This window comes from Caproiciproducens sp. (genome assembly GCF_053840905.1).
Genome location: NZ_JBNLXQ010000004.1, coordinates 168211 through 225881 on the forward strand (window position 1 = coordinate 168211; position 57671 = coordinate 225881).

At 52.5% G+C, this 57671-nt stretch carries 53 protein-coding genes and 2 riboswitches (1 of these 55 running past the window's edge); of the genes, 7 read left to right on the forward strand and 46 right to left on the reverse strand.

What is annotated here, in order from left to right; translation table 11 throughout:
• The first annotated feature begins 226 nt into the window (after positions 1–226).
• Together ACQGQ5_RS05560 and ACQGQ5_RS05565 are read left to right on the forward strand one after the other, a co-directional pair.
• Positions 227–1201 carry a Gfo/Idh/MocA family protein gene (locus ACQGQ5_RS05560; protein WP_455735562.1) on the forward strand — a complete coding sequence of 325 codons (975 nt, stop codon included), beginning with the start codon at positions 227–229 and terminating at the stop codon, positions 1199–1201.
• A gap of 130 nt (positions 1202–1331) precedes the next feature.
• Positions 1332–1967: a TrkA C-terminal domain-containing protein gene (locus ACQGQ5_RS05565; RefSeq protein WP_455735563.1), complete on the forward strand. Its 636-nt coding sequence runs from the start codon at positions 1332–1334 to the stop codon at positions 1965–1967.
• Positions 1968–2055: 88 nt separating this feature from the next.
• Here the strand turns inward: ACQGQ5_RS05565 and ACQGQ5_RS05570 are convergent, their stop codons facing one another.
• From ACQGQ5_RS05570 to ACQGQ5_RS05625, 12 genes are all read right to left on the reverse strand, one after another.
• Positions 2056–2970 carry a glycine betaine ABC transporter substrate-binding protein gene (locus ACQGQ5_RS05570; protein ID WP_455735564.1) on the reverse strand — a complete coding sequence of 305 codons (915 nt, stop codon included), beginning with the start codon at positions 2968–2970 and terminating at the stop codon, positions 2056–2058.
• 58 nt (positions 2971–3028) lie between these two features.
• The gene (locus ACQGQ5_RS05575) at positions 3029–3640 is read right to left on the reverse strand and encodes an ABC transporter permease (protein WP_455735565.1); all 612 of its coding nucleotides are present in this window, start codon (positions 3638–3640) and stop codon (positions 3029–3031) included.
• Positions 3637–4275 (reverse strand): ABC transporter permease, encoded by a 639-nt coding sequence (locus ACQGQ5_RS05580; protein WP_455735566.1) that lies wholly within the window; start codon positions 4273–4275, stop codon positions 3637–3639. The genes ACQGQ5_RS05575 and ACQGQ5_RS05580 overlap by 4 nt, the downstream gene beginning before the upstream one ends.
• Positions 4272–5393 (reverse strand): betaine/proline/choline family ABC transporter ATP-binding protein, encoded by a 1122-nt coding sequence (locus ACQGQ5_RS05585; protein ID WP_455735567.1) that lies wholly within the window; start codon positions 5391–5393, stop codon positions 4272–4274. The genes ACQGQ5_RS05580 and ACQGQ5_RS05585 overlap by 4 nt, the downstream gene beginning before the upstream one ends.
• A gap of 251 nt (positions 5394–5644) precedes the next feature.
• On the reverse strand, positions 5645–6859 hold the full coding sequence (locus ACQGQ5_RS05590) for an MFS transporter (protein WP_455735568.1): 1215 nt from the start codon (positions 6857–6859) through the stop codon (positions 5645–5647).
• Positions 6860–6955: 96 nt separating this feature from the next.
• Positions 6956–8173, reverse strand: a complete 1218-nt coding sequence (locus ACQGQ5_RS05595) for an MFS transporter (protein WP_455735569.1) — start codon at positions 8171–8173, stop codon at positions 6956–6958.
• A gap of 382 nt (positions 8174–8555) precedes the next feature.
• Positions 8556–9662: an extracellular solute-binding protein gene (locus ACQGQ5_RS05600; protein WP_455735570.1), complete on the reverse strand. Its 1107-nt coding sequence runs from the start codon at positions 9660–9662 to the stop codon at positions 8556–8558.
• A gap of 72 nt (positions 9663–9734) precedes the next feature.
• Positions 9735–11387 carry an ABC transporter permease gene (locus tag ACQGQ5_RS05605; protein WP_455735571.1) on the reverse strand — a complete coding sequence of 551 codons (1653 nt, stop codon included), beginning with the start codon at positions 11385–11387 and terminating at the stop codon, positions 9735–9737.
• Between the two features lie 2 nt (positions 11388–11389).
• On the reverse strand, positions 11390–12544 hold the full coding sequence (locus tag ACQGQ5_RS05610; RefSeq protein WP_455735572.1) for an ABC transporter ATP-binding protein: 1155 nt from the start codon (positions 12542–12544) through the stop codon (positions 11390–11392).
• 57 nt (positions 12545–12601) lie between these two features.
• Positions 12602–13864: a zinc-binding dehydrogenase gene (locus tag ACQGQ5_RS05615; RefSeq protein ID WP_455735573.1), complete on the reverse strand. Its 1263-nt coding sequence runs from the start codon at positions 13862–13864 to the stop codon at positions 12602–12604.
• 25 nt (positions 13865–13889) lie between these two features.
• Positions 13890–14822, reverse strand: a complete 933-nt coding sequence (gene pfkB / locus ACQGQ5_RS05620) for a 1-phosphofructokinase (protein WP_455735574.1) — start codon at positions 14820–14822, stop codon at positions 13890–13892.
• Between the two features lie 225 nt (positions 14823–15047).
• On the reverse strand, positions 15048–15800 hold the full coding sequence (locus ACQGQ5_RS05625; RefSeq protein WP_455735575.1) for a DeoR/GlpR family DNA-binding transcription regulator: 753 nt from the start codon (positions 15798–15800) through the stop codon (positions 15048–15050).
• Positions 15801–15978: 178 nt separating this feature from the next.
• Here ACQGQ5_RS05625 and ACQGQ5_RS05630 point away from each other — a divergent pair, with 178 nt between their 5' ends.
• Positions 15979–19296, forward strand: coding sequence for a UvrD-helicase domain-containing protein (locus ACQGQ5_RS05630; RefSeq protein WP_455735576.1), 3318 nt, complete (start codon positions 15979–15981; stop codon positions 19294–19296).
• Between the two features lie 14 nt (positions 19297–19310).
• On the opposite strand, the gene ACQGQ5_RS05635 is transcribed toward ACQGQ5_RS05630, so the two are convergent.
• Genes ACQGQ5_RS05635 through ACQGQ5_RS05645 form a run of 3 tightly spaced genes read right to left on the reverse strand, consistent with a single transcriptional unit; the run spans position 19311 to position 22833 of the window.
• Entirely contained in the window at positions 19311–20795 is a 1485-nt protein-coding gene (locus ACQGQ5_RS05635; RefSeq protein WP_455735577.1) for a MutS-related protein, read from the reverse strand.
• Positions 20796–20799: 4 nt separating this feature from the next.
• Positions 20800–22377, reverse strand: coding sequence for a MutS-related protein (locus ACQGQ5_RS05640; RefSeq protein ID WP_455735578.1), 1578 nt, complete (start codon positions 22375–22377; stop codon positions 20800–20802).
• 21 nt (positions 22378–22398) lie between these two features.
• Complete coding sequence (locus ACQGQ5_RS05645) at positions 22399–22833, reverse strand: redox-sensing transcriptional repressor Rex (protein WP_444659014.1); 435 nt, start codon at positions 22831–22833, stop codon at positions 22399–22401.
• Between the two features lie 97 nt (positions 22834–22930).
• Positions 22931–23001, reverse strand: a riboswitch (Fluoride riboswitch).
• 131 nt (positions 23002–23132) lie between these two features.
• Positions 23133–23204: riboswitch (Fluoride riboswitch) on the forward strand.
• A 134-nt stretch (positions 23205–23338) separates the two neighbouring features.
• Here ACQGQ5_RS05645 and ACQGQ5_RS05650 point away from each other — a divergent pair.
• The 3 genes from ACQGQ5_RS05650 to ACQGQ5_RS05660 are packed head-to-tail and all read left to right on the forward strand — an operon-like array spanning position 23339 to position 24926.
• Positions 23339–23731: a fluoride efflux transporter FluC gene (locus ACQGQ5_RS05650; protein ID WP_455735579.1), complete on the forward strand. Its 393-nt coding sequence runs from the start codon at positions 23339–23341 to the stop codon at positions 23729–23731.
• A complete protein-coding gene (gene crcB, locus ACQGQ5_RS05655; RefSeq protein ID WP_455735580.1) occupies positions 23731–24087 on the forward strand; it encodes a fluoride efflux transporter CrcB in 357 nt (118 codons plus the stop codon). The genes ACQGQ5_RS05650 and crcB overlap by 1 nt, the downstream gene beginning before the upstream one ends.
• A 56-nt stretch (positions 24088–24143) precedes the next feature.
• Entirely contained in the window at positions 24144–24926 is a 783-nt protein-coding gene (locus ACQGQ5_RS05660; RefSeq protein WP_455735581.1) for a universal stress protein, read from the forward strand.
• Between the two features lie 67 nt (positions 24927–24993).
• On the opposite strand, the gene ACQGQ5_RS05665 is transcribed toward ACQGQ5_RS05660, so the two are convergent.
• The 13 genes from ACQGQ5_RS05665 to ACQGQ5_RS05725 form a co-directional block, all read right to left on the reverse strand.
• Positions 24994–26769 carry an oleate hydratase gene (locus tag ACQGQ5_RS05665; protein ID WP_455735582.1) on the reverse strand — a complete coding sequence of 592 codons (1776 nt, stop codon included), beginning with the start codon at positions 26767–26769 and terminating at the stop codon, positions 24994–24996.
• 125 nt (positions 26770–26894) lie between these two features.
• Positions 26895–27476: a TetR/AcrR family transcriptional regulator gene (locus ACQGQ5_RS05670; protein ID WP_455735583.1), complete on the reverse strand. Its 582-nt coding sequence runs from the start codon at positions 27474–27476 to the stop codon at positions 26895–26897.
• 129 nt (positions 27477–27605) lie between these two features.
• Positions 27606–28901, reverse strand: coding sequence for a nickel pincer cofactor-dependent isomerase, group 22 (locus tag ACQGQ5_RS05675; protein WP_455735584.1), 1296 nt, complete (start codon positions 28899–28901; stop codon positions 27606–27608).
• A 46-nt stretch (positions 28902–28947) separates the two neighbouring features.
• Entirely contained in the window at positions 28948–29667 is a 720-nt protein-coding gene (locus ACQGQ5_RS05680) for an ABC transporter ATP-binding protein (protein WP_455735585.1), read from the reverse strand.
• Positions 29664–30455 carry an ABC transporter ATP-binding protein gene (locus tag ACQGQ5_RS05685; protein ID WP_455735586.1) on the reverse strand — a complete coding sequence of 264 codons (792 nt, stop codon included), beginning with the start codon at positions 30453–30455 and terminating at the stop codon, positions 29664–29666. Before ACQGQ5_RS05685 ends, ACQGQ5_RS05680 begins: the two co-directional genes overlap by 4 nt.
• Positions 30456–30458: 3 nt before the next feature.
• Positions 30459–31352: a branched-chain amino acid ABC transporter permease gene (locus ACQGQ5_RS05690; protein ID WP_455735587.1), complete on the reverse strand. Its 894-nt coding sequence runs from the start codon at positions 31350–31352 to the stop codon at positions 30459–30461.
• Between the two features lie 111 nt (positions 31353–31463).
• On the reverse strand, positions 31464–32333 hold the full coding sequence (locus ACQGQ5_RS05695) for a branched-chain amino acid ABC transporter permease (RefSeq protein ID WP_455735588.1): 870 nt from the start codon (positions 32331–32333) through the stop codon (positions 31464–31466).
• 492 nt (positions 32334–32825) lie between these two features.
• Positions 32826–34037 (reverse strand): ABC transporter substrate-binding protein, encoded by a 1212-nt coding sequence (locus ACQGQ5_RS05700; protein ID WP_455735589.1) that lies wholly within the window; start codon positions 34035–34037, stop codon positions 32826–32828.
• A gap of 166 nt (positions 34038–34203) precedes the next feature.
• Positions 34204–35097: a dihydrodipicolinate synthase family protein gene (locus tag ACQGQ5_RS05705; protein ID WP_455735590.1), complete on the reverse strand. Its 894-nt coding sequence runs from the start codon at positions 35095–35097 to the stop codon at positions 34204–34206.
• A complete protein-coding gene (locus ACQGQ5_RS05710; RefSeq protein WP_455735591.1) occupies positions 35090–36130 on the reverse strand; it encodes a 2-dehydro-3-deoxygalactonokinase in 1041 nt (346 codons plus the stop codon). The genes ACQGQ5_RS05705 and ACQGQ5_RS05710 overlap by 8 nt, the downstream gene beginning before the upstream one ends.
• A gap of 20 nt (positions 36131–36150) precedes the next feature.
• Positions 36151–37119 carry a C-terminal binding protein gene (locus ACQGQ5_RS05715; protein WP_455735592.1) on the reverse strand — a complete coding sequence of 323 codons (969 nt, stop codon included), beginning with the start codon at positions 37117–37119 and terminating at the stop codon, positions 36151–36153.
• Positions 37120–37279: 160 nt separating this feature from the next.
• The gene (locus tag ACQGQ5_RS05720) at positions 37280–38080 is read right to left on the reverse strand and encodes an IclR family transcriptional regulator (protein WP_455735593.1); all 801 of its coding nucleotides are present in this window, start codon (positions 38078–38080) and stop codon (positions 37280–37282) included.
• A gap of 139 nt (positions 38081–38219) precedes the next feature.
• A complete protein-coding gene (locus ACQGQ5_RS05725) occupies positions 38220–38423 on the reverse strand; it encodes a helix-turn-helix domain-containing protein (protein WP_455735594.1) in 204 nt (67 codons plus the stop codon).
• A gap of 250 nt (positions 38424–38673) precedes the next feature.
• Between ACQGQ5_RS05725 and ACQGQ5_RS05730 the strand changes: the two genes are divergently transcribed.
• Complete coding sequence (locus ACQGQ5_RS05730; protein WP_455735595.1) at positions 38674–39417, forward strand: GntR family transcriptional regulator; 744 nt, start codon at positions 38674–38676, stop codon at positions 39415–39417.
• 70 nt (positions 39418–39487) lie between these two features.
• Here the strand turns inward: ACQGQ5_RS05730 and ACQGQ5_RS05735 are convergent, their stop codons facing one another.
• The 18 genes from ACQGQ5_RS05735 to ACQGQ5_RS05820 form a co-directional block, all read right to left on the reverse strand.
• Positions 39488–40615, reverse strand: coding sequence for a mannitol dehydrogenase family protein (locus ACQGQ5_RS05735; protein ID WP_455735596.1), 1128 nt, complete (start codon positions 40613–40615; stop codon positions 39488–39490).
• Between the two features lie 17 nt (positions 40616–40632).
• On the reverse strand, positions 40633–41403 hold the full coding sequence (locus tag ACQGQ5_RS05740; RefSeq protein ID WP_455735597.1) for a glucose-6-phosphate isomerase family protein: 771 nt from the start codon (positions 41401–41403) through the stop codon (positions 40633–40635).
• A 15-nt stretch (positions 41404–41418) separates the two neighbouring features.
• Complete coding sequence (locus ACQGQ5_RS05745) at positions 41419–43182, reverse strand: class I mannose-6-phosphate isomerase (protein WP_455735598.1); 1764 nt, start codon at positions 43180–43182, stop codon at positions 41419–41421.
• A gap of 375 nt (positions 43183–43557) precedes the next feature.
• On the reverse strand, positions 43558–44826 hold the full coding sequence (locus ACQGQ5_RS05750; protein WP_455735599.1) for a PTS transporter subunit IIC: 1269 nt from the start codon (positions 44824–44826) through the stop codon (positions 43558–43560).
• A 28-nt stretch (positions 44827–44854) separates the two neighbouring features.
• The gene (locus ACQGQ5_RS05755) at positions 44855–45151 is read right to left on the reverse strand and encodes a PTS sucrose transporter subunit IIABC (RefSeq protein WP_455735600.1); all 297 of its coding nucleotides are present in this window, start codon (positions 45149–45151) and stop codon (positions 44855–44857) included.
• The gene (locus ACQGQ5_RS05760; RefSeq protein WP_455735601.1) at positions 45144–45629 is read right to left on the reverse strand and encodes a PTS sugar transporter subunit IIA; all 486 of its coding nucleotides are present in this window, start codon (positions 45627–45629) and stop codon (positions 45144–45146) included. The genes ACQGQ5_RS05755 and ACQGQ5_RS05760 overlap by 8 nt, the downstream gene beginning before the upstream one ends.
• Positions 45630–45691: 62 nt before the next feature.
• Complete coding sequence (gene ptsP, locus ACQGQ5_RS05765; RefSeq protein ID WP_455735602.1) at positions 45692–47425, reverse strand: phosphoenolpyruvate--protein phosphotransferase; 1734 nt, start codon at positions 47423–47425, stop codon at positions 45692–45694.
• Positions 47425–47685, reverse strand: a complete 261-nt coding sequence (locus ACQGQ5_RS05770) for an HPr family phosphocarrier protein (protein WP_455735603.1) — start codon at positions 47683–47685, stop codon at positions 47425–47427. The genes ptsP (ACQGQ5_RS05765) and ACQGQ5_RS05770 overlap by 1 nt, the downstream gene beginning before the upstream one ends.
• Before the next feature lie 561 nt (positions 47686–48246).
• Complete coding sequence (gene ptsP / locus ACQGQ5_RS05775) at positions 48247–49875, reverse strand: phosphoenolpyruvate--protein phosphotransferase (protein ID WP_455735604.1); 1629 nt, start codon at positions 49873–49875, stop codon at positions 48247–48249.
• A gap of 51 nt (positions 49876–49926) precedes the next feature.
• Positions 49927–51381, reverse strand: a complete 1455-nt coding sequence (gene gnd / locus ACQGQ5_RS05780) for a decarboxylating NADP(+)-dependent phosphogluconate dehydrogenase (protein ID WP_455735605.1) — start codon at positions 51379–51381, stop codon at positions 49927–49929.
• A gap of 61 nt (positions 51382–51442) precedes the next feature.
• A complete protein-coding gene (locus tag ACQGQ5_RS05785; RefSeq protein WP_455735606.1) occupies positions 51443–51703 on the reverse strand; it encodes an HPr family phosphocarrier protein in 261 nt (86 codons plus the stop codon).
• A gap of 194 nt (positions 51704–51897) precedes the next feature.
• Positions 51898–52794 carry a DUF4310 family protein gene (locus tag ACQGQ5_RS05790; protein ID WP_455735607.1) on the reverse strand — a complete coding sequence of 299 codons (897 nt, stop codon included), beginning with the start codon at positions 52792–52794 and terminating at the stop codon, positions 51898–51900.
• A 102-nt stretch (positions 52795–52896) separates the two neighbouring features.
• Positions 52897–53631 (reverse strand): DUF4311 domain-containing protein, encoded by a 735-nt coding sequence (locus ACQGQ5_RS05795; RefSeq protein ID WP_455735608.1) that lies wholly within the window; start codon positions 53629–53631, stop codon positions 52897–52899.
• An 80-nt stretch (positions 53632–53711) separates the two neighbouring features.
• Complete coding sequence (locus ACQGQ5_RS05800; RefSeq protein ID WP_455735609.1) at positions 53712–54005, reverse strand: DUF4312 family protein; 294 nt, start codon at positions 54003–54005, stop codon at positions 53712–53714.
• A complete protein-coding gene (locus tag ACQGQ5_RS05805; RefSeq protein WP_455735610.1) occupies positions 54005–54376 on the reverse strand; it encodes an SFCGS family glycine-rich protein in 372 nt (123 codons plus the stop codon). Before ACQGQ5_RS05805 ends, ACQGQ5_RS05800 begins: the two co-directional genes overlap by 1 nt.
• A gap of 3 nt (positions 54377–54379) precedes the next feature.
• Positions 54380–54739: a PRD domain-containing protein gene (locus tag ACQGQ5_RS05810; RefSeq protein WP_455735662.1), complete on the reverse strand. Its 360-nt coding sequence runs from the start codon at positions 54737–54739 to the stop codon at positions 54380–54382.
• Complete coding sequence (locus ACQGQ5_RS05815; RefSeq protein ID WP_455735611.1) at positions 54708–55850, reverse strand: amidohydrolase family protein; 1143 nt, start codon at positions 55848–55850, stop codon at positions 54708–54710. The genes ACQGQ5_RS05810 and ACQGQ5_RS05815 overlap by 32 nt, the downstream gene beginning before the upstream one ends.
• Positions 55851–56007: 157 nt before the next feature.
• Positions 56008–57671: the 3' portion of a PRD domain-containing protein gene (locus ACQGQ5_RS05820; RefSeq protein ID WP_455735612.1), read on the reverse strand. 253 nt of this gene lie beyond the right edge of the window; the window shows 1664 of its 1917 coding nt (coding positions 254–1917); its start codon lies beyond the right edge, outside the window; it ends in the stop codon at positions 56008–56010.

A 57671-nucleotide genomic window follows, 5' to 3' on the forward strand; every position in this document is an offset into this window, starting at 1 on the left:
TCCCCGTTCCGTTCAAGAAAAAAACAAGGTTCCCGGCCCCGTTTTTGAAGGGGCCGCCGCTATGGTGGAGGAATTTAGCATAGCCCGGGCCGGAGGGGAGCCCTTCTCTCCCTCCGGGTACGCCGGGCGCGGCTTTGAAACGCCGCGATCCCGCTTGAAAAGCCGCCGGTTCCATGCTACACTAAGTTAAAACAACATTTCGGATATTCAGGAAAGGAACCGCTTTATGAAATTAGGAATCATCGGCACTTCGGAAATTTCGCGCCTGTCCGTACAGGCCGCTGTGGAGACGGGAAGCTACGAGCCTTACGCGGTCTATTCCCGCAAAGCGGAGACCGGCGCTCGGTACGCGGCCCTGTACCAAATTCCCCATGTATTTACCGAGCTGGACGCTCTGGCAGGCTGCCCCGGGCTGGACGCCGTCTATATCGCTTCCCCGAACAGCCTGCATTTCCCGCAGGCGAAGCTCTGCCTTTCCGCCGGAAAGCACGTGATCGTGGAAAAACCGGCGGTGGCGACCTCGGCGCAGCTGGAAGAGCTTCTGGATATCGCGAAAAGAAACAACGTGTACCTGCTGGAAGCGATCCGCCCGATCTACAACCCCGATCTGGCTGTGCTGAAGGAAGCGGTCAAAAGGATCGCCCCCATTCACTACGTTTCTTTCAGCTATATGAAATATTCCTCCAAGTACGACGCTTATAAAGAAGGAAAGAACCCGCCCGTTTTCAGCGCGGAATACGACGGCGGCGCGCTGGCCGACCTCGGCATCTACAACCTTTATCTCTGTACCGCCCTGTTCGGCGCGCCGAAAAGCAGCACCTGCACCGCCAGCCTGCTCGAAAGCGGGGTGGACGGGGTCTGCACCCAGATTCTGGAGTACGACGGCTTTCGCGCCGTGCTCAGCGCCTCCAAAATCTCCGCCAGCCGGTCGGCAAGCGAAATTCAGGGCGAAAACGGCACCGTGACGCTGGAGGAGCCCACCTCTCTGGACAGGATCCGGCTTTATCCCCGCGGCGGCGGGGAGGAGCTGCTTTCCACGGAGCGCAAATCCTCCCTGTTCTGTCAGCAGAAGGAGCTCGCCCGCATTCTTGCGGAGCGGGACGAGGCCGCGTACGCACGCGCCCGCGAACACATGCGCCTCTGCACCGGGCTGCTGGAGCAGGGCCGCCGTCAGGCCGGAATCCGCTTTCATTCCCTTTGATTTTTCCGGTTGTCGGCGCCGCGCGGTTGTGGTATGATAGAAATAAAGAAAAAGCACCTCCGTTGTCAATGCGGAAGTGCTTTTGAACGTAAAAACAGAGAAAGGTATTTTCACAGGATAGGTGAGGTTTATGGAGGACACCATTAAAGTAACGGCACCGGTTTACCAGAAAATTGCCGCCGACATCGCGGCAAAGATCGTGGACAACCGTTACCGCATAGGAGAAAAGATATACGCGAGATCGTACCTTGCAAGCCAGTACAACGTTTCTTCCGAAACCGCGCGGCGCGCTATCTGCGTACTGTCCGACCTGGAAATCGTAGACGTGACCAAGGGCAGCGGCGTGATTATCAAATCGTACGACAACGCCGTAAAATTCGTTCGCCAGTACAACGACATCCAGTCGCTGAACGACCTGAAAAAGGATATTTTAAGCAGCGTTGAGCGGCAGAGAAAAGAGACGAAATTCCTGCTGAAATCCATTTCCAGCATCATAGACCGGACGGAGCGCTTCCAGTCCATCAATCCGTTTATTCCGTTTGAAATCGAAATTACGGACAAAACGCCCCTGCTCGACAAGTCCCTGTCCGAGCTGAATTTCTGGCACCACACGGCGGCGACCATCATCGCCATCAAGCGCAACAGCACGCTGATGATGTCCCCCGGCCCCTACGCGATTCTGCAGAAGCACGACGTGCTGTATTACTGCGGCGAGGACAACTGCCAGGACCGGGTGAAAAGCTTTCTTTACCCGGACAAGGAATGACAAAACAAAACACAAAGGCCCGGAAAAGCGTTTCACAGCGCCGTTCCGGGCCTCTTTTTATCCTCTTGTGATGGGGATACCGTCTGAATTACTTGAGCAGCCCCTTTTCCTGCAGGAACTGTTTCGCGACCTCCGGTACGGTCTTTCCCTCCACGTCGACCGCGTAGGTCAGGTCGACCATGGTCTCGTTGTCAAAGATTCCGCCGAGCTTGTTCAGGGTCTCTTTGAGGTTGGGCGCCGTTTTCTCGAAGCGCTCGAACAGGTCCGAGCGGACGAGCAGCGCGCCGTTGTATTCCGGGAAGAAGCTTCTGTCGTCCTTCAGCACTTTCAGCTGGGCCTTTTTGTTCAGGCCGTCGGTAGCGTAAACCTCGGTCACGTCGATGTTCCCGTTTTCCACCGCGGAGTACTTCAGCCCCAGGTCGACCGGCTTGCTCTCCTTAAAATTCAGCCCGTAGAATTTGACGAACGGGCTGAATTTCATGCTGCCTTCTTCGCTGAAAAATTCATGCTCCGCGCCGAACACCAGCTTGCCGGCCACCGGCACAAGGTCGCTGATGGTTTCCAGCTTGTACTGGTCCGCGATCTTCTGCGGAACGGCGATCGCGTAGGTGTTGTTGATTCCGAGCTTATCCAGAAGATAGACCTTCTTCTCCTTCAGCGCGGTTTCGTTGACAAAATCGTACAGGGTCTGCCCCTCGGGGATATCCTTTGTGTCCAGCTTCAGATAGGTGGTCAGCAAGGTGCCGTCGTAGCTGTTCATCAGGTCGCAGCTGCCCTTGACCAGCTCGTTGAAGCCGTTGACGGGGGAGACCTCGTCCTTAATGACGACCTTGGCGTCGGTGTCCTGCTCCACCAGCATTTTCACCATCTGGTGAATCAGCTTCATTTCGGAAAACTGACCGTCCATAATGACGATTTCGTCCCCGCTGCTCTTACCCGAGCCGCAGCCCGCGGCGGAAAGCGCCAAAACCAGGCTCATCATAACGGCAATCACTTTTTTCATACTTTCTCCCTCTTTTCTTTATATTATTATTCATATTACTGTCGACGAAAATACACGGTTACTGTGTGTCGTTTTTTACGGTCCTGTGGCGGTACAGCCGTTTTTCAATATAGGCCATTACGCCGTCGAACAGCACGGCCATCCCCATCAGCGACAGCGTCCCGGACAGGATCAGCTTCATGTTCTGAATATGGATGCCGCGGTAGATGATGGAGCCGAGCCCGCCGCCGCCCACGAACGTAGCGAATACGGCTACGCCGATGGAGGTGACGGTGGCGATCCGGATCCCCGTGAAGATGACCGGGAAGGCGATGGGGATTTCCACGTGGAGCAGCCGGTAAGTCCGGCTCATGCCCATGCCGTCGGCGGCCTCTTTGATGGCGGGCTCAATATTGCTGAGGCCGAGGTAGGTGTTGTGTACGACCGGCAGCAGAGAATACAGCACCAGTCCGATGATGACCGTCGGCTTGCCCGCGCCCAGAAAAACCATAATGATCCCGAGCAGCGCCAGCGCCGGGATGGTCTGCAGAATATCCACGGCCCACAGCACCACGGAGCGCACCGATTTTTTCATATAGGCCAGCACGCCGAGCGGCAGGCCGAGAAGAACGGTGAAAAGCACCGAAAGCAGAACAATGTAAAGATGCTCAAAAATCATCGCCGCGCTCACTTGACATCCCCCCTTAATCCCTTCGGCACGGCCCTTTTCTGGAAATAGTCGATCAAAAGGCCCAGCCCCACCGCGAGGATGGCGGCCGGAATCGCGCCCGCGATAATCAGCGTGTTGTTGTTCGTGCTGACGCCGATATAGATGAAGTCGCCCAGGCCGCCCAGGCCGATCATGGAGGCCAGCACCGCCCAGCTTACAATATAGACGGTGGACATCCGCAGCCCGCCGATGATGGCGGGAAGAGCCAGCGGCAGCTCCACCCACAGCAGCGACTGCAGCGGAGACATCCCGCAGCCCTTCGCCGCTTCCTTGTACTGCTCCGAAACGCCGATCAGTCCGGCATAGGTGTTTTTCAGCACCGGGAAGATCGCGTAAATGGAGAGCGCGGCCACCACGGTGGCGGGCACCATCCCGAGGTACAGGAACAGGATGCCGATAAACACGATGCCGGGGATCGTCTGCACCACGGAAAGGACCGGCAGAACAAATTTGGATATTTTCGGGGCTCTGGAAAGCAAAATTCCCAGAAACAGGGCGATGACAAATCCGATAAAAACGGAAATCAGGACATAGGCCAGATGGGTCGTGATGGCGCCAAGCAGTTTATCCCCGTAAAGACGGAAGAAATCACTCATTGCCCATCCCCCCAAACAACGCTTGCCAAAGCCTTTGACATGCTGGTTTTTGTAATGATGCCGGCCACTTTTTTGTCCTCCGTCAGCACGACGACGTATTCCGCCCGCTGGCTGCTGATGATATCGAAAGCGGTTTTCGCGGGGGTGTCCGGCGCAACGGTCGGGAAGTCCACGGTAATCAGGTCCCTGATGGTGTCGCCCGCCTTGCCGCGCTCGTTGACGGTTTCAATCAGCAGGACGCCGATATAACGCTCCTCCCGGTCCACCACAACAAGGGAGTCGATCTCCCTGCGGCTCATGATGTTGACGCATTCCAGCGTCTTTTTGTCCTGCGTGACCTTTGCCACGTTGGTTTTCATCAGATCGGAGCACGCCAGCTGGTTCTGCGAGAAATTATGTACATGCTTGCCCATAAATTCCCGTACGGTATCGTTGGCGGGCGCGCGGAGAATCCCCTCGGGGGAATCCGTCTGCAAAATCCGGCCCTCGCTCATAAACACGACCGTGTCCGCCATTTTCAGCGCCTCGTCCATGTCGTGCGTAACAAAGATGACGGTCTTTCCCAGGCGCTGCTGCAGGGACTTGACCTCGTCCTGAAGCGAGTCCCTCGTAATCGGGTCCAACGCGCCGAAGGGCTCATCCATCAGGATAATGGGCGGCTCCGCCGCCAGCGCGCGAAGCACGCCGATTCTCTGCTGCTGGCCGCCGCTCATTTCATTCGGATATTTATGAGCATAGGTTTCATACGGCATATCGACCAGCTCCAGAAGCTCTTTCGCCCTTTGGCGGCTTTTTTCCTTGTCCCATTTCAGCAGACGCGGCACCACGCAGATGTTCTCCTCCACCGTCATGTTGGGAAAAAGCCCGATCTGTTGGATGACGTACCCGATGCGGCTGCGCAGCTTTTCGGGATTCATCTCCATAATATCCTTTCCGTCGATGCTGATGCTGCCCGAGTCCATCTCGATCAGTCGGTTCAGCATTTTCAGCGTTGTCGTTTTTCCGCAGCCGGAAGGGCCGATCAGCACGACAAACTCACCGTCGGGTATCTTTAAATTCAAATCTTTCACAACTTTTTGTTTTCCATAAGACTTACTGACATTTTTGTATTCAATCATAAATGCCCTCCTTTTCTGCCCATAATCCGACAAGAAACAACTTCATGCTTTTTACAGATTGCTTCTTAGATTTCTATAATATCACAAAATCATTAATCCTGTCAAATGCACGCTGTCATTTTTTGGTAATAATATTCATCCGCACGCTTTAAGCGTTTTAAAAATCAGTCATTTTTACCCGTTCCGGGCAGCGAAAAGCGCATATCCCGTTTGAGGATATGCGCCCTTATAATGGTATCCTTGTTGTCCGTTCAGACCGGCTTCTGCCCGGCCTCCACAAGCTTTTTGCTGAAAACCAGAAACAGTCCTTCCACGAAAGTCAGCACCCCGGTCGCAACCAGCATCCATTCGATTTTAATCCAGTCGGACAGGGGGCCGAACAAAAGCATTCCCAAAGGCATGCTCATACTGGTAATCATGGTCAGCACGCCGAACACGCGGCCAAGGTAATCCGGCTCCACCTTTTCCTGAAGCAGGACGGTGGAGGGCGTGTTGAAAATGGGCATGACGAATCCGACAAGTCCCATCAGCGCCAGATAGACCCAAAAATCGGTGACAACGCCCAGCAGAAACACCCCGACACCGATCATAAAGCTGGAAAGCGCCATGGTGTGCACACGGTTTCTCAGGCCGCCCCAGCAGGCCATCAGGAGTCCGCCCAGCATCATCCCGAGAGAAAAGGCGATTTCGATCGCGGTCAGGTACCAGACCTCTTCTCCAAAGCTGCGCGTGACCTGCAGCGGGGTCAGAAAAGCCGCCGGGGCCGCCAGAAAGGTGAAGAGGGCAAAGAACAGAAAGAACCGTTTCAGGTACGGGTGTGTGCCGATATAGGAAAATCCCAGCCGCAGCCCTTCGAAATAGCCGGAGCTTCCCGGCGCCGCGACGCCCGCCCGGGCAGGGACTCGAAGGAAAAAAAGCAGCGTAAAAACACCGATTGCGGCGGTTCCCACATCAATAAAAAAGATGGTCTCGATCGGCGCCGCCGACATCAGCGCGCCGCTGGCGATGGGGGAAAGCAGCAGGATGGCGGACTGAATGCTCGAGTTGATCCCGTTGACCGCGGTAAGCTTTTCCACCGGCACCAGCTGCGGCAGAAACGCGCCCACACACGGCGTCTGCACCGCGGAGCCCAGCGCGCGCACGGCCGATATGACAAAAAGCAGCCACATGGCCTTGTACCCCAGAAGGAACAGCACCGCCATGACCAGCGTCGACAGCGCGATCATGGAGTCCGACAGGGCAATCAGGGTTTTCCGGTCGTAGCGGTCCGCCCAGACGCCCGCAAAGGGTGAAAGCAGAAAGGTCGGGATAAAGCCGCAAAGGATGGAGATCATCATCATGACGCCCGACTTGGTCTGAAGGGTAATATACCACATGATGGCATACTGAACCAGCGACGAACCGAACAGAGAAACCGTTTGGCTTGTCAGAAACAGAACCGTATTCTTTTTCCAGTTTTGCTGCATAGGATATTCCCGTTCCCCCCGTTAAGCGTTCCGGCCCGGTCTGCCGGTCATTCCTATGATATGATACCGTAACCTGCCGTGACCGTCAAGAAAAGCTTAATCCGGGCGGGGCGTTTTTCGCTGCCTGATGAGCGCGAAAACACATCCTGCCGCTGCGAGCAGCAGGATCCCCCCCAGCGCGGCGATTCCAGCCGTGTAGCTGAACAGGTCGCTCACCGCGCCGATCGCCGGCGGGCCGAAGGTCTGGCCGACGTCCATCATGGTGCTCATCACACCCAGCGACCCGCCGAGCTGCCCCTGCTGCGCAACGTCCGCCGCCAGCGCGTTTGTTCCGGAGGTAATCAGGGCGAACCCCAGGCCGTAGACCACAATGAGGGGGATCACAAGCATGACCGCTTTAAGAAAGGTCAGCAGAAAAAAAGTGCCCGAGCAGACGAACAGCCCGACGACCATCAGCGGCAGGCGGCCCACGCGGTCGGACACCCGGCCGAACACCGGTTTCAGCAAAATCATTCCGATCAGCTGGGCGCCGAGCACAAACCCGATCTGCCCGGTGGACATTCCGAGCTGTTTCGCGTAAAGAGGAAAGATCATTTCAAACGCGCCGTAGGAAAAATACGCGCAGGCGTTCAGCGCTCCGACCAGCAGCAGGGGCCGGTAGCGCAGCATGCCCCGCAGCTTTTTCAGGGAGGAAAGCTTTTCGGCCTCTTCCTTCCGGCTTTTGGCCGTTTCTTCCGCCCGCCGCATATTTTTGCTTTTCCGGAAGAACCAGATCGCAAAGGCCAAAGCCAGAATGCCCGCGCCGCCCGCAATCCCGTACACCGTGGGGATTCCCCCGTACTCATACGCCGCGCCGCCCACGGCCGGCGCCAGTGCCCGGCCGATCAGCGTGGCGGAGGTGTAGAGGGACAGGTTCTGCCCGGTGCTGTTCCGGCTGAAAGCCGCGATGGCCGCCATCGCCACCGGGTCAAACGCGGCGGTCGCAAAGCCGTGGTAAAAACGCACCGCCGCCAGCCCCATCGGATTGACTACCAGAAAGTAAACGAACGGCGCGCTCGCAAAAACGAGCAGGGAACCGATCAGGATTTTTTGATATCCGAACCGGTCGGCCAAATCCCCGGCCAGATAGCTGATCAGGATTCCGGGCAGGGTGGACGCCGAAGCGATCCAGCCGGTCTGGGTGCCGGTCGCGCCAAGATTCTTCGCAAAAATCGGCAAAACCGGCGATTTCGATATGGTGGAGCTGAAAACCGCGAAAGCCCCGCACAGGCCGAGCATCATCACGATGCGCAGTCCTCCGGTGTTTTTTTTCATATGTCCTCCCTCCGCCGGCGCCGGGGAAAACGGCCGTGTCTGCATTTTGCTGTCTGGCGCCGTATCTTAAACTGTCCCGCTCTCTATGTGAAATCCATTCGGGTTTAGTATGCTCGCTCTTTGCTTCACAATTCTTTTTCCCGGCCGGTTTTTACCGGGCGAGCGGAAGCTGCCGTACGTCAAATCAAAAAACATGAAAAAGGGGCTGTTGCAAAACAACCTCTCCAAAAAATAAAGCACAAAAAATGTGCCATGATTGGGCCTTCAAAGCCGTTTCTAGGCGCATTTTTTGTGCTTTAGACTATTAATCCTGTGCAACTTGCTATCACAAATTCGTTTTGCAACAGCCCCTTTTATATGATATCGTATTGCACAACGTAATTTATTTTGCGTTCTTCCACAGGGTTGCCCAGTGATCCATCAGGGCATTCTTGTTGGCAGCCAGGTAGCTGAAGTCCAGGTCGACCAGACCTAAAGTATCTTCCTTGGGCAGGCCGGAATTCGCGCACAGGGAATTCGTGCCGCGGCCGCCGGATTCCTGGGAACGGACATCCTGGAATTCATTGCTGGCAAGCAGATTCATCATTGCTTCTGCTGCAGCTTTATTCGGAGCACCCTTTACGATTCCGGCGCCGCCGGCCATCGCTGTGTTACCTTCCTTCATATAGACGCATTCGCAATTGGTAGCGCCATCCTTGATCATGGCCTGTACGGTGGATTCATAGGAAAGGCCCACCACATATTCACCGTTGATAACGTCGTTGTATACTTCGGAGGAACTGGTGGTGCTAATCCCGTTGCACTGAGCCATCATCTGCTTAATGTAATCCCAGCCCGCGTCGTCGTCAAACTTTTTGCCCATAGTAGCCAGGATGGTCTGAAGCTGACGGTACGCGCTGGAAGAAACACTGGGTTCCGCCAGAATAATTTTGCCCTTCAGCTGCGGCTGGAGCAGATCCTGATAGCCCTTTACTTCTATGCCCAGATCCTTGCATAGGTCTTTGTTGACAATCAGGCACATCAGTTGTACATCGTAAAGGGTATAATAGCCGGATTTGTCATGATATTTCTGTTCGGAATCGTTGACGGCCGTGTAGGGCTGCAGAACATCGTGGTATTTGTCTCCGTCCGCTTCAAACAGGCCGCCGATCAAAACATCCGCCACCGGGGCGTTCGCCTCGGATTTTAGACGGGTAACCAGCGTCCCGACAGAGTCGGACTGAAATTCAATCTTGCATTTCGGGTAGTACTTCTCCCACATTTCCTGCAGAGTCTGCTGCTGGGTCTCCTCCATGGTGGTATAGACGTTGATGGTTCCCGTTACTTCATCTTCGCCTTTCACCCAATAGGGCCTGTCGGATGCGGAGGAAGCCGCCGCGCTTTGCGCTCCGCTTTCAGAGGCCTTGGAACCGGCAGAACTGGGGGCACCGCAGGCAACCAGGGTAACCGCCATCACCATCGCCAGGAACATGCATAACCTTTTTTTCATTTCTCTCTCTCCTTTGTTATTTAAAAACACCGGGGTTTTTGCGAATCCCGAATATTTATCCAAAGCAAATCTTTATAGCTTGACGTCCTCAATCTTGGTAAATCTCAAATAAACAAACAAGCAGATAACAGTAAAGATCGTAGTTACCGCGGCAAAAACCGCCGCTACACCAAAGGTTCCGCGGACAATCGCGTTATAGGTACTGACCGTCAGGGTGATAGTTTTGTTGTTATACAGGATCACGCCGCTGGACATTTCCGTAATAATGGAGACCCAGCTTAACACCGCGCCGGAGATAATGCCGCTGGACATCATAGGAACCGTAATGCGTACCAGCGTTTTCAGTTTGGAAGCACCCAGACTGATAGCGGCTTCCTCTATGCTTTCCGGTATCTTCATCATGGCCGCTGTGGCAGATCGGCTGGTAAAGGGCATCCGACGGATGACCAGGGCGATAATCATGATAGCCAGCGTGCCGTTCAGTACGAGCGGCGACCGATTGAACGCAATTACGAGGGAAATACCAATAACTGCGCCGGGCATGATATAAGGCAGCATGGAAATGGTATCGATGGCGTTGTTGAAGAAGTTTCCTTTTCTTACTACCAGATAGGCAATTAAAATTGCAATCACGATGATAATCGCAAGCGTCACTACGCTGATAATAATCGTATTTCCGATGGAGCGGTACAGCATCTTCTGTACGGCTTTCTGATAATTAATCAAAGAATAGCCGGGACGCAGAATACTGTTGTTATAATTGCGGAAGGACATATTGATAATGTATACCTGAGGAATCAGAGCAATCGCAACCAGCAGATAGCAATACGCGTGCATCAGGAATTTGCCTATTCCTTTCGCCTCTTTTGGCTCAATCGGGTGGAGTGCGTTCATGGTGAAGCTGAATTTATTGGTGGCGAATTTCTGAATCAGGAAGATGATTCCCGTTACAATAATCGCGATAAAGCTAATTGCCGCCGCAAAATGGAAGTCGGCGCCGTTTTCACTTAAGTACTCGTTGTAAATCAGTACGGGGAAAGTCTGAAAGCCCTGTCCGATTAAAGCCGGTGTACCGAAATCCGCAAAGGCCCTCATAAACACGAGTAGCGCCGCGGCCAGGATTGTAGGCATCGTCAGGGTCATCAGCACCTTGAAAAAGCGCTTGACCCCTTTGCATCCCATGCTTTCCGCCACTTCCATCAAAGAGTTGTCAATATCCCGGAACGCGCCGTTCATGTAAATAACCACCAAAGGGAACAGCTTGAGCGTCTGAACCAGTACGATTCCGCCGAAACCATAGATACTGATTCCCGTAATGCCGAATGTTTTCAAAAAATTTGTAACCAGTCCGGAATTGCCCATCAGAAGGATCCAGGAATATGCGCCGATGAAGGGCGCGGACAGCGTGCACAGCAGGCACAGTACAAACAGCACTTTTTTCCCCTTTAGCTGGAAAAAAGTATAGAAATAGGAAAAGGGGATTCCCAGCAATAGACTGATCACGGTGACTGTTATAGAGACCTCAAAGCTGTTTCCGATGGTCTGGTAGTAATAGTTTTTACTGAAAAATTTCTGGAAGGCATCCAGTGTAAATCCGGTACTTTTCGTAAAGAAGGCTTCCTTCATCAGCCCGAAAATCGGGTAGACCAGGAACAGCAGGATCAGCGCCATGATGCCGATGGAAACGAAGGTCCAAAAACCCGGCTTTTTTTTCGTTGTGTCCATAATCAGCTTTCCTCCCCACTTAAAGCTTCATCCGGAGCGTTCGTGCTGTTGTTGACCCCCTCCATGATGCTCGTTGTGCTCTGTGCATCAAACGCGTTGGCTTTCTCCACATTCAGGGTTAAAAGGATTTCACTGCCGGGGGGCAGAAGTGAATCAATACGGGATTCCTGAATGACTTCTGCTTCCTCTCCCGTTTCCAGTTTAACGAAGTAATGCGTGTTCAGCCCCAAAAAAACACTATCCGAAATAACCGCGCGAATGCCGTCTTTGGGCGTGTTTTCTCCCGCGGGGTGTACAAGCAGTTCCTCCGGACGGGCGGATACCACCACATCCTGATTGTCCGCGGCATCCCTGCGTACTTTATCGAAAGGGACCCTGTATCCGTTCAGAAATTCCAGATAGTAACATCCGTTTTTCGTCAGAAGCTTTGCCTTGAGCAGGTTAGACTTGCCGATGAAGGTTGCAACGAACAGGTCCGCCGGACGCTGATAAATATCTTTAGGCTCTCCACAGTGATGGATGACGCCGTCCTTCATAACGGCGATCCGGTCGGAAATTGCCATGGCTTCTTCCTGATCGTGGGTGACATAGACCGTAGTGATTCCCACATCCCGCTGAATATGCTTAATGACCGTACGCATTTCCACGCGAAGCTTCGCATCCAAGTTGGATAAAGGCTCGTCCATCAGCAAAACATCCGGACGGATGACCAGCGCTCTGGCCAGCGCCACGCGCTGTTGCTGCCCGCCGGAAAGCCTGTCCGGCATCCGATCGGCATACTGATCCACATGCACCAGCTTTAAAAATTTGTCTGTTTCCGTCCGAATCGTCTCCAGCGGTACTTTTTTGCTTTTCAATCCGAATTCTACATTTTTCCGGACAGACATGTTGGGGAAAATTGCGTAGTTTTGAAAAACCATTCCGATATTTCGCTTGCTGGGGTCCATGTCATTGATCTGTTTGTCGTTAAAGTAGAACCGGCCGCCCTCAATGCTGTTAAAGCCCGCAATCATTCGGAGCAACGTCGTTTTTCCGCAGCCGGACGGTCCCAGAAGGGTAAACAGCTCCCCGTTGCGGATGTCCAGCGACAAATCGGGAATAACCGTATTCTGTCCGTACTTTTTGACCGCATCTTCAATCTTGATTCCCACACTCATAGCTACCTTCTCCATTCTGAAAAATCTGCACACACTGATCCGTTTCGCGCATGATGATTAATCGACCTGCTCCCATTTTCTCAGCAGATACTCCTCCGCTTTGCCGCACCAAAGACCGTTGTTCGCTTCCACAATATCCGCAAGGACCGCAAATCGCTCATCCTCTTTTCCCTTTTCGCGGAAATCGCTGATAGCCGTCAGCGGCATTTCAATATGGGTATAAATGACCTTTTTGCCTCCGGGAATTTTCGGAAGATTCAGGGTTGTTTCCCCGGCGCTGTCCAGTCCGCCAATATGGGTAACCATAACCGCCGGGTTGATCCTTCCGGCCGCCGTCAGTTCCAGGGACTCCAGCATATCCGCAGTATTTCCGCCAGTGGTCCCCATCACATGGGTGGAATTGTAATGGACGTCATAGAAATTCATCTTCGCGCTGAAATTGGAGTCAGTAGGACCCGCAAAGAAGTTCAGACAGCCGTCACGTCCCAGTACGGCGGAAGCCAATTCTACTACGCTCGGTACCGGAGCGTATGCGAAAACGTCGTCATAGCCGCCGCCCGCCAGTTTTTTCAGCTCCACCGCCGGATTTTCCATATCAGAGGTATTGACAAAATGCAACTCTATCCCATCCCTCTTTGCTTCCCCCGCAGAAAACAGGGCTCTGGCGCGGGTTAAACGATCTTCATTGATATCGGTCACCGTGACAGTCGAAGGGCGGCGGTCACTGTGCAGCGCATAAGTCAGCGCGCCTAAGCCCATAGGTCCCGCTCCTGCCAGAAGTGCAAGACTGCCGCCTTCCTTAATTCCCATTTCATGGTGGTAAACACCCATTTTCGTATGGTAACAGGCATGGAATGCCCCGATAGAGCAGGACATCGGTTCCGCCAAAGAGGCTTCATAATAAGCTTTTCCCCTATATTCCAGAAGGCAGCCCAGTTCCATTACCTCATGGGGAATGATGCAATAGGTTGCATCCCCTCCGAAAAATTCATAGGAGTAGCCGGGCGACCACATGGTCCCCTTGTAATTCAGCGCGGGCTGCAGGGTAAATTTCATGCCGGGGCGGAATTTGTCCTGATGCATTTTTCCTACCTTTATAATATCGCCGGCAAACTCATGGCCCATAATCGTGGGGTGCTGGGCGACATTGGCCGGAACGCGCTTATGTTTTTCACCCAGAATAGCACATTTGTAGGTGGACATGCAGATACTGTCGGATACCACCTTAACAAGAATTTCATCCTCCTTAATCTCAGGCAGCTCAAATTTTTCCAAGCGCAGGTCGGATGCGCCGTACAGGCGTAATGCTTTCGTTTTCATGTTTAACCTCCTATTCAATAACCAATCAGTTTAAAGATTGAACTTTTACCAACGGCAGCAGCTTTTCAATTGAGGAACGGGTTGCGGACTGTGTGCCGGCGCACATAACGCTTGCGGCCCCTGCCGCCATTGCCAAGCGGAAGATTTCCAAAGTACTCATCCCGGTTTCCTCGCCGTAGGCGAAAGCGGCCACCATGGAGTCCCCGGCTCCCACCGTGCTCCCCACCGGCACATGCAGCCCCTCAGCATAGAAAACTTCCTGCTCGGTAACCAGCAGTGCACCGTCTCCGCCCAAAGAAACCGCAACCTTTCGGATTCCGCTGCGAACCAGCGTTTTAGCGGCCGTTACGGTTTCTTCCAGCGTATTCAAAGGATTTTTGAGCAGCTTCGAGAGTTCCTCCCTGTTGGGCTTAATCAGATAAGGCGCCGCCTCTACTCCAAATTTCAGCAGATCGCCGTCGGCGTCCAGAAACATTTTCGCCCCCATGGCTGCGCACTCAAAAATCCAGTCACGGTACAAAGTACGGGGCGCGCCTGCGGGCACGCTGCCCGCCAGCACAAGGATGTCGTCTTTTTTCAGCCCGTCCTTCAGCTTTGCGAGAACAGCCCGCTGAACGCTTTCCTCCATGGCTTCGCCAAGTTCGTTGATGTCCGTATTGGTATGGCGGACCGGGTCAATTATTTTTGTATTGGTCCGCGTTTCCTGATTGGTGAAAATAAAATCGGGCTGCAGGTTTACCTCTTTCAAAGCGTCTGCAATTTTAGAACCCGTAGCTCCCCCCAGCACCGTCACTGCACGGCTGGTTCCACCCATCGAAGCAATCACCTTGCTGACGTTGATTCCCTTTCCGCCGGGATCAAGGCGCATGGCTGCAATCCGGTTGACCATGTTCGGGGTAAAATTCGGAATTTCTATCGTCTTGTCTATTGCGGGATTAAGTGTCACTGTTGTTATCATATTGAATCTCCAAGAATTTTATAGAATATTGTCGAAAAATTATTGTTTCAAAACACTTTATTATAATATCAACAATCATTTTGTGATTCAAGTGGCAAATTTTCTAAGTTTTAACAGAATTTTTTTACTAAATCCACAAATTTGTTCAGAAAAATAAAAAAATGCTTTTGTTTTAATAATACAAAAGCATTTTTCTGGAATAACGATTGTTTTAAGAACGATTCTTCAGAGAACTTCTATTCCGTGGGATTGAAAAAAATTCTTCGTTTCGGGGTCCAGACCATCGTCGGAAACCACAATATCGATGTCCTTGAGCGTTGCAAAAGTAAAGGTGTTGGCAATGCCTACTTTCCCGGAATCCATTAAAGCGACTACCCTTTCGGACTTGCGGACAACCGCCTTTTTCAGTTCGTTCTCGTCCTCCACGCCGCAGTTGAAGCCCGTTTCCTGACTGTAACCGGTCACGCCCAGAAACGCGATGCTGAAATTGACATTTTCAACCGCTTTCACGCAGCCGATCCCGTTCACGCTCAGGCTGAAACGGTTCATCTGCCCGCCGAGAACGTGGATCTGCGACTGTGTCAGACGCGCCAGCTCCAGCGCGCAGCTGATCCCTCCGGTAAAAATCAGGTAGGATTCATCGGGGAAAACACGGGCCAGCTCCGTAGCCGTCGTTCCGGAATCGAGGAAGACGGACGTTCCCGGGCGCAGGAGCTTTACCGCTTTTTCGGTAATTTGACGCTTCTTTTCCATATTCCGCGTACTGCGCTTATAAAACAGATCGTCTGTTCCGATCACGACCTCCACCGATTTCGCTCCGCCGTGCACGCGGACGATCTGGCGGGCCTGATCCAGAAACTTCAGATCGTTGCGCAGGGTCATTTCCGAAACCTCCGGAAACGCAACCTTCAATTTCGCAAAGCTGACGGCGCCCTCGCTGTTGACAAGCTCCACGATCTGTTCTCTCCGCTGCTTCATGCTTCCTCCTATCCTTTTGTAACAACAAAAAAAATTATTGAAACAATTATAAAGCATCGGAAAATGCTTGTCAAACGGATCCCTTTTCCTGATTTTCCCAACACAAAGTCCGCGTGTGGTTTTTCACGCTTTTATGCTATAATAGGGGTAAATTCAAGATAAAACGCAGGTGTTAACGATGTTTATTGCCGATTTTCATATCCATTCAAAATATTCCCGGGCCACCAGCAGGGACTGCGTTCCCGAAATGCTGGAGCTGTGGGCGCGGCGCAAGGGTCTCGACCTGCTCGGAACGGGGGACTTCACCCATCCGGCCTGGCGGGAGGAGCTCCGGGAAAAGCTCATCCCGGCCGAAGAGGGCCTTTATACCCTAAAAGACAGCTTTCGCCGGGAGGACGATATTGGGGGAAGCGGCGGGAAGCCCCGTTTCATGATCTCCGGCGAAATCAGCTCCATTTATAAAAAGAACGGAAAGGTCCGGAAGGTACATAATGTCATTCTTCTTCCCAATCTGGAAAGCGCCGAAGCCCTTTCCCACAGGCTTGAGGCCATCGGCAATCTGCACTCCGACGGCAGGCCGATTCTCGGCCTCGACAGCAGGGATCTTCTGGAAATCACGCTGGACGTGTGCCCCGACGCCATCTTTATTCCCGCCCACATCTGGACTCCGCATTTTTCCCTGTTCGGCGCCTATTCCGGTTTCGATGAGATCGAGGAATGCTTCGGGGACCTGACGGGACACATCCACGCGCTCGAAACCGGGCTTTCCTCCGACCCGCCCATGAACTGGCGCGTCTCCGCACTGGACCGCTTCACGCTGGTTTCCAATTCGGACGCCCATTCGCCGGGGAACCTTGCGCGGGAGGCAAACCTTTTCGACACCGGCCTTTCCTACCCGGATATCTCGCGGGCGCTCCGGAACCGTGACACAAAGGAGTTTTCCGGCACGATCGAGTTTTTCCCCGAGGAAGGAAAGTACCACTACGACGGACACCGGAACTGCGGGGTGTGTCTGAAACCGGCGGATACCCTGGCTGCTTCGGGCGTCTGCCCTGTGTGCGGCGGCAGGATCACGGTGGGGGTGCTGCATCGGGTGGAATCGCTTGCGGACAGGGAGGAGGGCTATATCCCCCCTTCGGCCAAGCGTTTTGAAAGCCTGATCCCTCTGCGGGAGGTGATTGCGGCGTCGACCGGCTTCACGGCCGCAAGCAAGAAGGTCGGGGAAAGGTACGGCGGCCTGATCCGCAGCCTTGGCCCGGAGCTTTTTATCCTGCGCGAGGCGCCGCTGGGCGACATTGAGCTTGCGGCAGGCCCGCTGGTCGCCGAGGGCATCCGCCGGCTCCGCGGCGGGAAGGTAACCGTTCTGCCCGGATTCGACGGGGAATACGGGAAGATCAAAATCCTGGATCGGCAGGAGATCGGCCTGCTTTCCGGCCAGACCAGTCTTTTCAGGGAAAAGCGGGGCGATCCGTCCGCTGCGGAGAATACAGGAAAGCGAAAAGGCCGGACGGACAGCCCCCCGGCGGGATCGGAAGCAGAGAACGCGCCGCCGCGGAAAAAAGAGGCGGGCGCGGTTCCGGCCGCCGCTCCGGACGCTTTCAGCGGATTGAACCGGGAGCAGCGGGAGGCCGTCTCCGCCTCCGACTCCACCGTCGCGGTGATCGCCGGACCCGGCACCGGCAAAACACGGACGCTCGTGAGCCGGATCGTCCGCCTCGTCCGGGAATGCGGCGTATCCCCCGCGCAGATTACCGCCGTCACGTTCACAAACCGGGCTGCGGAGGAAATGCGGTCCCGCCTTGCCGCGTATTTCGGGGACAGGCGGACCGTGAAAAGCATGCACATCGGGACGTTCCACTCCATCTGCCTGCAGATTCTCTCCGGAAGAAAGGGGGCGGCAGCGCCCACCGTCATTGGCGAGCAGGACGCGCTCTCCATTCTCGCGGACCTTTTGAAGGACCTCGGGCTCAAAGCGTCCCCGCGGGATGTTTTCAGGGAGATTTCCCTGATCAAAAGCGGCGCGCGGCTGCCGGAAGAAGCTGAGGAAGTCCCGGAGGGGGTCTATGACCGGTACTGTGAACAGCTTGCGCGGTACGGCGTGCTGGACTATGACGACATCCTCCTGAACACGCTGAACCTGTTCCAAAACGGAGAACTGGGAAGCAGGGAGGAGAAAAAACTCAGGAACGCTTTTTCCTATCTTCTGGTGGATGAATTTCAGGATATCAATCCCGTCCAGTACCGCCTGATACAGGAGTGGGGGAAAAACAGTGCGGGAATTTTCGTAATCGGGGACCCGGATCAGTCCATTTACGGATTCCGGGGCTCGGATTCCCGCTGCTTCGACCGGTTCTTTGGGAATTTTTCCGGGGCGCTCCGGGTACGGCTCACGCAGAATTACCGCTCCACCCCCGAAATCATTGGATGCTCCCGGTCCGTTCTGCCGGAAAGAAGCACCGCGGAACCGCCTCTTGAGGCGCAAAGGAGCAGCGGCGCCCGCGTGCGTCTTCTGGAGGCGGACGGCGAGCTGCCGGAAGCGATTTTCATTGCCAAAGAGATCAACCGCATGGTCGGCGGCATCGATATGCTCGACGCGCATGCTTCGTCCCGCCCAAAAGGGAAAAAGCCTTTTCCGGAGCAGACGAGGAGCTTTTCCGATATCGCCGTGCTGTACCGGACCAACCGTCAAGCGGAGCTTTTAGAACAATGCCTTCGGAAAGAGGGCATCCCGTATCTGGTCGCCGGACGGGATGAATTCCTTTCCGACCGCGAGGTACGCAAAGCGGTCGCCTTTTTCCGCTTTCTGCTCGACCCCGCGGACCTGATCTCCCTTCGGCTGTGCCTGAAGGAATGGGGCGTCTGCCCCGGCGGCCGGACGCAGCGGGTGCTGGAGGACTACGCCGGAACGGATAAAAGCGCCGCGTCCCTTTCGGCGCTTTTGGAAACACTCCCCTCTTCCCCGGGAAATCCGCTAACATTCTCCGAACTGCTCCGCAAATACGGACCTCTCGTCCGCAGCGGGAAACCGCAGAAGCTGATAGAAACCTGGATCGGCGATAACGGGCTTCAGGAGGTACGGAGCATGGAGCTGTTTCTCAACATGGCCGTTCTGCACGAAAAAATGCCCTCCCTCCTGCAGAATCTTCTGCTCGGGCGGGAAGGCGACATCGTGCGCAGCGGCGGGAGAAGCTATTCGCCGGACGCGGTTTCGCTCATGACCCTGCACGCGTCCAAGGGGCTCGAATTCCCCGTTGTGTTTGTCAGCGGCGTAAAGGACGGAACGATCCCGCTGAAAAACCGGCGGGGCGACGGTGACCCAGACGAGGAACGCCGGCTCTTTTACGTCGGCATGACACGGGCGCAGGACGAGCTGGTCCTTCTGACTTCCTCCCCGCGCTCGCCCTTCCTTTCCGGCCTGCCCGCGGACCTTCTTTCGGAGGGGACCGCTTTTGAGCGGAAAAAAGCGCCCGAATTCGAGCAGGTCAGCTTTTTCTGACGGACGGCGGGGCGTTACGCCTCCGGTCCGAATATTTTCCGGTACAGGTCTTCTCCGTAAGCCGTCTGAAGAGGTTCCCCCGGCACGATTTTAAACGTACGTTCTCCGTTTTCAAGCCTTTGCGCGCTAAGGAACTGAACCTTCGGGTACCGCGGGCTGAAAAAGGCGGACGCGAAGGTATAAAGATGCGTCACGAAAAAGATTTCTATCCCGTTGTCCGTGAGCGCCTTTGTAATCTGGCGGCAGATTTCGGAGCCCTCCCGCTCATTGGTGGCGGCGAACGATTCATTGAACAGAACCAGAGCCCCGGGAGTCAGGCGGTCGGCAATCTCACTCATGCGGGCAAGCTCCTCATCCAGCTTCCCGCTTGTCATCGTGGTATCTTCCTCTTTTTTGAAGTGCGTAAATACGCCGTTCCGTATCGGCGCCCGGTAATTTTGCGCGCCGACGAACATCCCGCACTGCATCATAAGCTGTGCCTGCCCGACGCTTCTGAGAAAGGTGGATTTTCCTCCCTGATTGGCTCCCGTAATGATATAAAGCCGCTGATTTTCCGCATTCAGTTCGTTTCCCGTTACTCCCGAATCCTTTAACAGGGCGAGGCTGACGTCGTACAGCTCATCGTATTTCCGGCTCTCCGCTTCCAGCGGGAGCAGCTCGGGAATACAGACCGGCATGCCGGCGGTCCGGAGCCTGTCGTATAAATTCAGGCAGCCGACGTAAAAGGCAAGCTCCTTTTGAAGGATAACGAAAAAGCTTTCCACGTGCTCCGCCGACTGCGCCAGCACATTGATGCTTTCATTCATCGCACGGGCGCGGCGGTTGCCGAAATCGGAAGCCCCCGAGTCGTCACGGGGCGCCAGCGTAAAGGACGGGGCAAAATGCCAGTGGCGCCAGAAATGCGTTTTCTCTTTGCGCCGCATCACATAATCGATTCCCTGATTGTAATTGCCGAGTCCGGCGCTGATCAGCATCCCCTTTTCATCCTTCAGCTCATTCAGAAGCGAATGAATCTGTAAAAAATAATCGTCGCCGAGCTCCCGCCACAGCATGGAGATAAAATTTTTAAAGCCTTCGGAATGGAAATTCCGCATATCCGCATCGGTGGCATTGCGCATTTTCATCAGCATTTCCGTGTATATTTTCAATAAATCGACCGCGCTGGAAAAATTGCCGGATAAATTCTGCCGTGTGGACAGCCACGACCAGGATTTGTGTTTCCGCTCCATTGTCTCAACCGTAATATCATAAAGCTTTCTCACTGTTTCGGGGTTGTTGATGCAGTCCTTCAGGACCTCCTGACGATAGCGGATTTCCCGGTCGGTCCGCAAAGGACAAAACAGGGCCGAGCCGCACGCCTCCCGAATCATGGTGTCGTCCCGCGCCATCGCCGAAAGGATGCGGGAAAACTCAAGATCGGCGATCAGCGTGTCCTTCCCAAAACAGGGTTTCTCCTGCGGATTGAAATCCGTATCCTGATCCATCAAGTGTACTTTCAAAATTTCAGCCTCCCTTATGACTGCCGCAGAGTCCGCCGCGCAGCCTTTCGCAGAGCTGCTCATAGGTCAGCCCGTATTTTCCCGCGATGTGCATCGCATAGGCAAGGCCGTCGGGCGGCCTGCGGGTAATCCGAAAAGTTCTTACCGCCGGGTCGTCCTCCCGGACCGAGCTCATCATGCTAACCGTTTCCTCCCCGTGTGCGGCCAGCTCGTCGATAAAGGTGACGCACACGGCGGGAGCGCCCAGCTTCGCAAGGGCGTCCATCATGCGGCCCCCCAGCAGCAGCGCGTCCGTCAAAGTGGTGGAGGAAAAAATCTCGTTGATGACGATGATGCTCCGGGAGGTAGCGCGCCCGAGAAGCCCGTGAAGACGTTCGAGATCGTCCTGCAGCTTTCCGTTCCGGGTGGACAAATCCTCCTCCCGTCCAAAATGGGTGAGGATACTGTCAAAAAGGAGGATCGCCGCTTCCCTTCCCGGCACGCACAGCCCCAGGCAGGAGAGATAATGGATCTGCCCGAAGGCACGGGCAAAGGTCGTCTTTCCGCCCTGATTGGGCCCGGTCACGACGATGATCCGCTCCGGTGTATTCAGCACAAAATCATTCGTCACCGGCTGCCCGGCATCTCCCATGGAAGAAGCCAAAGCCAGATCAAAGCCGTCCCTGTCGTAAAGGTGTTCCGCGTTTTCGCACAATTTCGGGTAACAGAACGGGAGCCCCTTCCCGCGATGCGGCCGGATATATTCCAGCCAGGAGAAGTAGAACTGAATTTCACGGGAAAACCGCGAGACGGTCGGGTCGATAAAATCAAGATATTTTAAACAGAAATGGTCCAGATTCTCAAAAATGTCCCTGTACCAGGAGGCGACCATATTCAGCACGGCCGCCTCCACATGCTGCGCGTACGGTTCTTCGGAAAGCTTGCGGCGGTAATCCGTCCCGTCCCCCTGGCGGAATTTGTCGAACAGCCTGAGAATTTCCTTACTGTGATCTTCCTGCCCCTCATATTTCCGGACACGGAGGACCCCGTTTTTGATCAGCATGCAGTATTCCACGGAAGAAAGCTGTTCGCGCAGCCGGCCGATCTGTCCCCGAAGCTCCGTGAACGCCTCCGTCCCGGTATAGGCGGCCAGATACCGCATAAAGCCGCGCAGTCCGTCCGAGCAAAGCGTCCGGTCCCGCAGCCCATCCGCCAGCCCGGCAAGCTCCGTACAGTAGCTGTCCGCACAGTCGAGCAGACGTCCCTTGGTCAGATAATGATTTTCATAGCTGTTTTCGGACGTGAGCGATTTTTTGATGGCTTCCATGGATTGGCTGAGGCGATAGATGGATTGTGAAAAATCGGAAAAGAATCCGCGCAGCCCGTCGTCTTCCAGCTCCCGCATGACTTTCTGCCGGTAAATAAGGGTATCGCTGTCGCGAAGCGAAGTGTAGAAGAAGCTTTCGAGTCCGTATTCTTTTCTGCTGTTCAGGATCGGCCGGAAGATCTGGTCAAGATAAAGGTCCCTGAAGCAGTCCGGCGCAGCTTCCTTCCTCGGGTTTTTCCACTGCTCCTCAGCCGGAAACAAGATACTGTAAAACACATTGCACACCTCTTCCTGTTTTTAGTGCTTTGACGCATACTCGGCAAGACGTCGGAGCGAACCGGTCATATCCTCGTGATGCACCATTACATGCGGCGGTGCCTTCAGCCGTACCGAGGAATAATTCCAGACCGCGACGATTCCGGCTTTTACCAGCGCGTCGCATACCGGCTGCGCACAGCTTCCGGGCGTCGTGATCACTCCGATTTTCGCGTCCAGCCGGCGGCAGATTTCATTCAGTCTGCCAACAGGGTACACCGGCTTTCCGTACGCGCCTTTTTTGATGATTTTCGGGTCAATGTCAAACCCGGCAAGAATATCAAGGTCGTATGCGGAATAGCCCGCGTAGCTCATCAGCGCCTTTCCCAGCTTTCCGACACCGACGAGGACGACGGCGTCTGTTTTCCTGTCCTGCCGGACGGCCTTCGGACCGGAGGCAGGATTGATTCCTTCCATACCGCACCTTCTTTTGTTTTTTATGATGCGGAAGCCACCGCGCTGCCGCGGCCTTTTCCGGGCGCCACAGTCTGATAACGACAAAAAAGCCGGTGGCTTCCAAACAGAAGTCATCAGCTTTCACGCATTTCGGTATTACCGTGGGAGTACTTCATTCCCAAGGCTATTATAGAACATGCTTTTATAAAAATCAATGGGCAATAAAATTCCGTTCAGTGGATGGCGCCTGCCTGCATTTTTCCTTATAAGCCGTACGCAAACGGAGAAAAGGTTGAAAAATCCGTCATAATTTGCTATAATGCAGAAACGGGAATGAAGTTCTCCCTTAGCGCTGCTAAAATTGCTTTTCAGCTGATGACTTCTATGGGAATCATAGAAAGTGGTCAGCTTTTTATTTTCCTCTTCCGCAAAACAGAAAAATTTACAGTTCAGGCCCTGTTTGTAAAAACAGGAATGCAAATAAGGCCTGGTCGCAGCAATGGAAATGCCAAATTGGGGGGTATCTATGAAAAAAAATATCGCTGTCGCGGTCGGAGGGGCGGCCGGAACCATCCTGAGGTACGCGGTCCATCAGCTTCCTCTGCCCTTTGACGAACTTTACCGTCCCATTCTCACGATCCTGATTAACGTGAGCGGGAGCTTTTTATTAGGCTTTCTGACCATCCTGTTCGCAAAAAAATTCCCGGTGAGCGCCGAAGTGCGCCTGGGTATCACCACGGGCCTGCTGGGAGGATATACCACGTTTTCAACCCTTTGCAAAGAAGCTGTTTTGCTGGGCCTTTCCGGGGATGTCCTTCTTTCGGCGGTTTACGTTTTTGCTTCCGTCCTGCCGGGCCTTGCCGCCGCGTGGCTCGGGATCAGAACCGCAAAGCGGATGGAACGGAGGCGCGCCGCCTGATGGATTTCGTCCTACTGAGCGTCGGCGGCGTCTGCGGCGCAATCGCCCGCTATCAGATCGGAGCCGCCTTTTCAAAAAGAAAAAATCATACCTTTCCCTTCGGTACCTTTTTTATCAACCTGTCGGGCGCATTCCTCCTGGGAGTTTTTTGCGGGCTGGGCATCAGCGGAAATTCCTACCTGCTTCTGGGCGACGGCTTTTGCGGCGCCTTTACCACCTTTTCCACCTTTACCGTTGAAAGCGTGCAGCTCATGCAGCACGACGCCGTCAGGGAGTCCCTCCTGTTTATCGTATTGTCGCTGGCAGCCGGACTTCTTTGTTTTTCGATGGGTTACACAACGGGGAAGCTTTTTTAAAACGAGCCGGGGGACGCCGTTTTCCCGGAAATCATTGAGTTTACGGAGGTGTTGTTATGAGAAGGGTTTTACTTCCGATCGACGGAACAGCGCGGAGCCTGCAGGCGGTCGGTCTGATCAAATCGCTCTATACGCCGGAGGATGTGAGCATCGTACTGCTTATGGTCCGGGAAGATACGGAAACGATGTATTCGGAAGAGGAACTGCAAAAATCCAAAGCGCAGCTGAAATCCACCTTGGACGCGGTGGCCGGACAGCTGCCGGGCTATCCCGTGCGTAAGCAGGTCGTTTTCGGGCGGGCCGGCGATCAGATCCTCGAATGTGCAGAGCAGGATGAAATCGATATTATCGTGATGACCAAATCCACAAAGACCGGCCTGTCCCAGAAAATCGGCTCGGTTGCAGCCTATGTCGTAAAATACGCGAAATGCATCGTTATGATCGTGCCGGAAAATATGCCCAGTGAAAAATCGGCCGGGAACGTGCTGAAATGCCGGCATATGGACGATATCGTTACGCTGAGCGGCCAGATGAGCTTCCGGTCCAGTTCCTGCCTGCTTCCGGTGCAGGCGGGAAAATGCGTGTACAGCATCACCGTGCTGGAGGGAAAGCTGCGCCTGAACCACAGCGCCTACGACCCGGACGGCGGCACATGGTCCGCACCGCTGCAAAACGGCCAGCCGGAGCATTATGACCTGAAAAAGGGAGAGGAAAGAGAAATCCGTCTGGAAGCAGGCATTGCATTCCGTCAGCTCGATCAAATCGAGGTCGTCAACCCGAGTATGACGTCTCTGCTGAAATTTCACTATATCGCACGGTTTGAAAGCCTGGATGAATAACCGGCGGCTTTGGATACGTCACGCCCCTGCGGCCGTCGGACCGCAGGGGCGTGATTGTAATCATCCTTTAAACCACGTGATGCTCTTTCAGAAGCTTTTCAATGTCGGTGCCCTCGGTTTTTTTCAGAAGCAGCTTCATGGCAAGCCTCTCTTTGAACCCAAGCTCCATATCGGTCATTTTCTTGCCGTCGCGCAGGGATACGGTGGAATTCAGCAGGTCCCGCACGTCATACACGCTGCCCCAGACCTCCGGCACGCCGCGGTCGATATCCAACAGGGTATACACCGCTTCCATGCCGGTGCGGATGGAATATTCGGTGGTGAAAATGGTGTCGCGCGCGGTCTCGGCGAACTGGCCGAGAAAAGCGAAATTGACGGCGCCCTTCGGGACGACCAGCGGGCGGTCCCCTTTTGCCCTGGGCATGAAGAACGCGGTGATGTACGGCATCATGCAGGGAATCGTGTTGGCGCTCTTTTCGGCAAGCACGGGAATTTCAGCCTCCGGTACTCCCATATGATACAGCCACTCCATGCAGATTTCCTTACCGGTGCATTCCCGCATGCTTTTTTTGACGTAATTGCCGGGCTTGTCGCTGAACAGGCCGTAAATCCAGCCCACAAGCTGCCCCTTCGGCTGGGAGCGGAACTGCGGCTGGCGGTTGAACGTCCAGCTTAAAAGCCAGTTGGAATCCTTTGCCGTGACGATCCCGCCGGTGACCACCTTCCCGGAAAACGGGTCGCGCCTGCAGATTTTCTGGATATACGGCGGAATGTTTCCGTCCAGGGTGGTGACGGTGGCGCTCATCCAGTTGCTCTGTTCCGGATTATGGCAGAATTTGTCCGGATGGCCGAAGGCCGGATCCTGTGCGGCGATCTTCCGCCACATATCCCAGCCGCCGCCCGCTTTGATCTCCGTGTTGAACGGGGCGGGCGCGTTCTGGCCGCCGAGGGAGGAATTCTCCACGCAGCCGCCGTTGGTGATAAAGATCAGATCATCCTCGGTCAGATCGATATTCTCCGTCTTGCCGTCGTGAAGGACGATCACGCGCTTCGCCGTTTTTCTGTCCTTCCGAATATCGAACTCCACATTGACGACTCTGGTGCCGTAGTGGAACTGCACCCCGTTGGATTCCAGATATTTGATCATGGGCAGGATCATGGATTCGTACTGATTGTATTTGGTAAAACGCAGCGCCGTGAAATCGGGAAGGCCGCCCACGTGATGGATAAAGCGCTTGATATACAGCTTCATCTCCAGAGCGGAATGCCAGTTTTCAAAGGCGAACATCGTGCGCCAGTACATCCAGAAATTGGAGTTCAGGACCTCGCTGCTGAAATACTCGTCGATGCGCTTATTGTAAAGCTCTTCGTCGGGAGTGAAGAACAGCTTCATGATCTCCTCCGCGCCCTGATCCGAAAGCCCGAATTTTTTGTCGGTGTGCGCGTCCTCGCCGCGGTTGACCGTTGCGCGCATCAGCGAATAGTTCGGGTCCTTCTTGTTCAGCCAGTAGTACTCGTCGAGCACACTGATTCCTTCCGTCTCGATGGACGGAATGGAGCGGAACAGGTCCCACATGCACTCGAAATGGTTATCCATTTCCCTGCCGCCGCGCATGACATACCCCAGCTTCTCATAGAGATATCCGTCGCAGGCGCCGCCCGGGATCGGGTCCTTTTCCAGAATGTGGACACGGCTGCCTTTCATCTGCCCGTCGCGGACAAGGAAACAGGCGGCTGCCAGCGCGGCGAGGCCGGAGCCTACAAGGTACGCGGACTTGTGATCGACGCCTTCCGGCTTAACCGGGCGCGCGAACGCTTCATAATTCCCGCTGGAATAATACATAAAAGTTACCTCCGTTTGTTTTGGTTTCTGAAACTATTGTATCCATTCCGGCGGAGGGCTTCCATAAACAGAAAACGCGCTGTGATGAAAATTTCATCACAGCGCGAAAATTGTAAAAAGTTTGATCATTCCGGGCGTTTTGATAAAGGAATATCCGTGCGGTAGTTGTCCAAAGCAGAGGTGATATTGCCGTGGACCAGCGAGCTGAGCCGGTCGATGATCGTCTGAGGCTCCTCTTTCATGCCGTTCTTGATCCAGTCCAGCATCAGCCCTACGAATCCGTATTTGTAGAAATCCGCAATGAACTTTTTATCCTCGTCACGGACGGCCATGCCCTCTGCCTTTTCTTCGACGACGCCGATCAGGAGGTCGTAGGTCAGCCTGTACAGATAGATTTCCACCTGCTCCCGGCTGACGGAATGATAGACATTCATGATGAACGGCTTGTTGGCAAGCACCGCTTCAAAGATCTGCAAAAACCCCTGCTGCCAGGTATCGTATGTCTTTTTCCCCTCCAGAGCCTTGGTCGCGTCCTCTACGCACGACCATTCCACAAGATCAAAAATATCCCTGAAATGGTAATAGAAGGTCATGCGGCTGATGCCGCAGTCCTCCGCAATATCGTTGATCGTTATCTTATCCAGCGGCTTTTGGAGCAGCAGGTTTTTCAGGGAAGCTTCCAAAGCCCGTTTGGTTGTCTGGGACATACGGCGCACCACCTTGTATCTTACAGATCATAAAAAATGCGGCGATCTGAATATTCTTTGCTGTTTTAAGGATAGCATACAATAAAAAAAGGCGGAGCGCAAGTTTGGATCACGGGGGCATAGCCCGCGTTATATTAAATTGTCATGCTCGTCAAAGCGCATTTCATGAGGTCCCCGGATCAAATGAATGTCCTTTCTATCTTTTATTTTATTATATAAGGATTGTGAAATTTCAATTTCGTTCATGGAAAGCGTGTTCTTGATCCGCGCAAGCGTTACATCCTCAAAATCGATTCCGTTGCAGGTGCGGATGGCAAGCAATATCGCCTGTCTGTCGTTGTTCATATACAGGGGGATCCTTCCTCCGTTCAGTGTTGTCGCGGTGATCATATTCGTCCAGGTCGTACCCCAGTCAACGCTCCGAAGGCATTGCCTTGTCGTTACGTCCGCCGAAGCGATCCCGGCTCCGTTATGATGGGATTCTTCGGAAAGGCCCCGGATAAACAGCTTCTGCAAACGGAGAATTTTTGAAAAATCACGCGTTCCGGAATTGTTTCTTCCCACAATATTGGGGTCAAATCCCATTCCGCTTATGTTTTTGCCGATTTCATCAATAACCAGCACATCCAATTCGTCAAACTTGAATTTTGCGATTTTTTCTTTGGCAAGGACAAGCAATTCCCTGTCTTTCTCCATAATCTTTTCTTTTTCCATGACTTCGATCGCGCAAAGCTCATCATAGGCGTTCTGAACGATCCCAATGCCGAAGGCAACCGGCATCAGCTTTAGAAATTTCCCGGCGGCTTCCGGGATCAGCCCGGCAAATCGGTCCAGGCCCACCCGGTGGAAGGAAGAAGCGCCGATATGCTTGGCAAGGCCGATCGCAATCATTTTTGCCAGCCCGCTCTCGTGCGCGCCGCGAAAATCCGTATGGGGCTTTACCTTGTTCAGCAGGATGATGCCGTCTGATTCGCTGGCGTATTTGTCACAGTACAGTTTGGTACCGTCATCCAATCGCGCATATTCCACAACATCCATGGAGGACAGGACGGGGACCCCCATACTGTCCTCCGTAATGTTGTAGCCGGCCAGCACTTCCTTTTGCCCGTCGGCCGTAGCGCCGCCGTGGCTGCCCATCGCGGGGATAATAAACGGTTTTGCTCCCCATTCTTTCAGAATGTCGCATACAGTGCGGACGATCCGGTCAAGATGAGGAATTCCCCGGCTTCCAACCGTCAGGCAGAGCCTTTTATTCCAATACTGTCCTTTGTTTTTCAGATTGTCTTCCATTTGGCGGCGGATATGGGAAGAAATATCCCGGATATTCGCCGGATCATATTTTTGTTCAACGGTAACCATAGAGGGAATCCGGATTTGGTCCATGCCGCGCACGAGGACGTCTGCCGGAGGAAAATCAATATACACAGAAGCTCACCCTTTAATTTAAAAATCTCCTGTAGCAAGGAAACCGCTATCCCCCAAGATACGCTTTTTTGATGACGGAGCTTTCAGAGAGTTCTTTGGCGTCGCCCTGATATTTAATATCGCCGATCTCCAAAATGTAGGCTCTTGTGGAGATGCTCAACGCCATATAGGCGTTCTGTTCCACGAGTATGATGGGAATATGCTTTTGCTTGTTGATTTCAATAATGACGTTAAAAATATCGTCAATGATGATCGGGGCGAGTCCCAGGGACGGTTCGTCCAGCAGCAGCAGCTTCGGAGAAGCCATCAGCGCCCTTCCGATGGCAAGCATCTGCTGTTCCCCTCCGCTCAGCGAGCCCCCCATCTGCGCGGATCTTTGCTTGAGCTTCGGAAAAATTTCATACACTTCTTCGACTTTATTTTTATATTCGGCCGGACTGTATTTTTTGGAATAAGCTCCCATCTGCAAATTTTCAAATACGGTCAGTTCCGGAAAAATTCTTCTTCCTTCCGGTACGTAAACAATTCCCTCGTTGACAATATTATGGGTTTTGAAATTACTGACCGTTTTGCCCATAAATGTAATCTGGCCTTTTGCCAGCTTCACAAGGCCCATAATGGATTTCATCAGCGTCGTCTTACCGGCTCCGTTGGATCCAATGATTGAAACGATTTCTCCCTCGTTGATCGAAACCGTTATACTGTTCAGTGCTTTTACCTTCCCATAGTAAACATCCATGTCTTCGACGCTCAGAACGGCATTCATTGTACCTCATCCACTCCTTGCTTTTTATATTTCTTGCCCAGATACGCCTTGATTACCTCGTCGTTATTCTGCACCTCATTTGGCGTTCCCTCCGCGATTTTGACTCCAAAGGATAAAACGGTGATCTTCTGGCAGAAATTCATGACGACGTCCATATTGTGCTCTACAAGAAATAATTCCACTCCCCCGTCGTATATTTTCTGAAGGAGCTCCATGAGCTGGACCCTTTCCGTCGGATTCAGCCCGGCCGCGGGCTCGTCCAAAAGCAGCAGCTTTGGCTGGCCCATCATGGCCCTTGCCAGCTCGACCATTTTTTGCTGCCCGTAGGGAAGATTGTTTACATTTTCATCTTTTACATTGTAAAGCGAAATGAAGTTCAATACTTCTTCCGCCCTTTCCTTTAAAGCGCTTTCTTCTTTCAGGGAGCCCCTGACGTCCACCAGGGAATGAAGCAGGCCCATATGGGTATCCTTGTGCCCGCCGACCATGACGTTCTCCACGACCGAAAGGGATTTGAACAGCTTGATATTCTGAAAAGTTCTGATGACGCCGAGATTCGCAATCTTATTCGTCGTGTTCTTGGTAATATCCTGCCCGTCAAACAATATGGTGCCGGAGTTTGCCTGCAGCACGCCGCTGATCATATTGATCGTGGTCGTTTTTCCGGAGCCGTTTGGCCCGATCAACGCATGGATCTTCCTTTTTTCCATCTGCATGGTGAAATCATTTACGGCGGTCAACCCGCCGAATTTTTTTGTCAGGCTGCTGATTTCTAAGATTTCGGGCATCCTTTATTCCTCCTTCCTGGTCAGCGCGGAACCGAACCGGCCGGCGAATTTCTTAAAGACAGAGACAAGGCCGTTCGGAAGCAAAACGGAGAATATCAAAATGATAGCGCTGAAGGTGATCCAGTAGTAATCCTTGAGGAATCTCAGAAGCTCCGGAAGCATGGTTACAATAAACGCTCCGATGATATTGCCCGGAACGGAACCGATCCCTCCGATCATCAGCATCATGAGATAGGTAACGGATGAATTCAGAGTAAAATCCGAAGGGCTGATATACCCCATGAGCTGCGCATACAGAGCGCCGCCGATGCAGCCGTAAACGCTGCAGAGGGTAAAGGCTAAAATTTTTATTTTGGAAATCTCGATGCCGCAGGCTTCCACGGCAACGTCGTTGTCCTTGATCGCCTTGATCGCCCGTCCCCATTTTGAATGAATGATTTTATAGGTGACCGCCAAAATAATGATTACGCAGACGAGGATAAAATAATAGAAATCCATGGCGGAGGTCAGTACATGTCCGAAAATGTTTAAAGAGGGGATATTGGTGACACCCGTCGAGCCGCCTGTCACATTGGCGAGATTGTTCAGGACCAGCCTTACGATTTCCCCAAAGCCAAGCGTGGTCAGCGAAAGGTAAATCCCCTTCATCCGCAGACTCGGCCAGCCGAGCCCGAAGCCGATCAGGATCCCCATCACGACTGCGCAGAGCAGCCCAATCCACGGGGAGAAAGACAGCCGCGTACAAAACAGGGAAAAGGTGTACGCGCCCAGCGCCATGATTCCGGCCGTTCCCAGATTGGTTTCTCCCATCAGGCCGGTTATGAAGTTTAAACCCACTAAAATAATAATATTGATAAACGTATTGTCAAACAATATGATCAGATATGTCTGTTTCACAAACACAGGAACCAACAGGAATAAGATCAACAGCAAAAAAATCGCTGCCAGTTGGACAATCCCCTTTTTTTTCATAAAAATTCATTCCCTCGCTTTCCTTTTCAGATGATGTTACAGATTTTTCTTTGCCATAATTCCCTTAGGCTTTATCATCAGGAATATGATCATCAGCAAAAACGCAACAACATCTTTGTAAATTGCAGGGCCGATTCCGGTATAAAGGTTTTCGATCAAACCGATTAAAATTCCGCCCACCATCGCGCCCGGCATCGATCCGAAGCCGCCGATGATCCCCGAAGCGAATCCCTTCAGCCCGATCATGGACGCCATATTAAGGTCGACGCTGAAAAGCGGAATAATCAAAACGCCGATGATCCCGCATATCGCCGAGCTCAGCGCCACGGTCGCCATAATGTTGCGCTGTACGTTTATCCCCATCAGCGAAGCCGCGTCCTTATCCTGCGCCACACAGCGCATCGCGCGGCCGATTTTCGTTTTTGAGAACAGCAGATGGATACAAATCAAGGTAACAATGGTAATGAAAATGATATAAAAGCTGACCCTTCCCATAACAACATTTCCAAATTTTACGGTTCCTCCCAGAAAACCGGGAAGAGAAAACGGCGCCGCGCCGTAAAACAGTCTTACGCTTTCACTGATAATCTTTGCGAGCATGATGGTTCCCATCACGGCGAATATGTCGGAACCCAGCCGGCTCAGCGGGATAAAAATAGTCACAGCCACCAGTACCCCGAAAGCCGCCATAAAAACAAGGGAACTGATAATCGCCGCCGGAACGCTCAGATTTGCTCTTAAAATCATGGAACCAGCAAAAACATATGCTCCGAACATAATGAAACTATCGTGCCCGAAGTTTATAAGTCCGCTCGCGTTCCAGATGAGTGAGAACTCTACCGCTACAAGACAATAAATGCAGCCCATCGAGATTCCACTTACAACAAGCTGTAAAAACGATTCCATAAACTTCTCCCTTTCAATCAAACTTAATAGAGCAATACACCCGACTCCATCCTAATTTCATAACGAGAATATTCTATAACAGTACATCCGATACGCAGTACCATCATTTTAATCAACAGTCACGGATTCCCAATTTTATATCCCGTCCCTTTCCCGGGGCGGGGCTTTTCTGTGTATTGCAGACGCAGCAAGGAAAACCTGCTTTCAGCAAGGTAACAAACAGCATCGTTCCGATTCTCTTTATCGAGTGGCGGTCAGCGCCAAAAACAAATGCCTGTCCAAATCAATACAATTCCCATACTCTCTACTGCACACGGTCATTACGGCAGTTCTAAGGCAGCAAAATATACGAAAAAAATGCAGCTCCGAAAATACATCCGGCAAAACAGGGGTATTCAAGATATTCAGAGACCCATGAAATCGTAGTCTTGCGGGATCATTTCACAGGTCTCTGAAACAGCAACAAAAATTTACCGGGGACAGTGCTCGATCTTATTCCGTAACTTTTTCCACATAAACGGCTTTTTTGTCATGAATTTGGGCGACCACCGCATCGTGGATCAATTCTCCGTGTTCGTTGGCGCTCATGTTTCCGTAGATGCTTGGGAAATCTTTCGTCTTAAGCAGCTCCTGCTGCAGTTTTTCCCTGTCAGCCGTACCGGCGCGTTTCAGCGCGTCAGCCAGCAGGTAGGTCGCATTGTAATAGGACGACGCGAACAGATCCGGTTCCACATTGTATTTCTCTTTAAACTTCTTTACAAATGTGGCAACCTTTTCATCCGTGTTGCTGGGAATAAAGTCTGTTACGCTGTACCAGTTTTCCGCCGTTTTCTCATCGACAAGAGACAGCCACGTCTCGTTGACATACGTCGTCGGGCCAATTTTCGGGACATCCAGACCGAGCTCCACGACCTGACGCGCTAAAATGGCGGCTTCCGGATCATGCGTGTAGACAATCAGGCAATCCGCGCCCGCGTTCTTTGCTTTCTCAATGACGCTGGTCATATCCTTATCGCCGGTATTGTGGCCTTCGCATACCACGGGGGTTATGTTTCTGCTCTTCAGGTCCGCGAGGATGACATCCTTGCCGCCCACGCCGTAATCGTCGTTATTGTACAGAAGAGCGATCTTTGTACCGTGCAGCTTTTCCACCGCATATTTTGAAATGATCTTCGCGACAAAGGAATCCGACGCCCTGATCCTGAAAAGGTAAGGATTGCCGGAGTTAATCAGGGAAGGCGACGAGCCGCCTGTTAAAAACGGGATCTTGTTTTTTGCGACGCTGCCGAGCACCGCGATCGCGTTGGTGCTTCTGTGCGGCCCGAACAGGCAGACGACGTCCGGGTTCGAGCCCAGCTTGTTCACAACATTGACAGCGGTTCCCGCCGTATTTGCATCGTCTTCATATTCCGCTTTCAGGTTTTTGCCTAAAACTCCCCCGGCCGCGTTGATTTCCTCAACGGCCATATCGATCCCCTGCTTTGTCCGCTCGCCTTCCAGGGGCGCGGCGCCTGTGATCGCCGTCGAAACCCCGAAGAGGATGTCCCCCTTCGGCGACGCGTCGGAGCCCGCCGCGGAACCTGTGCCCGCCGACGCGCCGGAAGCCGCCGAAGGGCTGCCTCCGCAGGCTGACAGCGGAACAATCATCGACAGGGCAAGAAGCATTGCAAGAATTTTCGAAGTTTTTCTGGACGTACCTTTCATTTTTCAATCTTCCTTTCTTTTCCTGACTACTAACAGTTTTATTCCTGTATTTCCGACATGCTGGAAATGTATTTTGCTGACCGCCAATAAGAAAATAATCTTTTACAAAAAGTTATTGGTTCAGATACTGAAATTTAGCAATTTTATGGTTCAGGCCTGAAATCGATTAAAGCTTTACGACGCCAAGCTCCATGAGCTTTGCTTTGATTTCGTCCTTTTCAAGCTGTGTGGGCGGCAGAAAAGGAGAACGGGGAAACGCTTTGAGGATTCCGCGGATCTCCAGCATCGCGTAGATCGCAAGCTGAGTCGATTTCGCAAGATACATGATATCCCGGATCTGATTCACTTCGAATTGGGTTTCACGCAGGGCTTCATATTCTTTGTTCATTCCCTGATCGAACATCTTACAGCAAATCTCGGGGAGCGCGTTTCCGATTCCCGGAATGAAAGCCTCGCAGCCCAGGACACAGGCGGAAAGCCACATGGCTTCCGTCCCCAGCGCAACGTCGAAATTGCCGTCCTTCAGAACGCGCATATAGCTTGCGTGGGCCAGAATATCGAAGGTAGCGTCCTTCACGCCGTGGATGCCCATGCCTTTCAGCCTTTTCAGCAGCTCCAGGCTGATCGTATAGCCCTGAAACTGGGTATTGTTATAAACATATACCGGGTAATCCGGTCCGACCGCCTTCATAATTCCGTCGTAAAACGCACAGATGCTGTCGTCGTTATGTTTGTAGTAATAAGGCCCGACAGCCGCGACCGCCTGTGCGCCGGCTTCTTTCGCGTACTTGGACAGCCGTGCCGCGCTTGCGGTGTCGGCCGTGCCCGTGTGAACGATCACGGGAATTTTTCCGTCAACCTCTTTTACCGTAACGTCGGTGATTTTTTTTCTTTCTTCTTCGGTAAGCAGTACGCCGCTCCCGTAAGAGCCCGTTATAAACATTCCATGCACATTGTTTTTGAGAAAACGGGCCAGTGTTTTTACCCCTTCGTAATCCACCTCGCCGTTTTCCAAAAAGGGCGTAATTACCGGCGGAACTACCCCTCTCATCTTAAACATGATCGATTCCTCCCTTTTCACTTAATTGCCTGTACAGATCTGCGATTTTGACTCCGCCCCGAACCGTCAGTTCGGCAAGCTTCTCTTTGTCGAAAACGGAAACGATCTTCGCATTCTCTCCATATTCCTTCTTCAACAAATAGGAGTATAATTTACAGCGGGATTCCGGCCCGAAAAGAATATAAGCACCTCCATTATATTTCGAATCGAAGCTTCTGATGGCATTCATATCATCAACCGCAATGGAAGCGTCGACAAAACCGCGCCTTTCCATATAGTCCGATTTCAGCAATACCTGCATGAATCTGGGGATCATGAAACACCGGACAAGCCCCTTCGTACGGACGCAGCGCTCCGCAAACGTCACGATCTCCTCAAAGGTGTATCCTCCGCTCTCTTCTCCGTCGCACGGAACCAGACTTTTCCCCACGTTGGTCTGGTTGATGACCGCTTCGAACAGCTGCCCGCTGAGAGTCGTCATGCTTGCTTCCACTTTTCCGTCCCCGTTCACATGAATCATCTTTGAGTGGGAGCTGAGCACCAGGATATTCACCGGTTCCTTAATCCGGTATTCGTCGAGGATCCCAATGACCTGCGCCTCTTCGCCGCGCATAAAATCCACATCGTCGATTTCCGTCAGCGTGGCGTTGTCGCCGTAGTTGTTTCGGATTCCCCGTATAAACATGATGGGGATATCGAGAGAAATAATTTCCCTGCCGGAAACGATTTTCACATTTTCGGCGAGCTCCCGGATTCCCGCGGGCGCCACCAAATGCGGGATTTCCATCAGTCCGATCTCCGACGTGATCATTCCCGAAGCAATCGCGTATTTTATATCTTTTGTTTTTGCTCCGGATTTTTCGATTGCCTCCAAAATGGCTTCCCGAAGACCGTTTCTCAGCGCGTCCTTCGACCCCGTCATAGAGGTGTCCCGAACGCCCACCTTACGGGCGGCCTGACCTGCTATCTGGTTTTCGTTATTTAATATGTAGACTCTTGTATTGGTCGTGCCGCAATCAATGACTGCATACATGATCCTTCAGCCCCTTTCCATCAGCGTAATGACTTGTTTACCAGGTTCTTGGGCGCATTTCCAGAAAGCACCCGCGCCACCTCTTCGCCCACCTTCTGTTGAAGCGCATGAATGGATTCTTCCGTATACCACGCAATATGCGGGGTGACGATAACGTTATCAAAATGAAGCAGAGGGTTGTCCATGGAAATCGGTTCCGTTTCCAGCACGTCGATTGCCGCCCCGCCGATCTCCTTTTCCCGAATCGCTTCGATCAAGGCTTTTTCATCCACGACGCTGCCCCTGGCCGTATTGACGAGCACCGCTGTTTTTTTCATTTTCCTGAATACCTCCGCATTGATGCTCGCCCTGGTCTGCTCTGTAAGAGGACAATGGACGGACAGATAATCGCTGGTTTCGACCAGCTCTTCAAAGTCCACCTTCCGGACGCCGCACTGCTCCATCTGTTCTTTTGTCACATACGGATCATAGGAAATGATCTTCATTCCGAAATTTTTCATCTTGCCTGCGACCATTTTAGGAATTGCCCCAAAACCGTCGAGGCCAAGGCAGGCATTGCCTGTTCTGTACATTGGTTTCAGCAGGGAGTAATTCCATTTTCCTCCTCTCACCAGAGAAACGGTTTGGTTCAGCTTGCGGCTCATGGCCAAAATCAGCATCGCCGCGTGGGTCGAAACCTCATCAATGGAATAATCCGGCACATTCGCAACATAGATGCCCTTTTCCGTTGCGGCATCCAGATCTATATTATCAACACCAATCGCATACCGTACGATCAGCCTGCAATGCTCCAGACTATTGATGACTTTTCTGGTGATGGGGCAGAACTGGACGATCAAAGCGTCGCAATCCCTGGCGACCGCGATTACTTCGTCTTCCGTTTTACACTGATAATCGAAAATTTCGGCATTGACTTTCGATATCTCCTCCTTTTCCGCATCAAGATTCTGATAAGCGTAATCCGTTATTACAACCTTTAATTTTTCCATTCTTTTATAATTCCTTTCTATTAAAATTAGATCATTGGATCTATTTTAGTTTTACTGAGTAAAACTAAGTTTCATTAATTTTGCAGGATCCGCAAATTGCATTTGCCCGGCCGGTCTTTTCCCCCGTCGCTGGTCCGTTATTTCCGCTTTCCCTGTAAAATCACTGCAGATGATAACCCAGCTCATTGGAAATGTCTTCCGAAGCCTTCTTCGCGGCGTCTTTGATTCTGTTGATATCCGTATCCAAGATCACCTCGCGGATTCCGGAAGCGCTGAACCCGGCAATCATCTTATTGGTATGGTCATAAATAGGGAAGCAAATGCTGATAATTCCGTTTTCATGTTCGGAATTAATAATGACAAATCCTTCTTCTGCGGCTTTTTTTACCAGCCGCATAATTTCGTCCCTGTCTAAAATCGTGTTCGGCGTATACTGTTTTAAAGTGCAGGAGTTTAAAATCTCCCTCGCTTTTTCCTCTTTCATGTTGGCAAGGAACAGGCGCCCGATTCCAGTACACCATATGGGCATGGAACCGCCGATGTGAGAACTTAAGGTTCGGCTGAATCCTACCTTTGGCAGTATTTTCTGGATTAAGATCGGCTCCTTTTTATTCAAAACCGCCATTTGAACGACAAGGCCGGTTTCATCGGCTAATTTTTTCAGCTTTGAGGACGCGATTTTGTTCAAATCCAGGGAATCGAATACGGACAGTCCCATTTTTAAGATCTCTATTCCCAATTCATACTTGTTTGATATTTCGTCCTTTTTTAAAAAGCCTTCGTCGACCAGGGTAAACACGATACGAAGAGTCGTACTTTTACTGATTCCACTTAATTTACTGATTTCAATCAGAGAAAGCTGCATATTCTGCGCATCAAATAATTTTAAAACCTTCAGCGCGTTCTGAACGCTGGCAATCGCATATCTGCTGTTTCCCTCAGGTTTATTTCCCCTATACATTTATTTCAAATCCCTCTAATCAGAATTTATTGTATTTTGATTTCATTGAGTAAAACTAAGTTTTAATATGAGTTAATAATAACATGGACTCCTGTAAAAGTCAATAATATATTTTTGTATCGAATGAAATTTTTAGTCGCTATTTTCTGTATTCCATCCAATCCCCCGGCTGGCAATTTAAGCAGCCGCAAATTTTTTCGATCACGGCAACCGGTAAGTGTCTGGCCGTATTCGTGCAGATCGCCGATATCGTCGGCGGCCTGATCCCCGTACGATCCGACAGCTGCTTCTGCGTCATTTCCCGTTTTGCCAGCATCACTTTCAACGTTATTTTCAACGGCATATCATCACATTCCTTTTGCCGTAGTGTACCACATTATAAATATAAAATCAATACGATATGCGTTATAAACATTTACTAAATTTGATAATTTTATACGGATATAACATTTACAAATTACGCCATTCGCAGTATACTGTAACTATAGGCAAGCAGCGGGACCCGTTTCCTTTCCCCTTTATAATTTTACTATAGCGCATTAAATTATTTAATGTTATAATATAATGACAATTCAGGATGAAGGAGTCTTAACATGGCTTTTAAACTTGATAAATCCAGCCAGTCCTTTCCCCTTTATGTACAGATTGCGGAAGATCTTCAATATAAAATACTCTCCGGCCAATGGAAGGACGACGAGCAGATCCCCCCCGAGATGGAGTTGTGCCAGTTGTATGATGTAAGCCGGATCACTATCCGGAAGGCCATCGATCAGCTGGTCAACCAAAAATATCTGTGCCGCGAACGCGGGAAGGGGACTTTTGTCAGACCTGAATCGGAATCACAGAAAGACAACTCCACTCTGGTACAGAGCTTTACTTCCGAAATGAGTGAGCGGGGCAAGGCGGCGATCACCCATCAGGCGGACGTCGCGCTGATCAACGCCGACAGGAAGCTGTCCGCTTTCCTCCATCTGAATATTGGAAAACCGATTTTACAGCTTAAAAGGGTCCGGGGGACCGAAGACAACCTTTTTTCCTATTTTGTGACCTGCATCCCTTATCTTTCGGGGTTTTCCCTGAATTCGAAGGATTATTACGGATCCCTGTATGAATATCTGAAACAGTTCGGTATCGTCATGAATTCCGAGAAAGAATATATTGAAGCCATCAGTCCGCCGTCCGAGGTCCAGAAAGTACTGAATATCAGCTGCAATACGCCCGTCTTAAAGCGTGTCCGCTTTACCTCCTGCATCAAAAAAAATTTTTTCGAGTATACGGAATGCTTCTACATCGGAACGGAATACCGGTACTATATTGAAATGATGCACAGGGAATAAGGGCGGAGCGGCGTGTCCGGGGAACAAGAAAGCCAGCGCTTTTCAGGCGCTGGCTTTCTGATTGATATGCTTATATTCCGGGGGCTTTTTTCATAAGGTCCGTCACCTTCTGGAAAAGGGCTCTGCCGTCCGCGTTCCCGCACCAAAGCTTTTCCAATTCCATAACGAGTCCCTCCGGGGTCAGGGGATTTTCCTGCAGTCCGTTTGCCGTCAGGATAAGCTCTTTTAAAAATACGAGTCCGTCGCCGGTTGGAACCCCGAACTTTTCAGCGCGGAGCAGCGGATAAACAAAGCGTTCTTCCAAAGACAATTTGGGGAAGAGGTTCCTTGCCACCGTACCGAGCTCCCGGGGGATCTCAGGGTTTGCCAGACGGCGGCGGTAGCAGTCCGCCCAGTCGTCCAGCTCTTCTTTCCCCATTCCGTATTCCGCATTCAGCAGATTTTTCAGCAGCGTCAGAAACGGCGCGACGGTTGCGTTTACTTCGTCGTCGCCGGCCGCTTCATACAAATATCTTTTTCCTTTTGACAGGGCAAAAAAGCTGACGGCGTCCGCATAGGAATTCATCAGATACCTTTTTCTCGCGAAGCGGGTACCGATATCGTCCACAGCGGTGATATACTCCATGCCCGTTTGCGGGAGCACGTTCCGGTCAACGCCGCATTCGTGGAACTGTTCGCCGGTGACGACGCCCAAATCCTCCGTTGAGGAGCAGATCCGGTCTACGATCGTGTCCGGTATGCGAATATGGCGGATCCTCTGTTCCTGCTCTGCCGTAAGGTCACTGTCCAGCAGCAGACTTTGAAAACAGGAACCCACGTGCTCGATGTTTTCACAGCAGATCACCCTTTTTTCGTCCGTGTCCGCGTCTTTCCAGGCCCGGAGCAGGGTCGCCGCCACATATTTCAGGTTTTCCCTGCGGACGGAGGTGGTTACCGTATCGGTCCGCTTCAGAAGAGAGAGCAGCTTTTCTTCTTCCCGGATACTTGACAGGGCATCCTGAACCGGGATCGTCCGGTATCGGTTTTCCCGTGCGTCGCTGACGTCGAGGGTATAAGACATTTTCTTTCGTATCGTTTTGAGCAGGGCCTCGTTCGTGTCCACCAGGATCACCTGATACCCGCTGTCCACCAGCATGGGGATCACCAGGCCGCGCCCCAAAGCGCCGCCCCCGAAATGTATTACCGTTTTACCCATCATTTTTCCTTTCCCGCTTTTTAAGGTTGAAAATTGTCCCAGACCGCCTGAACGGACTGCGGATTTGTGACGAAGGAAAACAGCGCCCTGTTTTCCTCGTACTGGCTGTAGATCGGCACTCCGGGCTTCAAGCCGAATTCCGGGTACCCGCGTGCTTCCCTGATTTCCAGACGGCCGTCCGCATATTCCGGATTGTGCACGAAGGCAATCCCGCCGTCCCTGACCTTCGGGAAGAAGGCCACTCCCCTGCGGGCCCGCACGTCCCGGTAGTCAAACCCGTAATCGCGGACGCACCACGCCCCGAAAAGCATGGCTTCCTTCACGGAAGCATTGATCGTGCAGTGGGCCCATCCGGGAGGCACGATCACGACGCCGCCCGCCCCGGCGTGAACGGCGAAGCATCTCCCGGGATGATCTTCTGCGGATTCCTGCATATAAATATAAGCTTCCCCGGACCAGATTTCATAAACCTCCGGAGTGGAGGCGTTGCAGGACGGCGAGACCGCATGGACATGCCCCTGGCTGCGCACCGGTTCTTCGCCGACGACGCCCCCCTGAAAAATCATGGCGCCGTACAGCAGGTTCCTCTGCAGCAAATCCTCCCGGTCCTTTTCCTTTCCCACGTCCATGGCGACCGCATAAACAACCTCCGGACCGTCCGCGGAAGGGTCGCTCAGGCTGGGGCGGATATCGTCCAGCTTCCTTTTTTCCGTTTTGGGGCCGAACACACCGGCGCCGTAGATAAATTCCAAATGCTGAAGATCCGCTCGAATGTCAAATCCTGTTTTCAAATTCCGCACCTCCTGCTAAACTCTCACATAGGCCTGAATAACGGCTACTTTTTTTCCGGCGGATTTTCCGGCGGGCGCGATTTCGTACTCTCCGACGCTTTCAGGAACAATGAACGTTTCGGCATAATGAACGGTAAACGGGCTGAACCGTCCCCGCGGGGAAGTAACGGCGATTTCCTCGCCCTCCACAAGATTCAGCATATTTACGGAATTGTTGCAGTCCATGCTGATTTTTTCATCGAACCAATATCGCCTTGTTTCAATAAATTCCAGCTCGTGAAGGCCGGTCCGCTCCACTTTTTTATGCGCGTCCTCTTCCAGCGTGATTTCACGGTGCAGCAGATTTTTCTCCACCCAATCCGTAGTCCGGCTGAACTGGATCACCTTTTCCCCGTGTTCGATATTGATCGGCCGGGGTTTTCCGTCCAGCCCGACTCTGCCCCAGTCCCAGAGCTTCATGGTGAAGATGGAGGGCGTGGCCGAGATTTCAAGGACGACGGAATTTTTTCCGGAGCAATGAATCGTCCCCGCCGGTATCAAGACATGATCGTGCTTTTTGATCGGGAACTTGTTGATATACCTGGCGTCGTCGAACGTCTGGCTTTCCTGGGCCTCTTTTAAAGCCGTGATAAGCGCTTCCTTCGTCGTGCCTTCCCTGACCCCGAGGTAAACGCAGGCGTCCTCTTTCGCGTCCAGAATATAATAGCTCTCATCCTGCGTGTAATGCATACCGAAAGTCTGCTGTATGTATTCCGTCAGGGGATGGACCTGAAGGCTCAGATTTCCGCCGTCCATGGTGTCCAGAAAATCGAAACGGATCGGGAATTCCGTGCCGAAGCGGGAGTGAACCTCCGGCCCAAGCAGACGGTCCGGTTCCCGGAGCACGATATCGAGGGCGGGGATTTCTACCGTCGTATCCCTGAATTTCAGATGGACGGCGTTTTCCTCGGGCACGCCGTCAAAGCACCACGCAAAATTATGCTTTCCGGGTTTCAGCGCGAAGACTTCCTCCATCCAGCGGCCGCCCCAGACGCCCTCGTCGAAATAAGGCACAAGCCGAAAGGGCTGCGACGCCATTTGGCGGATGCCGTCGCGCAGCGCGCCGCCCGTTATCATGTTCGGGGAATTGTCCCGATTGGTATCGATCAAAAGGTCAATGTCCGGGAAGAGATCCAGCTTGTGCCTGTCAAGAGCCCTCCACTCGATGAAATAGCCGCGTTTGTATTTGCGCAGGAAGTCTTCTTCAAAATTCCCCGCACCCCAGTTGTCCAGCTCCCCGCTGCGGTACCGGCACTGGATTTCCCACCGCGACAGGTCGCCGTAAATCAAAAGGTCCCCTTTGGCGACCAGCGACGCGCCGACGCCGTATACGACGATCAGTCCCCGGTCGGTGTCTTCGATCCGCTTTCTGCATGCCCGCAGTTTTTCTTCGTCAAAGAATTCAACGAGCCGGCGGACCGACAAAACGCCGAAAACTCTGTCGTCCGTAATGTTTCTTTCCAGTTTCGGGTACAGCTTCTCCTCCGGCAATTTGCAGTCTTCGCTGAAAAAGGTTTGATCGGCAAGCAGGGGCCTGATCAGGCCGCTTTCTATTTCCTTCTGACGCACGCCGTGATAATAATCGATCACCACGACGGTTTTATTCTTTTTTAATTCGCTGATGCGAGCCCTTATTTCCGCGACAATATCCGCGTATCCGTGAAACGCCTCACGGTCATGCCCTTGAATTTCCGTGAACGGAAGCTTGTCGTAATTCGTCTTTCTATCCTTAAAATACATGGAATTTCCCTTTCTTTTCCTGATGTACGCCTTTTCAGGAGTCGTTTTCATCGTCAAAATAAATTCTACGTCTTTCGTTGCAGCAGAAAAGCCCTTTTGCAGTTTTAAGATGCCGGATCGGCCCCTGACGGCGGTTCCATCAGGGTTCTTTTCCCAGAGAAGACAATCCGGATATGCTTATTCCGATTGGAAAAGCATGCCTTTTCGGGCATACAGGGGCCCCTTTAATCAAAATACATTTTTACAAACAGGATTCCTGATTTGTGGGGAAAGCCGGCGGATGACGTCGGAGACCAATCGCCCAGGCGCCGGCATCCCGTAATCAGATCATTCAGAAAGATTCAGAACTGGGTCCGTCCCCCGAACGGGGAGAAATCACGCCGCCACCAGGTGACGGATCTGTACCAAAATCCAGAGCAGGATGTTTCCGCCCTCTTCCCAGTTGGTAAACTGTGCGCCGCTTGCAATTTTATCTGTGAACAGGCCGGTCAGCTGGCAGGCATCCGTCATGATCCCGGCCATGCTGGAAGCGATCAGGGTGGCGGGTATAATCCATAATGTGGCCACGATGACCGTATGTACCACGTTTCCCTTAGTATAGGGCACCATGCCGCCGATCCAGTAGGGAAGGACCGCCAGCGAGGCGACGGGAAGGAAATTGCAGCCCGGCAGGAATGCCGCCAGCAGCATGGAGATCGGATACATGATGATCACGGTCGACATGACGGAGGGGTCGCCGAGCAGGATCGCGGGATCGACGGCGATCCACAGCTCGCGTCCGGGGAATTTTTCTTTCATAAATTTGGAAAGTGCGTTTGAAATGGGGATGATGCCTTCCGCGATCAGCGACAGCATCTTGGGCAAAATAACAAGGACTGCCGCCAGCTGAATGGCAAGCTGGAGGATCTGAGTCACATTGAATCCGGCGATAATGCCCATGATAACGCCCATAATGGCGCCAATAACGGACATTTCACCGAAAATACCGAACTTCTTTTTAATCTGCTCGGGCGAAGCGTTGACATCGCGCAGGCCCGGGATGCGCTCAATCCCCTTCATAACGATCTGTGCGAAAGTCGCGGTAAAGGTACCGGAGGTAGCAACAACGGATATCCCCTCCAGGCCGTTGAATTCCTGGATCCGCTTGGCGTGGTAATCGGCCAGAAACATATTGATTACCAGAAGCAGCAGGCCGGAAGCAACGCCGATGAAGATATTTCCCGTAAGGGCCCACATCAGGGCGGCAACAAACTCGCCGTGCCAGATGTTCCACATATCCACCCATAAAGTCTTTGTGAGTTTAAAGATGACACACAGCATATTCAGCGCGATAATGCCCAGAATCACCCAGACGACCCCCGGCCATCCCCAGGCGACCGATACGTTTCCGTAACCGATATCGATCACGCGGAAGTTTACCCCCAGCCTGTTTGACAGCGCGGTCGTCACAGGCGTCATGGCGGTAATGGACAAGTCGATGATCAGATTCAGCCCGGTCAGGCCGATGCCGAAGTAGAGCGCGCTGCGCAGGCTCTTTGACAAGCCGCCCCGGAAGACCATGCACAGCGCGAACATGATGATGGGTACGAACACCGTACTGCCTAAGCCGAAAAACCAGTCGAACGCCTGTTTTACCATTTCCATATTTTTTCCCCCTTACTATTTCAATGCCTTATTCTTTTTGAAGACATTCTGCGACCTTGTCGATTGCCTTTTCCATGCCGGACTCGTCGCCGGTCAAAAACGCGATGGCATTCACGACCGGGAACGCGTATTTCTGGCGGAGATTCATGGTAGACACAAGTACCGAAATCTGATCCTGAAGTCTTTCTACCTCGTCGATTCTCCCTGTTTTTACCTCAAAGTCGGAAAGGCCCTTTTTTTCCAGCCCCTCCCGGATCCCCTGCGCGGCAACGACAGATGTCAGCGTCCCCGCTCCGCACACAACCAAAATCAATTTTTTACTCATTGCTTTCACCTCCCAATAAATTTTGTTGCAGGATCTGTAAAATCTCCTGTTTGTCCCCGGAACCGACGATTTGCTTGACAATCGACTCGTTCTGGATCATTTTGGTAATCGAGGACAGCAGCCCGAAATGTCCGTGTCCTCCCGCCGATGCGAACATCAGGACAAGCTTCACGTCGACGGACTCGTCGGGATCGTCCATCCTTCGGAAGGCTACCCCGTCCGGTAAGGTCGCCACCCCGATGCATGTCCGGTTGACATGGACGGACTGGGTATGCGGAATGGCGACATTGTACTTCCCGCAGTCCAGCCCCGTAGGAAACTGCTGTTCGCGCTCCATGATGGCATCGCAGAAGGATTCCCTGACAAAACCGTTCTCATACATCTGCCGGCTCAGCTTCCGCAGTACCTGGCCGTTTTCTTCGGCCCTGACATGGATCAATATCAGATTTTCGTCGATTACAAGATCATTGCTGCTCAATTTTTTCTCCTCCTCTTTCCTTTTCCCGCTTATGCGAAGTCTTTCGCGGCGAACCGCCTCCTTTATGAGCACCAATCCCAGTACCGGTCGGGAAGGCTGCTTCTGACCAGGTCCCGCACCTGGGCCGCCGTGTCCAGGCAGACAGCCTTTTCGGCCAGTTCCGCAAGCAGGTCCCGGTCCAAAAGGCCAATCAGCTTTTTGACCAGTAAAACGGACGGCAGGTTCACGCTTATATTTTTGATGCCCATCCCGATCAGGACAGGAAGGGCGGCCGGGTCCCTGGCCATTTCCCCGCAGACGCTGCATGTCTTGCCGCAGCCGTTCGCCGCGTCGCTTGCCCTTTGAATCAGCCACAGCACCGCAGGGTTCAGATGGTCATAAAGATAGGCGACTTTTCCGTTGAGCCGGTCGGCGGCCAGCGTATATTGGGTGAGGTCGTTGCTCCCTATGCTGAAAAAGTCGACTTTTCGGATGAATTTCCGGGCCAGGATCGCCGCCGAAGGAGTTTCGACCATGATCCCGACCGGGGTTTCCTCCTGAAACGGAAGGCTTCTCCTTCTGAGTTCCCGCTTTGCTTCCTCCAGAACGGAGAGGGCGCGTTCCAGCTCGTCGTCGGAGGCGATCATGGGAAACATGATCTTGACGTTCCCGGACGCGCCGGCCCTGAGAGCCGCGCAAAGCTGAGTTTTCAGGATCTCCGTCCGGTCGATGCAAATCCGGATTGCCCGGTACCCCAGCGCCGGATTCGCTTCCCGGCCCAGGTCAAGACAATCCGCGGCCTTGTCCGCGCCGACGTCCATCGTGCGGATTGTCACGGTCCCGCCCGCCAGTTTTTTCGCAACGCTCTGATAAACGGCAAACTGTTCGTCCTCACTGGGGAGCGTTTTTCGATTCATATATAAAAATTCCGTCCGGAACAGGCCGACTCCGTCCGCACCGTATTCTATTATTTTGTCCGTCGCGGAAGCATCTATGATATTGGTAAAAACATGGATTCTGGTTCCGTCGCATGTTGTTGGGACCGTTCCTTTCAAAGTGTTCAGAAGATCGCATTTTTCCTTGTTTTTTTCGCATTCTTCCGTCGCTTTTCGAATGTTTTCCCCGGTCAGGCCGCTCTGTATTTCTCCGGAAACGGCGTTCAGGAACACCGTCTGTCCCTCTTTGATCCCGCCGACGTCCCCGCAGCCGACGACAGCGGGGATGCCCATGTTTGCGGCCAAAATCGCAACGTGAGAGGTTTGGGAACCCTTTGCCATAATCAGCCCCTTGACCATATCGTTTGCATTGATCAGAACGGAAGGCGGAAGATCCTCGGAAACAAGAATTGTCTCTTCCCGCAGGTCGGAAAGGTCCCCGTCACCGCGGCCTGTCAACCTTCGGATCAGCCTTTTGCCGACATCCTTCAAATCCTGCGCCCGCTCCATCAGCATGGGATTGTTCAGCGAGAGCAGCACCTTCTGCTGTTCCGAAGAGGCCCGCGCGACGGAGGCGGGAACGCTGTAGCCCGCCCGGATGTTCTGTTCTATGGAGCCCGTAAAGATTTTGTCTGTCAGCATCACCGCCTGCATCCGGAGCATTTCAGCTTTCACTTTTTCCCCGGCTTCGGCATATTTTTCGCTTTCCGACACCATCTCGTCACTGAGGTTTTCCACTGTACCGTACATCTGCCGGACAGCCTGACCCGGATCTCCCTGAAGCTTTTCTTCCGGACTGTACTCGAGTATGTCCTGAAACACGGTGGCCTTTCCCACCACTTTCCCGACGGATACCGGGATCCCCCGCAATAGCATTCCCATTATTCCTCCAGTGTGCGTATAAATTCACAGATCTCATCTACCGCTTTTACTTCGTCCCCTCCCTCCGCCCGGACTTCCACATGGGTCCCGGGCATCAGCTTCCCCGCTAAAAGACTCAGGATACTGGTGGGGTCCACCGTTATGCTTCCGTTGATGATCTGCAGTTTGCTGCTGAATCGTTTCGAAAGTGTGACCAGATTGGAGGCCGGCCGCGCATGGAGGCCGGTTGGATTTTGGATTACGATCCTTTTGGAGTACATTCTTATTTCTCCTTTTTCAATATAGTTTGACTGCCTGTCGGCGAAACTCTTCGGCAAAAGCCAGAAAAGAAACGTAAACTTCGTACGCCCGTCAATCAGAGTGCCTCACAGGCTTTTTCCCCTGGACAGACCGGCGGGCGGGAATGTTCTTTCTTGCAGAGACATTATATATGTCATATTGTCATGACATTATGTCTTTCGTTTATAATAGTCCATATTGGCTCGAATGTCAACATAAAATATTAAAAATCATGATATTTATTAGGAAGAGTTGCATAGAAATCCCATGATTTCCCGGCGCGCCCGGAGGGACTCGGGTGTTTCGCCTCGTGACAGACGCAAAATAAGGACAGGGGCAAAACCCCTGTCCTCAGACTGCAGACAAAATGTCCGGCTTAGAAAAGATCATGCTAAATTTTGGCATGATCTTTTCATTTCTATCCATAAGTAATTTTTCAGCCACGCTTTTTCATTATTTGTTCAGTGGAAGCATTGCCCATAGGGCCCGGGGAGAGGGATATCAAAGGATCTCTCAGGATACATCCGTATCCCTGGGAGGCACTAAGCTTTACATCCGACGGCATCCATTAAAATGCTTTTGGTTTCTTTCAGAATTCCCGGACTGACTGAAAATTCGTCAAGGCCGTACTCCAGCAGCAGCGGAATCGCTTTTTCATCGGATGCCAGCTCACCGCACATACAGCATGGAATGGATGCCTTGTGGGCGGCGTGAATGGTCGATCGGATCAGGTGAAGCACGGCGGGATGCATGGGGTCGTATAAATTGGAAACATTTTCATTTAATCTGTCGGCCGCCAGTGTGTATTGGGTCAGGTCGTTGGTGCCTATACTGAAAAAGTCAACATTTGAGGCAAAATCCGCCGCAATAATCGCCGCCGAAGGGACTTCTATCATCATCCCGACCTTCATGGAACGGTCGAACGGAATTCCTTCCCGTTCCAGTTCACCGCTGCATTCCCTCAGAATTTTTTTCGCAGCCTCCAGCTCACGCAAACTGCCGATCATCGGAAACATGACCTGAACATTGCCGTAATGCGATGCCCGAAGGACCGCGCGGAGCTGCACCCGAAACAGTTCCGGTTTTTTCAGACAAAGGCGGATGGCCCGTACGCCAAGAAAGGGATTTTGTTCTTTCTCCATGTCCAAAGAAGGGATGTCCTTATCCCCTCCGGCATCCAAAGTGCGAATGGTCAGCGGTTTTCCTTCCAAAAGCAGAGCCGCTTCTTTGTAAACGGAAAACTGCTCCTCTTCCGTGGGGACTCTCGTTTTCTCCATGTATAAAAATTCGGTTCTGAAAAGCCCGACCCCATCCGCTCCGTTTTCCAACGCCGACTTCAGGTCGTTGATCCCGCCGATATTCGCTTTGACCGCGATTTTGCGCCCGTCCCCGGTAAAAATCTGCTCCGTGGAACACGCCCGCTGGTTTTTTCGCTCGTACTGCTCGGCCAGGCCGCGGTAATGAAGGACCGTACTTTCGTCCGGGGAGATCAGAACCTGTCCGGATTCCCCGTTCACCGCAACCGTTGTTCCGGTTTTCAGATCTTCCAAAATGCCGGCGCAGCCTACTACCGCGGCAATCCCGAGCCCTTTTGCGAGGATCGCCGTATGGGAGGTCTTTCCTCCCACCTCCGTGACGATCGCCGCGACCCGGCCGCTGTCAATCGTAACGGTCTCCGAAGGTTTCAGATCGTGAGCAACCAGAACCGTATTGTACGGCAGATTGCTGAAATCCGCTTTCTCCGTGCCGCCGGACAGATTCCTCAGAATGCGGTTGCCCACGTCCCTGATATCCGCGCCCCGTTCCTTCATATATTCGTCTTCGATAGCGGAAAATGCGCCGGAAAGGGATTGCGTAACGTCGGAAACGGCCTTTTCCGCGGAAATGGGCTCTTCCTGGAGCATCGCAAACGCTTTTCCCGTAAATTCGGGATCGGACAGAAAGCCGATATGGCTTTCCATAATTTCGATGTCTTTTTCGCAGAGGGTCAGACGGGCTTTTTCGATGATTTCTTTCAGTTCTTCTTCCGATTCCCGAATTGCCCGCCGCAGCCGCTGTGTCTCCTGTTCCCGGCCCACCCCGGCATTGTTGAAAGTGAAGGTTTCCGGGGCACCCACGACAAAAGCCGTCCCGACGGCATATCCCTTGGAAACACCGATTCCCATTTTCATGATAAGGTCCTCCTGAGCAGTCTGTTTTCCGTGTGTTTCATCAAAAAACACTTAAGCGTTATAGGTGGAGGCGGACACCGAACCGCCGTGTCCCGTCCAGTCCGTATGGAAAAATTCGCCCCTCGGACGGTCGGTCCGTTCATAGGTGTGCGCGCCGAAATAATCCCTTTGCGCCTGCAGAAGATTCGCCGGCAGGCGGGCGCTGCGGTAGCTGTCGTAATACGAAAGGGCGCTGGAAAACCCGGGGACGGGGATGCCGGCGATCACGGCTTCCGCCACGGCTTTTCTCCATCCTTCCTGATAATCTTTCAAAATCCCGCTGAAATACGGACTGAGCATCAGATTTGCCAGGCCGGGATTCTGATCGTAGGCTTCCTTGATCCGGTTGAGAAACTGGGCCCGGATAATGCAGCCGCCGCGGAAAATCATGGCGATATTTCCGTAGCGCAGGTCCCACCCGTATGTTTCCGAGGCGGCCTTCAACAGCGAAAAGCCCTGTGCATACGCACAGATTTTGCTCGCGTACAGCGCTTTGCGGATATTTTCAATTAATTCCTCCCTGGAATCCTGAAAAGCTTTCTTCCCGGCGCCCCCGGCCAGAATTCCGCTGGCATGCACACGCTCCTCCTTGGCCGCGGACATGCAGCGCGCAAACACCGCTTCCGTAATGGTCGGTACGGGGATCCCCAGTTCCAGCGCGCTGTTGCTGGTCCACTTTCCCGTTCCCTTCTGACCGGCGGTATCCAGGATCAGGTCGATCAAAGGCCGGCCGGTCTCCCCGTCCGTTTTCAGCATGATGTCCTTTGTGATTTCGATCAGATAGCTGTCCAGTTCCCCCCGGTTCCATTCGTCAAACACGCCGTGCAGTTCCTGATTGGAAAGGCCGGCGACGTTTTTCAGCAGAGAATAGGCTTCGCAGATCAGCTGCATATCCCCATATTCGATCCCGTTGTGAACCATTTTGACAAAATGGCCCGCGCCGTTCGGCCCGATATAGGTGCAGCACGGCTGGCCTTCCACTTTAGCGGAGATTGCCGTCAAAATCGGTTCTACCTGACGATAGGCCTCCTCGGGTCCGCCGGGCATGATCGCAGGGCCTTTCAGCGCGCCTTCCTCACCGCCGGACACACCGGTCCCGATAAAGAGGAACCCTTCCGCGCTCAGTTCCGCGTTTCTCCGGACCGTGTCGGCAAAATAGGAATTCCCCGCGTCAATCAGGATGTCGCGCGGAGAAAGAAACGGTTTCAGCTGCTGAATGGTATCGTCGACCGGTTTCCCCGACTTTACCATGATAATAATTTTCCGCGGCAGCTCCAGTGAATTTACGAATTCTTCGATAGAATAGGCCGCCCGGATCTTTTTCTCCTTTGCCTCCCGCATCATGCGGTCCGTTCTTTCTCTCGACCGGTTATAGACGGAAACGCTGTATCCTTTGCTTTCAATATTCAAAGCGAGGTTTTTTCCCATGACGGCAAGGCCGATTACACCGATGTTTTGTTTGCTCATTTCAGTTACCTCCAACATTTAATCTTCGCTTGACTGCCCGGTCGGTCAACCGAACGGATCCTCACTCGGTAAGATTTTCCAGGTACTCCCGGACCGCGCGGTTTGCTTCCTGTTCGTCCGGGCCGTTTGTAACGACCGTCAGCTTTGTCCCCTGCTTTACCGCTCCCGACAGAATGCTGATGATGCTCTTCGGCTGGATGCTGACCGTTCCCTTTTGCAGCTCGATGTCGCAGGAAAATTTCTGGCAAATGGCGGTAAGCCGCGTCGCCGGCCTCGCGTGGAGCCCAAGCGGATTTTTGATCGTTATTTCTGCTGAAACCATAAAATCACTCCTGTCAAAAGGGCCGTGGATTGTATGAAAATCAGATGGAAAGGCCCTGTTCCCACCTGTGCGCAAAAAAGTTTAATTTGCCGGAGGAACCGTTTTCTGGGAATGATTCCTCCGGCATTGGCTTCTTTTTTAACTTTTGATTTTGCGTAACGGACCGTATCTTTCTTTCCGTTTCGAACCGGCGATTATTTGGAACCGGTTCCGTTCGCACCGGACGGTGCCGAAGCCTGCAGAACGGTTACGTCGCAGGCCGCGGTATGGCTGCCGTCCTTTGTTGTAACGGTGATGACAGCCGTTCCGGGTTGGACGCCGGTGATCTTGCCGTCTTTGTCAACCGTCGCCACCGAAGGGTTGTCCGACGTCCAGGCGGTATCCGTAACCGTGGCGCCCTTCGGCTCGATTGTGGCGGTGATCTGTTTTTCCGCGCCGATGCCCACGACCGCTTCCGTAGTGTTCAGGGTGACGCCGGTCACGGCGATGGTGAAAATAAACGCGCCGATCAGCATTCCGATCAGTGAGCCGCCGACCACGCCCTTGTCAAGCACATAGAACACGACGGACCCGACCAAAGCGCAGATCCCCAGCGGAATGGAAACGGACATGGCCGCGAGAATCAGCAGCGGAGCAAAGAAGGTGCCCAGCTGATGCCCAACGCCCATCATGATGTCGGTTCCTCCGGCGGTAACGCCCTCCGGAATCAGTTTACGGATGCCCATGATCACACAGCCCAGAATCAGCCCGATCAGGGCGCCGGTGATCAGCGCCAGGGGGAAGTTGTAGATCAGGCTTTTATAGCCCAGGCTGAGGATCAGGCCGCAAATGCCCAATCCGACGCCGTTCATTGTGGATCCGCCGATATCCAGCAGGCCCACCAGCGGACCTTCCAGAATACGTGCAATCAGAAATCCGCCGGCAAATCCGATCACCGCGCCGAAATCCCCGGTTTTTTCCGCCGCCGACAGCATGGTTCCGAAACCCGCTTCCATGAAGACGCCGGTGCCGCTTGTCAGGTACAGATGTGTCCCGCCGACCACGCCGGCGCAAAGCGCGATGTAAAGGATGATAAACGTTGAGTCTTTCATGAAAAGTTTCGTCATCTTATCTATGAAAGGCTTGTTTTTACTTGTGGCAGATGAATTTTGATCCGACATTTGGTATGCCCTCCTTTAATAATTTTCCACGCTTCAGATGATGGTGGAGAAGGAATTAATCAGGTTCGGGAAGAACCCTCTGAAATAGCAGATCAGCGTCCAGATGACGACCATCAGGATGATGAACACGATGGAAATTTTGCTCTTGACTCCGTTTTTCTGGATCGTCTGTCCGGTCAGGATCCCCAGGATCAGGCCGGGGGTCGCGTTGCTCGTGGCAAAGAAGGACAGCCCGCCCAGCAAAATTCCCCAAGCGCCGGTCGCTTTTCCGTTGTCCAGCGCGGCAATCAGGAAGAGAACCTGCATCACGATCAGATAGTTGGCGATCGTAGGCGCGAAAACCGCATTCATGGTATTCGTAACGTAAACCGGAACAAAAGAAACCGCGGAATTCAGGAGCGTAACCACGACCGCGCCGACGACCGCGCCGACGCAGCCCATTTTGAACGGATTGTAAACCGTTTCTTCGACGTTCTTATTTTTCAGCAGAAGCAGTCCGGCGGATACGTTCGGAACCACACGGTGCAGAACATCCTGTGTCAGACACCCGGAAGCGAGAGCCTGCCCGGCGGAGCTCAGGATAAAGGAACCGCCGAAGGATAAATGGGCGATCGCGTCGCCCTGGCACGCATTCATTTCCCCCAGCGTCCGGAAGGCGCCCATGGCCTGGATCTCCGGAACGTGGAACATTCGGGCCGCGCCGGCGCCTGCCGCGCCGCCCACCAACACGCCGATGATCACGGATTTCAAGATTAAACTGATTAACATAATTTTCCTCCCCTTAACTTTCTATTTTGGATTCAGAAGGATGCCGTAAACGGGACCCGCGTTTGGCTCTTTCCGTTGATTCAGTCCCCCTCGAGCGTCAGATAATCGACCAAAGCTTTGATACGGAGTTTGATAAAAACGGTCTGCCGCTTTCTGGGGAGAAAAAAGAACAGGAACTTTTCCGTGGAAGTACTGATCTTCATCTCTTCCAGAGTCACGTCCAGAGGCCGCATGTAGACGATAATCCCGTCAATCTGTTTCGCCGCCTCGCTGCGCAGGGACTGGAACGCCTTTCCGACGGCGCCCTCTTTGGTTTTAGAGTCGGCTGAGACGGTGATTTCCGTCTCGATTTCTTTCATGCATTGCCGTTCCATTATTTCTGTTCTCCATGTACTTCGTTCCATGCCTTAACGACCGACTCACCGAGTTCTTCGTTATCCATAAACGGGAAACCGATTACCTGACAGCCTTCCCGGATACACTGCATGGCGGCGGCGTTCGTTTTTTGATACTGCTTGTATTTGTAACCATACTTTGTAGCGGCAGTGATTGCGCCGGCTCCGCCGCTTCCACAAAAACTAAGTCCCAAATCCGCCCCGTTTTCGTGCATGACGTCGCCCAGCTTCATATCCGCCAGCATACCGGGAATCACAATTGCGGTACCGCCCGCGTCTTCAACTCCTTTTGCGATTCTTTTTCCCTGTCCCATTCTGTGACCGATGACCACTAAAGGCCTTTTTGCCATCTTTCAAAACCTCTCTTCCTCCGAATTGTTTTTTATTGCCGACTGAAAATACAGCGCAATCAAAAAAACCTCCGACTCGCTGTAAGGGACGCGATACTTTTCAAACAGCGGGGTCAGCATGCGCTCCGCCAGTACGCGCATATCCTCGCGCAGCTCCTCCCGCATGGAATCGTCCACCTGCATGTCCACCGTCTCCCGCGCGCGAAGCCGAGAGAGCATAATGACCAGGTGATTGCAGAACGGCGCCCGAAATTTTTCGGTAAGCTCTATTCCGTTTTCCGTGATAAAATTCTCTGCATAATCAAGGTCGTTCAAAAAAGGCTGGTAATCCTCAGTTTTCAGCTTTAAGGTGTCCCTGATCACATTCAAAAACCTTGCTTTTCCCACCTTTTGAAATAACCACCTTTCTTGGAGAAATCACTTTGCTCAGCTTTTGCGGATTCCCGTAGGAATCATTGATCGTAAACGGTCCGTCCTCCAGTGTAAAAAGTGTAAAATCCGCAAGGCATCCGACGCGCAGCTGGCCAAGGTTTTTCAGATGATAGGTCTTTGCCGCTTTCGAAGTAACGCAGGACACGGCATCCTCCAAAGTCATACCGAGGCTGATAAGCTTGCTCATTACGACAGCCAGCGAGCGGACGGGACCGTCCATGTTGGCGTAATAAATGTCCGTTCCGATCAGATCGGGGAAAAAGCCGTGGTCGAGGGCCCGTTTGCAAACCTCCCAGGAAAAGCTTTCCCTTCCGTGTCCGACGTCGAACAGCACGCCCCGCTCCCTTGCCTGCGCGAAAGGCTTTTTAGGGGAACCGTTTTCAAAAACAGAGATTTCCTTGCCGTGAAACGTATGGGTAATTACATCTCCGCTTTCCAGTAAAGGCGCCAGCGTACCGGGGTCCGGGGGGAATCTGCCGATATGGACGGTCGTCGGAAGATGAAGCTCCCGCGCCATTTCTTTGGCTTTTTTTACAACGTCATATCCCTTCTCACCGGTATAGGAACCGCTGCACGCGCATTTCAACCCGACGATGAGATCCGGATATTCCCGCACAGCCCGCCGAAAGACCTCTTCGTGAATACTGCCGACATCGATCTGGTCTTTTCGAACCATCCCGTGGTCCGAATGCGCGCCCAGCAGGGCGAAGCATCGGGTTTCCGCTTTTTCGGCAATCCCGGCATACCCCGCAACGCTGTCCGCCGGAACAGTCCCGCATTCAATGATGGCAGTCGCGCCTCTGCGGCAGCCGAGGATATCAGGTTCCACTTTATGCTCTTCGGATATCTGCGTATGCACATGGACGTCGATCATGCCCGGAGAAACCAGCAGCCCTTCCGCGTCCACGGTCTCACAGTCCGGATTCAGATTCGGACCGATCTCCTGAATCACGCCGTTCTCAACCAGAATGTCGGATTTTGTGTACAGAAAGTGGTTGTTCTTGTCGATCAACGATCCGTTTTTCAATACAAATTTCTTCATAATTTCCTCCTTTTCGCCAATGATGTTGTTTTTATCGTTAAAATGATTATATAAAAGACGATGAAAAAAGAAAATAACAAATGATCCACATGATTGGTGCAATCATGTGGATCATTTGTTTCAAATAAGCTAACTTCCGATTCTGTTTTTATTTAAATTACACAATGTATCGGATAATAGCGGTCGCTTCTCCTGGGTCAATAAAAACATTCAGTTTTTGGGCGATGTTTTTGAGCAGCTGTTCGATCAGCCGGATTTTCTCCGGATATTTCTCCCTGTACATCTGATAATCATCATTCGGAATAAATCTTCCGTTCTGCCACCGGGAAACGGACATCTGGCAATGGACCATCACTCCGACAACTTTCGAGAACTGCTCGGGCGACAGCCCGGCGGGAAAGAGGAGCCGCATCGTATTGGCGACTTCCACTGTGATGTCCGCATATAAGTCCGCCTGCTGCTCTTCCTCGCCCGTCATTTTCTGATTACTGAGGAATTGGACAAGATTTCCCATTTTCTGCTGAAACTCGTCAGCATCCTTCGGCGCGACATACTTGGAGATCAGGGTATCCAACGCCGGCTTAAAATTATTTTCCAAGGAAACATTTTTTCTTTTTCCAAGAAACAGCGCCTCCCTGACCTTTGCCAGCTCCGTCTCTGTGATGATTGAACTTACGACCATAACGGGCCGTTTTAATTCAGGCAGCGGAATGGTGCTGAGCACCAGGTCGACGTCGTTGGATTCCAGCCAAAGCCCGGCGTCATTTGCGGACATGACTCCGGAGACATGGATGCTGGGGAGGTTGTTTTCCAGTCTTTTGGCAAGCAGCTTGGACGCCCCCTGGCCCGTATTGCAGACAACCAGGATACGGGATTCCAAAGTATGTCTGCTTTGTTCAAGGTTCCGGCAGAAATGGAGGGTCAAAAAGCCGATATCGTCATCATCCAGCACGATCCCACAGGTGTCCGTCAGAACACCCGCGCATTTTTTCACAACGGAAAAAACATCGCCGTACATCATCTTCGTCTGCTCCAAAAGGGGGTTGACGGTCGGGAGCATCAGCTGATATCGGGCAAGGTTGCTTTGGATATGGCTGACAAGATCATTTTTCAATAATTCCGTGTTTTCACATACGGAAGGAAAATAAGATGCCACACGGTCGATCATTGCCTGTACGCCGCGGGAAATATCGTCCTGACGCCATTCTGCTTTTCCTTCCTCCGTCCAACGCACCCGGTCGTTCAGAATATACGAGAGAAAAGCCTTCTGCCCCCTGTCGGGCATGACGCCAAAGACGCTTTGAATTTCCAGACACAGCCGCTCAAACTTCTGGTCCCGCTCCAAATATGTACTTTCCCCCAATAGATTCCGGTTTAGCGTAATCTTTTTACCGTACCGAAGACGGCTGATAAAAAAAGTCATCCAGATGCGCATCAGATTTTCATTCATCGCCGGCCACTGAAGAGTCTCCGATATATAATCCAGTATTTTTCCGATATCCTTTAGATCGTCTTTCGACAATAGCCCCTGATCAGCATCCTGAAAAAGGTGATAGTAACGGACCTCTTTCAGGGTAGGAACCAGACGATTGATCAGGGCAATCATGTTGATTTCCTCTCCGTCCAGAATGTACCCGTGATTTTTTTTACCAATGAGTTTCAGATGGATGGAATTCAGTTCCCGGTTGATTTCGTCCAGCGTGTTGATCACGGTGTTTCTGGAAAGCCCCAAAGACTGCGCTAAAAAGCTGGAGGTCAGAGGATTCTTCTGAATAAGAAAATAAATGGCAATCAGTTTTTTTCGATCGTTGTCATGATAGC

Excerpts from the sequence above, each read along its gene's own strand:
- ACQGQ5_RS05560 (WP_455735562.1), top strand. The coding sequence starts at position 227 with ATGAAATTAGGAATCATCGGCACTTCGGAAATTTCGCGCCTGTCCGTA.
- ACQGQ5_RS05565 (WP_455735563.1), top strand. The coding sequence starts at position 1,332 with ATGGAGGACACCATTAAAGTAACGGCACCGGTTTACCAGAAAATTGCC.
- ACQGQ5_RS05570 (WP_455735564.1), bottom strand. The coding sequence starts at position 2,970 with ATGAAAAAAGTGATTGCCGTTATGATGAGCCTGGTTTTGGCGCTTTCC.
- ACQGQ5_RS05580 (WP_455735566.1), bottom strand. The coding sequence starts at position 4,275 with ATGAGTGATTTCTTCCGTCTTTACGGGGATAAACTGCTTGGCGCCATC.
- ACQGQ5_RS05585 (WP_455735567.1), bottom strand. The coding sequence starts at position 5,393 with ATGATTGAATACAAAAATGTCAGTAAGTCTTATGGAAAACAAAAAGTT.
- ACQGQ5_RS05590 (WP_455735568.1), bottom strand. The coding sequence starts at position 6,859 with ATGCAGCAAAACTGGAAAAAGAATACGGTTCTGTTTCTGACAAGCCAA.
- ACQGQ5_RS05595 (WP_455735569.1), bottom strand. The coding sequence starts at position 8,173 with ATGAAAAAAAACACCGGAGGACTGCGCATCGTGATGATGCTCGGCCTG.
- ACQGQ5_RS05600 (WP_455735570.1), bottom strand. The coding sequence starts at position 9,662 with ATGAAAAAAAGGTTATGCATGTTCCTGGCGATGGTGATGGCGGTTACC.
- ACQGQ5_RS05605 (WP_455735571.1), bottom strand. The coding sequence starts at position 11,387 with ATGGACACAACGAAAAAAAAGCCGGGTTTTTGGACCTTCGTTTCCATC.
- ACQGQ5_RS05610 (WP_455735572.1), bottom strand. The coding sequence starts at position 12,544 with ATGAGTGTGGGAATCAAGATTGAAGATGCGGTCAAAAAGTACGGACAG.
- ACQGQ5_RS05615 (WP_455735573.1), bottom strand. The coding sequence starts at position 13,864 with ATGAAAACGAAAGCATTACGCCTGTACGGCGCATCCGACCTGCGCTTG.
- pfkB (WP_455735574.1), bottom strand. The coding sequence starts at position 14,822 with ATGATAACAACAGTGACACTTAATCCCGCAATAGACAAGACGATAGAA.
- ACQGQ5_RS05625 (WP_455735575.1), bottom strand. The coding sequence starts at position 15,800 with ATGAAGCAGCGGAGAGAACAGATCGTGGAGCTTGTCAACAGCGAGGGC.
- ACQGQ5_RS05630 (WP_455735576.1), top strand. The coding sequence starts at position 15,979 with ATGTTTATTGCCGATTTTCATATCCATTCAAAATATTCCCGGGCCACC.
- ACQGQ5_RS05645 (WP_444659014.1), bottom strand. The coding sequence starts at position 22,833 with ATGGAAGGAATCAATCCTGCCTCCGGTCCGAAGGCCGTCCGGCAGGAC.
- ACQGQ5_RS05650 (WP_455735579.1), top strand. The coding sequence starts at position 23,339 with ATGAAAAAAAATATCGCTGTCGCGGTCGGAGGGGCGGCCGGAACCATC.
- crcB (WP_455735580.1), top strand. The coding sequence starts at position 23,731 with ATGGATTTCGTCCTACTGAGCGTCGGCGGCGTCTGCGGCGCAATCGCC.
- ACQGQ5_RS05660 (WP_455735581.1), top strand. The coding sequence starts at position 24,144 with ATGAGAAGGGTTTTACTTCCGATCGACGGAACAGCGCGGAGCCTGCAG.
- ACQGQ5_RS05665 (WP_455735582.1), bottom strand. The coding sequence starts at position 26,769 with ATGTATTATTCCAGCGGGAATTATGAAGCGTTCGCGCGCCCGGTTAAG.
- ACQGQ5_RS05670 (WP_455735583.1), bottom strand. The coding sequence starts at position 27,476 with ATGTCCCAGACAACCAAACGGGCTTTGGAAGCTTCCCTGAAAAACCTG.
- ACQGQ5_RS05680 (WP_455735585.1), bottom strand. The coding sequence starts at position 29,667 with ATGAATGCCGTTCTGAGCGTCGAAGACATGGATGTTTACTATGGGAAG.
- ACQGQ5_RS05685 (WP_455735586.1), bottom strand. The coding sequence starts at position 30,455 with ATGCCCGAAATCTTAGAAATCAGCAGCCTGACAAAAAAATTCGGCGGG.
- ACQGQ5_RS05695 (WP_455735588.1), bottom strand. The coding sequence starts at position 32,333 with ATGGAATCGTTTTTACAGCTTGTTGTAAGTGGAATCTCGATGGGCTGC.
- ACQGQ5_RS05700 (WP_455735589.1), bottom strand. The coding sequence starts at position 34,037 with ATGAAAGGTACGTCCAGAAAAACTTCGAAAATTCTTGCAATGCTTCTT.
- ACQGQ5_RS05705 (WP_455735590.1), bottom strand. The coding sequence starts at position 35,097 with ATGTTTAAGATGAGAGGGGTAGTTCCGCCGGTAATTACGCCCTTTTTG.
- ACQGQ5_RS05710 (WP_455735591.1), bottom strand. The coding sequence starts at position 36,130 with ATGTATGCAGTCATTGATTGCGGCACGACCAATACAAGAGTCTACATA.
- ACQGQ5_RS05715 (WP_455735592.1), bottom strand. The coding sequence starts at position 37,119 with ATGGAAAAATTAAAGGTTGTAATAACGGATTACGCTTATCAGAATCTT.
- ACQGQ5_RS05720 (WP_455735593.1), bottom strand. The coding sequence starts at position 38,080 with ATGTATAGGGGAAATAAACCTGAGGGAAACAGCAGATATGCGATTGCC.
- ACQGQ5_RS05725 (WP_455735594.1), bottom strand. The coding sequence starts at position 38,423 with ATGCCGTTGAAAATAACGTTGAAAGTGATGCTGGCAAAACGGGAAATG.
- ACQGQ5_RS05730 (WP_455735595.1), top strand. The coding sequence starts at position 38,674 with ATGGCTTTTAAACTTGATAAATCCAGCCAGTCCTTTCCCCTTTATGTA.
- ACQGQ5_RS05735 (WP_455735596.1), bottom strand. The coding sequence starts at position 40,615 with ATGATGGGTAAAACGGTAATACATTTCGGGGGCGGCGCTTTGGGGCGC.
- ACQGQ5_RS05745 (WP_455735598.1), bottom strand. The coding sequence starts at position 43,182 with ATGTATTTTAAGGATAGAAAGACGAATTACGACAAGCTTCCGTTCACG.
- ACQGQ5_RS05750 (WP_455735599.1), bottom strand. The coding sequence starts at position 44,826 with ATGGAAATGGTAAAACAGGCGTTCGACTGGTTTTTCGGCTTAGGCAGT.
- ACQGQ5_RS05755 (WP_455735600.1), bottom strand. The coding sequence starts at position 45,151 with ATGAGTAAAAAATTGATTTTGGTTGTGTGCGGAGCGGGGACGCTGACA.
- ptsP (WP_455735602.1), bottom strand. The coding sequence starts at position 47,425 with ATGGGAATGCTATTGCGGGGGATCCCGGTATCCGTCGGGAAAGTGGTG.
- ACQGQ5_RS05770 (WP_455735603.1), bottom strand. The coding sequence starts at position 47,685 with ATGTACTCCAAAAGGATCGTAATCCAAAATCCAACCGGCCTCCATGCG.
- ptsP (WP_455735604.1), bottom strand. The coding sequence starts at position 49,875 with ATGAAAATGGGAATCGGTGTTTCCAAGGGATATGCCGTCGGGACGGCT.
- gnd (WP_455735605.1), bottom strand. The coding sequence starts at position 51,381 with ATGAGCAAACAAAACATCGGTGTAATCGGCCTTGCCGTCATGGGAAAA.
- ACQGQ5_RS05785 (WP_455735606.1), bottom strand. The coding sequence starts at position 51,703 with ATGGTTTCAGCAGAAATAACGATCAAAAATCCGCTTGGGCTCCACGCG.
- ACQGQ5_RS05790 (WP_455735607.1), bottom strand. The coding sequence starts at position 52,794 with ATGAAAGACTCAACGTTTATCATCCTTTACATCGCGCTTTGCGCCGGC.
- ACQGQ5_RS05795 (WP_455735608.1), bottom strand. The coding sequence starts at position 53,631 with ATGTTAATCAGTTTAATCTTGAAATCCGTGATCATCGGCGTGTTGGTG.
- ACQGQ5_RS05800 (WP_455735609.1), bottom strand. The coding sequence starts at position 54,005 with ATGGAACGGCAATGCATGAAAGAAATCGAGACGGAAATCACCGTCTCA.
- ACQGQ5_RS05805 (WP_455735610.1), bottom strand. The coding sequence starts at position 54,376 with ATGGCAAAAAGGCCTTTAGTGGTCATCGGTCACAGAATGGGACAGGGA.
- ACQGQ5_RS05815 (WP_455735611.1), bottom strand. The coding sequence starts at position 55,850 with ATGAAGAAATTTGTATTGAAAAACGGATCGTTGATCGACAAGAACAAC.